Raw genomic sequence first — 57,671 nt, forward strand, 5'->3', positions numbered from 1 at the left:
TGCAATTAAGGAAGAAGTTGTCAGTTCGAGTGGTTTTCACGATTGGAATGAGAGAAAATTGTATCGAGAACTAGTTTATATGCATCTCGATACAAATGTCTTTCTTCTATCGAAAAAGAAATTCACTCGATGTGACAATGTAAACTCATAACAAAAAGATTGCTTGATTTCCACTTCGATTGTACTTAGTGTCCATTCGCAATTTAAGGAAGAAGTTGTCAGTTCGAGTGATTTTCACGATTGGAATGAGAGAAAATTGTATCGAGAACTAGTTTATATGCATCTCGATACAAATTTCTTTCCTCTATCGAAAAAGAAATTCACTCGATGTGACAATGTAAACTCATAACCAAAAGATTGCTTGATTTCCACTTCGATTGTACTTAGTGTCTATTTGCAATTAAGGAAGAAGTTGTCAGTTCGAGTGGTTTTCACGATTGAAATGAGTGAAAATTGTATCGAGAACTAGTTTATATGCATCTCGATACAAATTTCTTTCCTCTATCGAAAAAGAAATTCACTCGATGTGACAATGTAAACTCATAACCAAAAGATTGCTTGATTTCCACTTCGATTGTACTTAGTGTCTATTTGCAATTAAGGAAGAAGTTGTCAGTTCGAGTGGTTTTCACGATTGAAATGAGTGAAAATTGTATCGAGAACTAGTTTATATGCATCTCGATACAAATGTCTTTCTTCTATCGAAAAAGAAATTCACTCGATGTGACAATGTAAACTCACGATTTAAAGATTGCTTGATTTCCACTTCGATTGCACTTAGTGTCCATTTGTAATTAAGGAAGAAGTTGTCAGTTCGACCATAGGGAGAAATCTCATCCAAAGGAGTAACTCTTCATTTTAAGATTTCTCGTTTCACTCGAAATAACATATTTTTACGTCCATGCAAACCAATCACGCAAAAAATCTATCAGGAATAATTTTAGCTACGTTATTTATCAGTACTTCAGGAGTACTAGGAAAGTACATAGCCATGCCATCGGAGGTTATTGTGTGGTTCCGTTCTGTATTTGCTATGGTGATTTTATATGTGTTTTGTCGATTTAAAAAGATTGATTTAACCATACAATCCAGAAGACATTTGTTTCCGTTTTTAATGGGCGGAATTTTTATGGGAGCACATTGGATTACCTATTTCTACGCATTAAAACTATCGAATGTAGCCATTGGAATGTTGTCGTTGTACACTTTTCCAGTAATGATTGCTTTTTTAGAACCGCTATTTTTAAAGATAAAATTCAACCCCATTCACATAGTATTAGGTCTAATGGTTTTACTAGGACTGTATATTCTAGCCCCTGAGTTTGATATTAAAAACACCCAAGTTCAAGGAGTATTGTTTGGCTTACTCTCTGCCCTATCGTATTCTATAAGAATTTTAATATTAAAGCAATACGTAATACAATACAACGGAGTAATGCTCATGTTTTACCAAACAGTAATCATTACGGTTTTATTAGTTCCAGTCTTATTTTTTATGGATGTTTCCGGATTTCAGGAACAACTCCCGTATTTGTTATTATTAGCGTTGTTAACTACCGCTATCGGGCATAGTTTAATGGTACATTCCTTACAGTTTTTTACCGCATCAACCGCAAGCATAATAAGTAGTATTCAACCTGTTTTCGGAATTTTGTTAGCATTTATTTTCTTAAACGAAGTTCCCACGTGGAACACGTTTATTGGAGGAAGCTTAATTTTAGCAACGGTGATTATTGAAAGTATTCGAAGTAGAAAAGGCTAATGCAGTCTTTGCTGCTGCTGAATAATGGTTTTCATACTCACATCTTCGTAATTTCTACGAACAAAAGTTAGTGCGCTATCTAGAACCTCTCCCATACCATCACTATCTCTAAAGTTGATATCCCCTGTAAATTCAAAAATTTCAGATTTTAATTGTTCGATATTTTTAGGAGTAGAAATATTATCTGATTTCATAGCAGTAAGCAAACGGTTTAATCGAGAACGAGAACCTAAAATTCTTTTAGCAACAATTGATCGTTCTTCTATTTGATATTGCTCAATTGACTCTGAAGTAAGCTTGTCTCCTACCAGTTGAACGAGCTTTAAATTTTCCTTAAAAAACTGCGGATAGTACACTTTAAACTTCCCTTCGTAACACTGCTGGTCAAAATCTATCGGACGAATTTTATACACCACATTTTCAAAATCGTGTGTTGGCACTACCACATAGTTATACGAACGCATATCGCCTAACAAACGAATCATACAACGCTCGTTAAACTTTACAAATTCTTTAGCCAGCTGTGCTTTTTCAATATCTAAACAATCTTCTAAATAATCATTGATAAAAACATCTCCAGGAATTCCAGAGATATGTTCCTCTATCAAGGTGTCTTCATATACCAAAAAGTTTAGGTTGTAAGGAGATAAAATATCCTCTAATTCAAGTCCGTAAATACGAGAAGCATCGGTTTTCTTTACGTAAAAATAGGTGTAGTTATCATTTAAAATATTTCGGATTTTTATACGAAAAGGTTTAGAGTTACCAAACGTACAAAAATCGATAGCATCAACATTTAAGTGTTTAATACTGGCATCAGAACCGTTAGAGTGTAAGATGTTGTATACCTTTTTTAGGTATAAATCAATTTCTGCTCGCTCAAACTCATTATAAAAAACACGGATCCATAAGGTATCGTTATCGTGTTTATCATACACAGCAACCGATCCTTGAAAACGTAACAAATCATCATAAAAAATAGGGATTTTTATAGTTCTGTTATGCCTTTTCAAGTAGTTTCCTAATTTTTTGGTAACAGGAAAAGCTGGTTTTTTTTGTGATATGAGTTTATATTCTGACATGCATGGAAATTATTTCTCAAAAATAATTAATTTTAAAAGAATTTATATTGATAATACAATACTTTAAAACAAAACAGCTACATAAATTAAATGTAGCTGCTTTTTATTATATTTTTTATCGAGTTATAATTTCTCCATTAGATACTTGATTAAATCACGAGTTGAACCTACATAATTGTGATATTTATCTCCATTAATAAAACCCACTTGTTCACCAGGTCCTGAAATACTTGATGGCGGATTATTTGAAGAGCTAGAAGAATCAGAAAAAGATTCTTTAGCAACTCTATACGCAGTGTCGTAGTAACCAAATGGGACTATGTCTAAAGACATAGAATAATTATTCATTAATCTAATTCCAGATTTTGCGTCTTGTACAGCTTTAGTAATTACTTCTTCTTTTGATTGACTGTTGACTGATATTGCAAAGAACATCAGCAATGTAGTAATAGTTACAATTTTTTTTCTCATTTTTAATTAAATTACAATTTTTTGCCTACTCTTTTTTCCATTTTCGACTGCCTGGTTTTTAAAGCGAAGCTAAATGTTTGTTTGAAAAAAAATAGGGAGTAAAATCACTTTAACTATTATTTAACTTCAAACATTTTTCCCGGTAAAGGTTTTATAACCCCTTTTAACTCCATTTGAACCAAAACAGAGGATAGTTGATAAGTAGGAAGATTACAATCTAATGCAATAACATCTAACAACTGTTTACCATTTTGCTGTAAATAATGGTGTATTTTTTGTTCGGTTTCATTCAAATCAACAAATAACTTTTCTTGCTTAGATATGGGAGTTTGCTGCAGGTCCCAATTGAGTGTTTTTACCACATCTTCAGTAGAAGTTAATAAATGTGCTTGATTATTTTTAATGAGATTGTTACAACCTTTGCTATATACATCGGTTGCTCTACCGGGTACTGCAAACACATCACGATTGTAAGAGTTGGCAATATCAGCAGTAACCAACGAACCTCCTTTTTTAGCAGATTCAATAATAATGCTTGCTTTAGATAAGCCCGCTACAATGCGATTTCTTTTTAAAAAGTTTTCTCTCATAGGCAGCTCATCGTGCCAAAACTCAGTAATAAAACCACCATTTTCATTTACTTGATGAATGTATTTTTTATGAGTTTTCGGATAAATCTCCTCCAATCCGTGTGCCAACACAGCAATGGTTTGTAAGTTGTTTTTTATTGCAGCTTTGTGTGCGCAAATGTCTACGCCGTAAGCAAAACCACTTACAATTATGGGGTTGTGTTCTTTTAAGTCTTCAATAAGTTGATTGCAGAAATCGCGTCCGTACGAACTCATTTTCCGAGTTCCTACAATTGAAATAATTTTATCATTGTTTAAGTTAAGGTTGCCGTCTTTAAAAAGTAAAATAGGAGCATCAATACAATGTTTTAGCTGTTGCGGGTAATCATCATCTAAAAAATAAGAAAATGTGGTATTGTTTTGTTGAATATACCTTAGCTCCTCTTCTGCTCTTTTTAGGTTGTTTTTATCAAAAAGATGTTGAGTTATATGAGTTCCAATTCCGTTAATTTTATGTAGGGAGTTTTTCTTTTCTAAAAACACTTGTTCAACACTTCCTACGGAGGTAATTAGCTTTTTTGCCAAAATATCACCTACGTTTTTTGTTGCCTGTAACCGTAGAATGGCTAGCAATTTTTCTGAATTCATATAGCAATAATTTGAGTATCAATATACAAAAAACTGTTAATAAAAATTACAAGATTACTTGAAAGTAATGTACTAAAAAGCTATATTTGTTATTATGACATTAGCCAACTACATTAACGATTTATTATATAGATACGATTGCGTAATTGTTCCTAATTTTGGAGGATTTGTAACGAATAAAATTGGAGCTAGAGTAAATACTACTACGCATACTTTTTATCCACCAAAAAAACAACTAACGTTCAACGCGTATTTACAGCATAATGATGGTTTATTGGCTAATTATATAGCTTCGAGTAAAAACAGTTCTTTTGAAGAAGCTGTTACTTTTATTGCTGAGGAAGTTGCACAATGGAATGAGAAGTTGGAAACTACAAGTATTACTGTTGCTTCTGTAGGAAGTTTGTCTTTAAACGAAGCGAAGCAAGTTGTTTTTGAACCTAATCTATCAAGTAACTTTTTAACGGAATCTTTTGGTTTGGCTGAGGTTTCAACACCGTCTGTAGAAAGAGTAAAAGAAGTAACAATTAAGTCATTACCTGCTACTACTAAAGAAAACAGAAAAACAATTCCGTTGTACTTAAAAAGAACTGCAGCAGCTGCTGTTTTTGTAGGAATTGCTTATGTGGGTTGGAATGGTGTTCAAAACCAACAACAACAAGTATTAGCAAATCAAGAAGAAGCTGTTGAGAAGAAGATTCAATCAGCAACTTTTGTCATTGAGAATCCGTTACCAACCATTAACTTAAATGTTAGTAAAGAAGATAGAAATTTTCATATCATAGCTGGTGCTTTTCAAGAAGAGCATAATGCTGAAAACAAATTGGCAGAGTTAGAAGAAAAAGGGTATGATGCTTCTATTGTTGGAAAGAACGGATTAGGCTTAACTCAAGTAGCTTTTGCAAGCTATGCAACCAAAGAAGAAGCTAGAAAAGCCTTAGAAATTATCAAAAAATCTGTTAGCGAAGAGGCTTGGTTATTGGCTAAATAAACTGCATTTATTTTAGGTAGATTTTTTTGTTGCTGTATCTTTGCAGCAAAATTTAATTGATGAGAGCAAAATCACCAAAAGAATCGTTAACTGTACTTACCGATTTAGTTTTACCAGGAGAAACAAATTATTTAGATAACCTTTTTGGAGGAGAATTATTAGCTCGTATGGATAGAGCTTGTAGTATTGCTGCGCGCCGTCATTCGAGAAGAATTGTAGTAACAGCCTCTGTAAATCACGTAGCGTTTACCAAATCGGTACCTGTAGGAAGTGTGGTAACTTTAGAAGCAAAGGTTTCACGTGCTTTTAAATCATCAATGGAAATTTATGTAGATGTTTGGATTGAAGATCGTCAATCGGGTGAAAAAACGAAGGTAAATGAAGGAATTTACACCTTTGTTGCTGTTGATGAAACAGGAAAACCAGTACCAATTCCTCAAATTGAACCAGAAACCGAGTTAGAGAAACAACGTTACGAGGCAGCCTTGCGTAGAAAACAGTTAAGTTTAGTTTTGGCAGGTAAAATGGACCCTAAAGAAGCCATAGAGTTGAAATCTATCTTTATGGATTAAAACTAGCTTATATATCGTCTACATTGCCACTTTCAGATAAGAAAATGGCAATGTTTTTTGTTTTATCAAACTGCGAAAAGATAATAATCATAATTACTGTGATAGGTACAGAAAGAATCATTCCAGTAATCCCCCAAATTTCTCCCCAAACAGCTAAGGAAAGTATGGTAACTAACGGACTTAAGTTTAGTGATTTTCCAAAAACTTTAGGTTCTACAATATTACCAACGACAACCTGGATGCTACCCACAGCAAATAACACAATTAAAAACGGAGGAAATTCTCCAAATTGTACCAAACAAAAAATGGCAGGGAAAGCAGTAGCTACCAATGAACCAATAGTAGGAATATAATTCAATAAAAAAATAAGAAAAGCCCAAAATGGAGCCCCGTCTACTCCTACTAACAACAAGACAAAATAACTAAGTACACCTGTTAGTAAACTTACATAGGTTTTTAACCGCAAATAATTTGAAATAGAGACTTCAATTTTTTTTAAGATGACTTGAAAGCTTTTAGGATTGTTTTGAGAACTCAAGAATACCTTTTGTAACTTCTTTTTAAAATTACTTTCCTCTAAGAAGATAAATAAGGCATAAATAATAATCATAAAGGTATTGCCTAGCAAACTGCTAATTCCGTTCGCGATATCGCCTAAAACCGAGCCATAATCAAAATCTCCGACTACTGATTGTACCGACTTGATAATGTCGATATGAAAATAGGCATCTAAACGTTTTATAATAGCATCAACATTGGGTTGATATTTAGAGTACGACGTAGTTAAATTTGAGATACTGTTGGTAATGATTTCCGAAATAAATCCAAAACCTAAAATAATAAGTGTAAAAACAAATACATTGCTTAGCCAAAAAGGAATGAAACGTTTGGCAAAAGGTATTTTATAAATGGTTTTGCGAATTTCTCGTGTTAAAAACCAAAAGATAAGCGCAAAAACAAACGGAATTAAAATTCCTTTTCCAATAACCAATGTTGCAATAATAGCTACAGTTACAATAATAAAGTTTGATGCGTTTTTCACACGTGTAAATTTTAGTAATTAGGCGATTACAATTTAATTATAAAATTGAGAACGAGTATAACTTGTTTTACGCTCTCATTAAAAAGGTTAAATATTCTCCTTTTGCAAAGAGGACTTAAAACCAATTAATGGTTACTTCATAGTATTATGAGCGAATCCACTGGGCAGGATTTAACCGGTTACGATCTTTATACAGCATAAAGCTAAGCTGTGTTTTACCCGTTACTTTGTTGGTAAATACTTTTCCTAACTTCTCACCAGTTTTCACTACATCTCCTTTTTTAACATACACTTCTTTTAACTTATTGTAAGCAGAAATATAGTTTCCGTGTTGTACTAAAACAGATTTTCTTCCGTCAGAGTGTAGCTGAATAACCAATACTTTACCGTTAAAAATGCTCTTTACATCAGTGTTTGCTTTGGTAGCAATGTATAATCCGTGACTGTTGATGCTAATTCCAGGAAATGTTGGGTGAGGCTGAACGCCATATTTTCGTGTAATTACTCCTTTAACTGGCCAAGGTAAATTACCTCTATTTTGCTCAAAGTTAGCAAGCAAGGCTTTTTCTTCGGCATTTAAAATAAAACCAGAACTTTTGGTTGTACCTTGGGTAGTTTTTTTACCCTTGTTAGCTTTGGCAATTGCCTCCCTAATTAACTTATCAATTCTAGCAGCAATTCTTTTTTCCTCTCGTTGTTTTTTTTGTAAATCACTTTTGTATTTCTTCTCTTCTTTTTTAATTTTTGAAATAAGTTGCTCTTGGTTTTTCTTATCGTCTTCAATTTCTTTTTTCTGACTTTTCTCATCAGAAAGTAAGGCCTCTTTTGATTTTTTTTGAGCCGTTAACGAGTCGTTTAACTGTTCTACTTCTTTTGCTTTTACGATAATCTCTTCTCCTTGCTTTTTTCTAAAATCTTTGTACTGTTGCATGTACTTTAAACGTTTATAGGCTTGGTAAAAGCTTTCTGAAGACAATAAAAACATGGTTTTGCTCTGTTGTGATTTACTCTTGTATGATTTAACAACCATGTCTCGATAGTCGTTTTTCAATTTCTCTAGTTCGTCATTGTATTTTTTTAATTGCTGCTCGTTCGATTTGATTTCTTTTGAAAGTAATTTGGTTTCTAATTCAATAGTTTCAATTAAGCGTTCTCTTACGCTTATTTTCTGATTCAAATCTTTTAAATCGTCTAAAGCATTGCTCTTTTTTTTCGTTGTTTTAAACAAAAGATTGTTAACCTGCTCTATTTCATTTTTAAGTTTTTTTCGCCTATTTTCAAGCTCTTTCCTACTTTGAGCAAAAGAAGAAATTCCTACAAAAAACAGGCATATAAAAGAGATGTAAAAAACAGGGTATTTCATAATTATAATTGAATTTCTTTATATCCGTTAGGAATGTTAAAACTTACATTTAACTTCGTGTCATATTCTACCGAGCGAGTCGTAATATCAATAATAGTAAACTTATTTTTTTCTTTAGCTCTTATGTTAATTTTTTCAGGAAAAAAAGTAGTATTTTTCTTATAATATTTTGGATAAGTAATATCTAAACGTTGATCTTTTAACGAATTTACAACTAATTGCTTGTTTAGTTTAAAGTGCTTTGGATTTACATAAAAAAACAAGTCGAATAAAGTAGGTTGTTTTTTAGGAGATAATTGATATGATTTTTCTTGAATTTGAATTTCTTGACGTTCAGATTTCACATCCATCAACGCCTCTCCTAGCAACATACTTTGTAATTGTTGAAAGTTAATATCGGTTCCTAGTAGTTTTTTTAGCATTTCAAAATCTCCATCGAAGTAACTCTTTTCATACGGAGAGTAAAATTGAACTTTTGTAGGGGTGATTTTAGCTTTGAAAATAGAGATGATTTTGGTTCCTTTTAACCAAATAACTTCATCTTTTTTAATTTTCATTCGTACAGAGAAGCCTAAACTTTCTTTATTGTTTTTGTAATTAACTTTTAAACGAGCATCTACTGTTTTTTTGTCAAAATTTGTAGCAATATGTTTTTTGGCTACTTTACGTGCCGACATTTCCTTAATAGTGATATCGCCCGTAACGTTTTTGGTAGATTTACAAGAGGTTAAACCTAAAAATAATATAAGTAATAAAGTGGTGTATTTCATAAATTTAGTACTAACGAAATTTATTTTAAAATTTTTTCAGCTCTGTTTTTGTAAGAATTGGCTTTTTTAACATTATTCAATCCTTGATAAGCTTTAGACATCTCTAAGTAAAACTTAGCTTCTATTTCGTTGTTATCAATAACAAAATCAATGCCGTTTTGTAAGGTTTCTAATGCTTTTTTATATTCTTTATTGTTGTTAAACGCTTTCCCGTTCATTAAGTATACAAAAGGCTGTGCAGGAAAAAGAGTCAATCCTAGCTCACTGTATTTTAACAAGTCAGTGTCGTTATTTGTAGCTAACTTATCGAGTAATATTTTTAAGTTGTTGTACGATTTTTCTTTTTCAAAAAGCGATTTAGCATCAAGATTTTCCGTAAGTTTTTTGGGAGGTGTTTCGGTTGTTTTTCGAGTATTTATTTTTTTTTCAATAGAGCGAAGTCTGGCCGTTAATAATTTGGCATCTTTTAACTCAGCCAACACTTTTTTAGCAGAGTTAACATCGTTGTTTTGGAGGTGCAAAAAAACAAGTAACTGTTTTTTCTTTGGGTATGTTGCAGCTATTTTTTGTTGCGCAATAATAGCATCCTCAAAATTAGCTAACTTTCTTAAAATAAAAACTTTGTGTTCAAGCATCCAAACATTAGCAGGTTCTATTTCTAAAGCGAAATCAATGTATGTTAAAGCTTCTGGGTTTCTGCCTAATTTTTCGTAATTTTTAGAGAGCTCAAATAAAACAGCCTTATTGTTTGGAAGTATTCTGTTACACTTTTCCAAACTTTCTATTGCCTTTTGATAGTTAAAAGTGGCTTTGTCTGAAAGAGCGCTAAAAAAATATTGTTGAAACTCAATATTGTTTTTTTCAGCAATATCAACAGATGCTGGAATGCTGTCTTGAGCGTTTAGAAAGAAAGAAAAGAAAAGAAAGAAAAAAGACAATATTGCTTTAGAAAAAAACTTTTTTTCTCTTTTCTCGCTTCTCTTCTCTATTGAGTTTTTATGTAAGTTCTGTATAATCACCTATACTTACCGATGTATAATTAGCATTGTATTTTGCATGGTTACCAATCATTGCATTCTCTAAATTGGCATTGGAAATACGAACATTGGTTTGAATTAATGAATTGGTAATGGTTGAATTTTCAACAATACTGTTTTCACCAATTGAAACAAAGGGCCCTATTTTAGTGTTTTTCAACACTACATTTTTTCCAATATAACAAGGCTGAATAATTTCAGCGTTCTCTAATACAACGTCTTCAGATACTAAATTGTTGCCATTTGCTTGTTCAAAACCTAAAACTTGCTTATTAGTATCTACTGTTGGATCCTTCTTACCACAATCCATCCAAGTATTTACTTTTCCAGGAATAAACTTAGCTCCTTTTACTTTTAAAGCCTCCAAAGCTTCTGTTAACTGATATTCGCCAGAAGGTCTAATATCATTATCGATTAAATAACTTATTTCTTCTAGTAATTTATCTGCATCTTTAAAATAATAAATACCAATAATAGCTAAATCAGAAACAAATTCTTTAGGTTTTTCAACAAAATCTGTAATAAAACCATCTTTTAATTTTACCACACCAAAAGCGCTTGGGTCTTCTACTTGCTTCACCCAAATAGCCCCATCAGCACTAGCATCTAAAGTAAAATCAGCTTTGAATAAGGTGTCAGCAAAAGCAACCACACAAGACCCTCCTAATGATGCTTTAGCACAGTAAATGGCATGTGCAGTCCCTAAAGCTTCTTCTTGAACATAAACAGAACCTTTAGCGCCTAAATTTTCTGCTATTGTTATTAATTTGTCTTTTGTATCTGTAGGAAATCCCTTAGCTGCAGGGCCAATTATAAAAGCAATTTCTTCGATAGGTTGATCTACAACAGCAGTGATATCTTCCACTAATCGTTGTACAATAGATTTGCCAGCAATAACTGTTAATGGCTTAGGAGTTGTTAATGTATGAGGTCTTAATCGAGAACCTATTCCAGCCATTGGTACTATAATCTTCATAATCTTTCTTTTCGTTTTTAACGGTGCAATATACCATTAATAACGCAGTGAAAAAAGTTATAGTCCTTTTGGAATAGCTTCTATTAATGTTTGGGTGTATTTTGTCTTTGGATGTTGGTAAATTTCGTCAGCATCAGCTATTTCTTCAATCTTACCTTTGTTCATAACAATTAATTGATCTGCCATGTATTTTACGACAGATAAATCATGTGAAATAAAAATATAAGTGAAGTTGAATTCTGTTTTTAACTGATTTAATAAGTTCAATACTTGTGCTTGTACTGATACATCGAGCGCAGAAACGGATTCGTCACAAATAATTAGTTTTGGTTGCAAAGCTATAGCACGAGCAATTCCTATACGTTGACGTTGGCCACCAGAAAACTCATGCGGGTAACGATTGAAATGGGTTGCCTCTAAACCTACTTTTTCTAACAAGTTGCACACATACTCTTTTCGTTCTTTATTGGAGGTTAAAATAGTATGAACTTTCATAGGTTCTAAAATAGCATTGCCAACAGTAATTCTTGGATTCAATGAAGAAAACGGATCTTGAAATATAATTTGAATTTCTTTTCGAAGTTTCTTAAAACCTTTTCTCGAAAGTCTGGTAATATCTGTTCCGTTATAAAATATGTTTCCAGAAGTAGCTTTTTCCAGTTGCAAAATAGTTCTACTTAAAGTGGTTTTTCCACAACCGCTCTCTCCTACGAGTCCTAAAGTTTCCCCTTCGTAAATTTTAAAAGAAACATCATTTACTGCTTTAACAACAGTTGGTTTTGAAAACCATGAAGCATGGCGAATAAAATCTTTGTGCAGATTTACTATTTCTAATAAGGGAGGGCGATTGTATATTTTTTGATGAAAAGCTGTGCGTTCTTCATCTGTATAAACTGTAGAATTTATAGTTTCATTGATAAAATCGTTAACCGTAGGTAAGGTTTTTAATCGTTTTTTTGTATTTGGTTTCGAGCTGATTAAAGCTTTTGTATAACTTTCTTTTGGGTGTAAAAATACACGGTTAGCACTCCCCTTTTCTACTGTTTTTCCCTTATGCATTACCACAACAGAATCTGCAATTTCAGAAACCAATGCTAAATCGTGTGAAATAAAAATAATGCCCATTTCAAACTCTTGCTGGAGTTCTTTTAATAGTAAAATTATTTCTTTTTGTACTGTTACATCCAATGCTGTGGTAGGTTCATCAGCAATTAAAAGTTGAGGTTTACAAGCAATTGCCATAGCAATCATTACACGCTGTTTTTGTCCACCACTTATTTGATGAGGATACGAATTGTACATAACCTCAGGTCTTGGAAGTTTTACTTTTGAAAATAAAGAGAGAACTTCTTCTTTAATTTCATGATTGGATAGCTGGGTATGCTGTTGTAACATTTCAGCAACTTGAAAACCACAAGTCAAGGTCGGGTTTAAAGAACTCATAGGTTCTTGAAAAATCATGGCAATGTGGTTACCTCGTATTTTTTGAAAATCTTGTTCATCAAAATCTAACAAAGATTGTTGGTTAAAAAGTAGCTTACCTTTTACCGTTGCAGTCTTAGGAAGCAACCCTAAAATGGCTAAAGAACTTATTGATTTTCCACTACCACTTTCTCCTACAATTCCTAATGTTTTGTTTTTTTCAACACTAAAAGAAACCTGTTGAACTACAGGATGAGAGTTTTTAAAGGAAATTTCTAAGTTTTTAACGTCAAGCATCAATCATAAATTTTAATAAAAGTACAATTAATATTGGCATTTTACTCTTAAAAAAGTAAAGTAGCGTATAACTGATTGTTAGTAAGTGTTTTAATGAGGGTTTGAGTAGGGTAAAAAGAAGCAAAAAATGAGGTTTAAGCAAGTGTTTTTTTATCATATAAAAAGATGTGTAATTGTTAAAAATACATCGTTTTTAAAATTTTATTACGAATTTCTTAATAAAAACATATATTTGCTCCCGCTTTTAAAGAAAAGAAAGCAAAAAACTAAAGAAAAATTTAATTAAAAACCCTTCAAAATGAAACAAAAAATTACCCTAGCACTTATGTGCTTGTTTATGGTAGTTGGTGCCTTTTCTCAACAAAATCAGACGCAAGTAAAAAGAACTTGTGGAGTGATGGAAGATTTAGCATATAGAAAATCTAAAGATCCTAATCTTCAAAACCGTATGGATCAAATCGAAAAATTTACTCTGAGTAAAATTCAAGATTTGGAAAATCGCCAAGGAAAAATAGCGGGTGATATTATTACCATACCGGTCGTAGTACACGTTTTATACACAAATTCGACTAACAACATTAGTAATGCTCAAATTCTTTCACAAATTGAGGTATTAAACAAGGATTTTCGTAGACAAAATACAGATAGAACAAACAAATGGGCACAAGCAGCAGATACTCAAATAGAGTTTGCTATGGCTACAATTGATCCAAGTGGCAACCCAACTACAGCAATTACTAGAAAACAGGTAAACAGTTCAGATTGGGGAACAAAGTACAAAGCATACAACGCAATGAAAAGCTCTGCATCAGGAGGAGTTGATCCATGGAATACTGCTGAATACTTGAATATGTGGATTGTTCCAAAAATGACCAATACAAGTCCAGTAGGAGATAGAACTATTTTAGGGTTCGCACAGTTTCCAGGAGGAGACGCTTCTACCGATGGCTTAGTAATGATTCATGATGCTTTTGGTTCTACAGGAACACTTAATCCTTCATTCAACCTTGGTAGAACAACAACTCATGAAATAGGACACTTTTTTAATTTACGTCACATTTGGGGTGACGGTGGCTGTGGTGTTGATGATTTTGTAGCAGATACTCCAGAATCAGATGCAGCGAATTATGGTTGTAAAACAGGACATGTTTCTTGTGGTACAGAAGATATGGTTCAAAACTATATGGATTACTCAGATGATGCATGTATGAACTTATTTACTTTAGGACAAAAAAACAGAATGCGTGCCGTTTTAGAAGCAGGAGGAGCAAGACGTTCATTAGCCTTGTCTGATAAGGCAGATACACCAGCAGTTTGCAATGCGACAGTACCAACAGGTGTAACTACATCTTCAATCACTGCTACTGGAGCAACAGTTTCTTGGACTACGATTTCAGGAGCAACATACGATGTAAGATATAAAGCAACAACGAGTTCTTCATGGACAACAGTTGCTGCTACTTCAAATTCTGTAACATTAAGCGGATTATCAGCATCTACTCAATATGAAGTACAAGTACGCAGTAAGTGTTCTTCAACAAACTCAAACTATAGTGCTTCTGTAAACTTTACAACACCATCAGTAACCATTTCATATTGTACTTCAAGCGGAAATACTAGCTATGAAACAGGAATAACAAAAGTGGTTTTTGGTACTATAAATAATACAGATGGTACTGCAAAAGATAAGGGATATGAAAACTTTACAAATTTAAGTACGACAGTTTCTCCATCTTCATCAACAAATCTTACAGTATCCGTAAATACGGACGGAAATTATAGAATTGATGTTTTTGCTTGGATTGACTGGAACCAAGATGGAGACTTTACTGATAGTGGAGAAGCATACGATTTAGGTAATATTAGTAATGTTTCTAATGGAGCTTTACCTGCAAAAGCGATCGTTGTTCCTGCAAATGCGAAATTAGGAAGTACAAGAATGAGAATTTCAGGAAAATACAATTCAGATCCTACCTCTTGTGCAACAAGCTTTGATGGGGAGGTAGAAGATTACACAGTAGTCGTTGGTACTGCACAAGCAGATACTCAAGCACCAACAGCACCAGCAAATTTAACCGCAGCTAGTGTAACACAAACTTCGTTAACTTTAAATTGGTCAGCATCAACAGACAATGTTGGAGTTACAGGGTATGACGTATATCAAGGAGCTTCTAAAATAGGTTCAGTAACAGGAACAACCACAAATGTAACAGGATTAACAGCAGGAACAGGATATACGTTTTCAGTAAAAGCTAAAGATGCAGCAGGAAATGTTTCTGCATCAAGTACAGTAAATGTTACCACACTATCTAATTCGGTATCGTATTGTACTTCTAAAGGAAATGATTCGTCTTATGAATGGATTGATAATGTTGAATTAGGAGGAATGAAGAATGCAACTGGAGATAATGGAGGGTATGCTAATTTTACTTCAAAAACAGTTACTCTAGCAAGAGGAAGTTCAAACCAAATGATTGTTAGCGCAGGCTTTAAAAGTACAGCGTATACAGAATATTGGGCTGTATGGATTGATTTTAACCAAAATGGAACATTTGAAAGTAGTGAAAAAGTAGTTTCAGGATCTTCATCAAGTGCAAACAATTTAACATCAACAGTAGCTGTACCTTCAGGAGCTACACTAGGAGCAACAAGAATGCGTGTTTCAATGAAATTTGATGCAGCTCAAACAACTTGTGAAACATTTAGTTATGGTGAAGTAGAAGATTATACAGTAAACATTGTTTCGAGTGCAAGACAAGATGCCATAGTAAGTGCAGAAAGATTGGGAGATGAAGCAACTCAAAGCGTAACGGTATATCCAAACCCTACGATTGATTTTGTAAATGTTAAACTAAACTCTTTCGTAGAAAAGACTACATTTAGAATTGTAGATATTAGGGGAAGAGTAGTTAAATCAGGAACTTTAGATGCTACAAACATTAATGTTTCAAAATTAAAAACAGGAGTATATATCCTTGAAGTTAATGATGGCCAAAAGCTATTAAAAACTAAACTTTTGAAGAAATAAACTTAAAAAGTAAAGTATAGAAAAATAAAAGCCTTAGAGACTCCTCTAAGGCTTTTTGCTGGTTATTAGCATGTTATAGTGAATTTATTTTTTGTTTTTATAGGTTTTTAGTAAAAAAAATATATATTTGCTAATGTTTTAACAAAAAATTAAGAACAACTTTTTTTAGTAAAAAACGAGTTCTTAATAAACTTAAAAAACCCTTCAAAAATGAAAAACAAAATTACCCTAGCACTTCTGTGCTTATTTTTTGTTGGTGCTTCGTATGCCCAAGAAAAAAGAAACTGTCACTCCATGGAAAATTTAGAGTACAGGCAATCCCTCAATCCTTCTTTAAAAAGTAAAATGCAAGAAATTGAGTCTTTTACTCAAAAAAGAATTGCAGAAAAGAAGAACTACCAAGGAAAAATAGTAGGAAGTATTATTCAAATTCCAGTAGTTGTACACGTTATTTACAGTAATTCTCAAGAAAACATCAGTGTGGCACAAATTCAGTCGCAAATAGATGTTTTAAATGAAGATTACAGAAGAACGAACTCAGACAAAACAAATAAATGGTCTCAAGCAGCTGATACAGAAATAGAATTTTATTTAGCTCAAGTAGATCCAAATGGTAATCCAACAACAGGTATTACAAGAAAATCGTCATCTAAAACTTCATGGGGAACGAGTGATGCGATGAAAAAATCATCACAAGGAGGAGTAGATCCATGGGATACCTCTGAGTACCTTAACATGTGGGTCTGTAATATTGGTGGTGGAATCTTAGGTTATGCACAATTCCCAGGAGGTAGTGCTGCTACTGATGGAGTAGTGATGGGACCTCAATATTTTGGTAGTTCAGATAAAGGATCAGGTTTCTACTTATCATCTCCATTCGATAAAGGAAGAACAACTACTCACGAAGTAGGTCACTTTTTAAACCTTAGACATATCTGGGGTGATGGTGGTTGTGGTGTTGACGATTTTGTTTCTGATACTCCAGAATCTGATGCTGCAAACTACGGATGTGCTTCAAGTCATTCTTCTTGTGGTTCGGCAGATATGGTTGAAAACTACATGGATTACTCTGATGATACTTGTATGAACCTATTTACTTTAGGTCAAAAAAATAGAATGCGTGCGGTTTTAGAATCAGGAGGAGTACGTAGAAGTTTAGCCTTGTCTGATAAAACAGGAGGTTCTACTTCATGTACAGCAACAGTGCCAACAGGAGTTGCTGTTTCTAGTATTACTTCTTCAGGTGCATCAGTATCTTGGACAGCAGTTTCTGGAGCTACATACGATGTAAGATACCGTCAAACAGGAACTTCGTCATGGACAACCAATGCAGTTTCTGGAACTTCAACATCTTTAAGCGGATTATCAGCTTTAACTCAATACGAAGTACAAGTACGTAGCAAATGTTCAGATGGATCAAATTCAGCATACAGTGCCTCTTCAACTTTTACCACTCCTGAAGTAACAATTTCTTATTGTTCTTCAAAAGGAAACAGTGTTTCTGATGAATATATTGGAAGAGTACAATTAGGAACTATTGATAATAGCACAGGAGGAGGAGGAAATGGGTATTCAGACCATACAGGAATTACAACAAATTTAGCAAAAGGAACTTCTCATACGATTACGATAACTCCAACTTGGACAGGAACTGTATACAATGAAGGATACGGTGTTTGGATCGATTACAATCAAGATGGAGACTTTTCAGATTCAGGAGAGACTGTTTGGACGAAGGCAGCTTCTAAAGATACACCTGTTAGTACCTCTTTTACAGTACCAGCTTCTGCAACAGAAGGAGCAACAAGAATGCGTATCGTATTAAAATACAATGCAACACCAACAGCGTGTGAGGCTTCATTTTCTTATGGTGAAGTAGAAGATTATACAGTAGTAATCGGTGCAGGAACACCCGATACAACAGCACCCACTACACCAACAAGTTTAGCAGCATCTAGTGTAACACAAACAACATTAACGTTAAATTGGTCAGCATCAACAGATAATGTTGGAGTAACTGGTTATGATGTTTATCAAGGAACTACCAATATTGGTTCTGTAACAGGAACTACAATGAATGTAACAGGATTAACAGCTGCTACTACGTATACTTTCTCAGTGAGAGCAAAAGATGCTGCAGGAAATGTTTCCGCTTCTAGTAGTGCTATAAATGTAACTACTTTATCAAATTCAGTATCGTATTGTGCTTCTAAAGGAAACAACTCTTCATATGAGTGGATTGATAATGTTGAATTAGGAGGAATGACTAATGCAACTGGAAATAATGGAGGATATGCTGATTTTACTTCAAAAACAGCCACCTTGGCCTTAGGAAGCTCAAACCAAATGACTATTAGTGCAGGATTTAGCAGTTCTTCATACACAGAATATTGGGCTGTTTGGATTGACTTTAATCAAAACGGAACATTCGAAAGTAGTGAAAAGGTTGTAACAGGATCCTCGTCAAGTGCTAATAACTTAACAGCTACAGTAGATGTTCCTGCAGGAGCCACTTTAGGAGCCACAAGAATGCGTGTTTCTATGAAATATAACGCTGCTCAAACAGCTTGTGAAACATTTACCTATGGAGAAGTAGAAGATTATACAGTAAATATTGTTTCTAGTACAAGACAAGAATCTTCAGCTAGTGTAAATGGAGAAAGATTGGGTAATGAAAGCACATTAGACTTAATGGCGTATCCTAACCCAGCAGTAGACTTTATTCAAGTAAAATTAGCGACGAGAGCTGATCATATGACTTATAAAATTGTAAATACTATTGGTAGAGTAATGAAAGCAGGACGCTTAAACTCTTCAAACATCGATGTTTCAAAATTAAACACAGGGATGTATATTTTAGAAGTGAATGATGGTCAAAAATTACTAACAACTAAAGTATTTAAAAAATAAATCTTACCAAAAGCCTGAGTTATTTCTCAGGCTTTTTAATTAAAATCAATTAACTAAACCCTTCAAAAATGAAACACAATTATTATGTAAGAGCTGTGTTTTTATCTGCTTTTCTATTTGCAGGAGTTTATACTATAAACGCCCAAGAAAACAGAGAGTTAAAACACATTAAGTTCGACAAGTCTTCAAAAGTGTCTTTACAAAAAGCACCAGATTTAATTAAGCAAAAGTTAAAACTATTTAAAAATGATGGCTTGCAAAAAATTAAGTCAAACAGAGATGATTTAGGTTTTACACACGAAAAATTTCAACAAAAATTTAAAGGAATAAAAGTAGAATTTGCCACGTATACAGCACATGCAAAGAACGGTGCTTTAATGAGTATGAATGGTGAGTTTTATGATGTTGGAAAAGTACAAGTAATTCCAAAACTTTCAAAAGCGCAAGCGTTTAGAAAAGCGCTATCACACACAGGAGCAGAAAAGTATTTATGGGAGTTTCCTGAGGCAGCCAAAGAAATGGATAATTATAAAAAGCCAGAAGGAGAGTTGTTAATTCTTCCTAGAGAAATTATAGGAAAAAAAGAAGCCAGACTCGCTTATAAATTCGACATTTTCGCTACAAAGCCATTAAGTAGAGGATATTTATATATAGATGCTCATACAGGAGAAGCATTGTTTTACAATGCTATTATTAAGCACTTAGATGAATTTGGTCATGTAGGTGAGCTTACCGAGCACGCAAAAAAAAGTAAAAAAAATGTAGAAGCAATAACAGCTGCATTTGTGTCTGGTACTGCGCAAACTCGTTATAGCGGAACACGAACTATAGAAACATCACTAAGTGGAGGAAACTATATTTTAAGTGATTCTGGAAGAAAAATATATACCAGAGATGCAAAAAACCAAGCGCCAGGCTCTACCTACCCATATGTTACAAATTACGATCAGTTTACTGATAATGATAATAATTGGACCACAGCAGAACATAGTGCGAACAAAGATGATGCAGCATTAGATGCTCATTGGGGAGCCATGATGACCTACGAGTATTTTTTACAGAAGCATAACAGAAATAGTTATGACAACAGTGGAGCTCAAATTAGAAGCTATGTACATGTGGATACTAATTATGATAATGCTTTTTGGAACGGTTCGGTAATGTCTTATGGAGACGGTTCATCGAATGGAACGGAAGGAAATGGTAGTTTTGATGCTTTAACTTCTATTGATGTTGCCGCTCATGAAATAGGACATGCAGTATGTACGTATACAGCAAATTTAGCATACCAAAGAGAATCAGGAGCTTTAAATGAAGGTTTCTCAGATATTTGGGGAGCAGCTGTTGAACATTTTGCAAAAGGAAATGGAAACGATTTAAACCCAGACCTTTCAGTTTGGTTAATTGGAGATGAAATTGATAGACGTAGTGGTTCTGCTGCTTTACGTTCTATGAACGATCCAAAATCACAAGGGCAACCAGATACCTACGGAGGAACTTATTGGAAGAACCCAAATTGTGGTACTCCAACAAGATTTAATGATTACTGTGGAGTTCATACAAACTCAGGAGTTTTAAACAAATGGTTTTACTTACTATCAGTTGGTGGGTCTGGAACAAACGATGCAAGTGATACCTATAATGTAACAGGAATAGGAATCGCAAAAGCAGCTAAAATTGCCTATCGTACCGAAGCTAATTATTTATCAGCTAGTTCTACTTTTGCCGATGCAAGAACAGGAGCTATACAAGCAGCTACCGACTTATACGGAGCAAATTCTCAAGAAGTAATTTCTACAACCAATGCGTTTTATGCAGTCAATGTAGGAGAAGAATTTGTACAAACATGTGCTTTAGCAGCCCCAACAAATTTAAGTTCTTCAAATATTGGTGATAACGGATTTACGGTAACTTGGACAGCAGTTTCAGGAGCCGCTTCCTACGATGTAACCATTGGAGGAACGACAACAAATGTAGCAGGAACATCATTTAACGCTACAGGATTGTTAAGCGGAACAGAATATACAGTATCAGTAGCAGCCAAATGTACAGCAGGTGGAACAGGAACATCAGCAACAATGAATGTAACAACCACAGGTACACCACCACTTAACTATTGTGCTTCGCAAGGAAATAGCGTTGCTGATGAATATATAGAAAGAGTTCAGTTAGGAAGTATAGATAATACTTCAGATGGAGGTGGAGGATATTCTGATTTCACTACAATCTCAACCGATTTATCTATTGGTGATTCTAATACAATAACTATTACGCCTAAATGGACAGGTACTGTTTACAGTGAAGGTTATGGAGTATGGATTGATTATAACCAAGATGGAGATTTTTCTGATTCTGGAGAAACTGTTTGGACAAAAGCAGCATCGAAAGATACTCCTGTAAGTACTTCATTTACAGTGCCAGCTTCAGCTACTTTAGGAGCTACAAGAATGAGAGTTGTATTAAAATATAATGCTACACCAACAGCCTGTGAAGCAACATTTTCTTATGGTGAAGTAGAAGATTATACAGTTACTATTACAAATGCTACACCTGATACAGAAGCTCCTACAGTACCTTCTTCAGTAGCTGCATCTAATGTTGAAGAAACAACAGCAACATTAAGTTGGACTGCGTCTACAGATAATGTTGGAGTAGCTAGCTATGAAGTATTTAACGGAACTACAAGTGCAGGAACTGTTAGTGGTACATCTATGAACTTAACAGGATTAACTGCAAATACTACATATAACTTTACAGTAAAAGCAAAAGATGCGGCAGGAAACGTTTCAGCATCAAGTAACACAGCCACTTTTACAACAAAAGAAGTGTCTGCAGTAGAGTATTGTACTTCTCAAGGAAACAATTCTTCTTACGAATGGATTGACAGAGTTTCTATGGGAGGAGTTGACAACAATACAGGAAACGATGGTGGTTATAAAGATTATACCAACCTAACTATGAATGTGGCTCCAGGATCTAACCGACTGTATGTAAGTGCTGGTTTTAGTAGTTCTTCTTATACAGAGTATTGGAAAGCGTGGATTGACTACGATAAAGATGGTGTTTTTGAAGATACAGAAGTTGTGTTAAGTGGATCTTCTTCAAGTGCTGGAGAACTTTATGAAGATTTTACAATTCCATCAAACGTTTCAGGAACAACAAGACTTAGAGTTTCTATGAAGTTTAACAGCGCTCAAACAGCTTGTGAAACATTTACTTATGGAGAGGTAGAAGATTACACTGTTAATATTTCTTCAGGTTCTTTAGTACCTGCCATAACTGGTTTTTCAGCCGATATTGGTGGAGAAGTAATAGGAAATGAAGAAAGTTTAGACGTATTAGCATATCCTAATCCAGCAGTAGATTTTGTACAAGTAAAACTAGCTTCAAAAGCAGCTAAAATTAGTTACAAAGTGATAAACACTGTTGGTAAAGTAGTAAAAGAAGGTCGTTTAAAATCTTCTAATCTAGACATTTCAAAACTAAATACAGGAATGTACATTTTAGAGGTAAATGACGGACAAAAACTACTTACAACAAAACTGTTTAAAAAGTAAGTTTTTTAAAAACATTAAAGAAAAACAAAAGTCTGAGTTCTTACTCAGGCTTTTGCTTGTTTTAAATTGTAAACACCATTGAGAATACATCTTTGACTTAGCTAGGGGTGGCTGAACTATTAAAATTGGTTTAAAAAGGGTTAAAATGAGTCTATTCAAAAAGGTAAGAGACGAAGAAAAGGTAGCATGACAAAAGAGCTAGGAAATAAAAACTTAATTATTTAATTAAATTAATTCAAATGAACAAAAAGTTTAAATTTCTGATTGGAGGGCTGTCTGTTGCAGCAGTTTCAATTATTGGTTCAGATTATCTTAAAAAGCAAGATGTTGCTGATAAACTGGCCGAACAACGTAAAGTACACAGTACTTTTTTAAAGGAAAGTCCTTTAAATGAATCGTTAAAATGGGGGAAAAAAGAAAGAAAACTTAAAGGATTACCACCGAACAGGTATTTTGATCAAATGCAATTACTTACCATGAATCCAGCTACAGGAAAAATGGAAGATGGAAGTTTAGCAGGGTTGAGAGAAGAGCTGTTGAAAAAAAGAGCACAACAGAAAAATCCTGGAGACAATGGAAATTCATGGACTGAAAGAGGACCTAATAATGTAGGAGGCCGTACAAGAGTTGTTTTATTTGATCCAAATGACGCTACAAACAATATCGTATACGCTGGTGGAGTAAGTGGAGGATTATGGAAAAACACAGATATTAGCAATGCGAACTCGCAGTGGACAAGAATACAAAATGTACCAGGAAACTTATCGGTAACTTCTATTACAGTAGATCCAAGAAACTCAAATAGATGGTATGTAGGCACAGGGGAACAATATACAGCAGGAGACGTAGTAGGAAATGGTGTTTATGTAACTACCGATGGTGGTACAACATGGAACGCAGTTAATATACCAGCGGCAGGAGATGCAATTATTAATTACAATGCAAGCAATGTTTTCTTATCTGGAATTCATTATGTAAATGATGTACTAGCATGGGATAATGGAACCACAACAGAATTATTCGTTGCAGTTGGAGCCCATGTGTACGGAGATTCTTCTAGCCCTAGAAACTGGTTAGGATTGCAGTCTGCAGGATTGTACCGTTCTACAGATAACGGAAATACTTGGAACAGAATAGAAGCTGCCAATATGAAGTATACTTTTGGAGGAAAAGATTATTATTATATAGCGAATGATTTAGAAGTAAGTGCTAACAATACTTTATGGATGGGAACGATTGCTTCTGCTCTAGGAGAAGGTGGAGGTAGAGTATTTAGCTCTACAAATGGAGGTACTTGGACAGAGGCAGCAGCTTCACCTTTAACAGAATCTAATAGAGTTGAAATAGAACCTTCTGCTACCGATGCAAATAAGATTTACGCATTAACACAAGGAACAACAAGTGCTGCTCCTGTTCATATTTATAAAACAACCAATGCTTTTTCAACAGCAAGTGCAACATCATTGCCAAATGATGCAGATACAAATATTTCGGCAAACGATTTTTGTCGAGGACAAGCGTTTTATGACTTAGTAATTGAAGCAGATCCAACAAATGATAATATTGTATATGTTGGAGGTATCGACTTATTTAAAACCACAAACGGAGGATCTTCTTGGTCTCAATTATCACACTGGTATGGAGGTTTTGGTCATCAAAATGTTCACGCAGATCAACACTCAATAGCATTTGGAAACAACAACTCATCAAGAATGCTATTTGGAAATGATGGAGGAATCTATTATTCAGGAAATGCAGGAAGTACAATTAGTGTACGAAACAAAGGGTATAACGTAACCCAGTTTGTAAAGGCAGGAATTGGTCCTGACGGAGCAGGTGATGTTGATGGAATTTTTAGTGCGGGTGCTCAAGATAACGGTACTCAAGCCTTTAGAAATGCAGCAGCAGGAGTTAATAGCTCAACAGAATTAAGTGATGGTGATGGATTTTACACTTTCGTTGATAAAGATGGAGACTATATGATTGCTACCTACGTAAATAACGTAATATATAGGTTTAGCTTACCTTGGAATGGTTTGGGAAGGCAACAAGGAGGAGCTACAACATTATCAAGTGACCAAAATACAGGCGATTTCGTAAACCCTATGGGTTATGATAATGATGCAAATCGTTTATTATCTAATGCATCTACAAGCTCAGCTAATTCGATTTTGAGTATTAATGTAGCATCAAATTCAAAAGGAAACATAACAAATGCATTATTAGATGCTAGCCCAACAGCTTTTCAAGCATCTCCTTTTACAAATAATGTATGGTTTGTAGGGTTAGCGAACGGTAAACTATTAAAGTTAACAAACGTTACAAATTCTAACGCGACATGGTCAAATATCAATACTCCTTTTGTTGGTTCAGTATCTTCAGTAAGGTTTGGAGCTACAGAAAATGATATTTTTGTAACGATACATAACTATGGAGTAACGAGTGTTTGGGCTACTTCTGATGGAGGAACAAATTGGGTAAGCAAAGAAGGAAACTTACCAAATATTCCAGTAAGAGATATTTTACAAAATCCGTTAGATAGAACAGAAGCTATTTTAGCAACACAATTAGGAGTTTGGTCAACATCCAACTTTAATGATGCAAATCCTAATTGGAATCAAGCGTATAACGGAATGAGCGATGTGAGTGTTACTTCATTAGATTATTGGAATGTAAGTGGAGACCATGTTACTAACAAAGTTATCGCTTCTACTTATGGTAGAGGGGTATTTACAGGTTCGTTTACAAGCAATGCTGCTGCCGATACAGAAGCACCTTCTGCTCCAACTAATTTAACTGCGAGTTCTATAACAGCAACAAGTTTAACGTTAAATTGGACCGCATCAACAGATAACGTAGGTGTTACAGGGTATGATGTATACCAAGGAGCAACTAAAATAGGAAGCTCAACAACAACTTCATATAATGTAACCGGTTTAACAGCAAGTACAGCATATACATTTACTGTAAAAGCTAAAGATGCTGCAGGAAATATTTCAGCAGTGAGCAATACAGCAAATGCTACTACTACAGCAGCAACAATTACGTATTGTACCTCTAAAGGAAATAGCGTTTCAGATGAGTATATTGGAAGAGTTCAGTTAGGAAGTATTGATAATTCTTCAGGAGGAGGAAATGGATACTCTGACCACACTGGAATTTCTACCGATTTAGAAAAAGGAAAATCAAACACCATTACGATTACACCAACCTGGACAGGAACAAAATATGACGAAGGGTATGGAGTTTGGATTGATTACAACCAAGATGGAGATTTTTCTGATGCTGGAGAAACGGTTTGGACAAAAGCTAAATCGAAAGATACTCCTGTAAGTACATCGTTTACAGTGCCTAGTTCAGCGGTGGATGGAGCTACAAGAATGAGAATCGTTATGAAGTATAATGCAACACCAACAGCTTGTGAGGCATCATTCTCTTATGGTGAAGTAGAAGATTACACAGTGAATATTACAGCTGCTGTTGCCGATACACAAGCACCAACAGCACCTAGTAGTTTGGCTACATCAAACGTTGCACAAACTACATTAACTTTATCTTGGACAGCATCAACAGACAATGTAGGTGTTACAGGATACGATGTATATCAAGGAGCAACTAAGTTAACAACTGTTACAACAACATCTTACAACGTAACAGGGTTAACCGCTAATACAGCGTATACATTCTCAGTAAAAGCAGCAGATGCAGCAGGAAATATCTCTTCAGCAAGCAATACAGTAAATGTTACTACATTAGACAATGTTGTTACTTATTGTACTTCAAAAGGAAATAGAGTTTCCTATGAGTGGATAGATTATGTTTCTTTTGGAGGAATGACCAATACCACTGCTGCAAATGGAGGATATGGTGATTTTACAAACAAAATAGCAACAGTTACTCAAGGAACAACGAATCAAATTATTGTAAGTGCAGGATTTAGTGGTTCTTCATATACTGAGTATTTCACCGTTTGGATTGATTATAACCGTAATGGAACTTTTGAAAGTAGTGAACAAACTTCTTTAGGTTCGTCTAGTACAGCAGCAAATAGATCAGCAAATATCTCTATTCCAGCAAGTGCGTTATTAGGACAAACAAGAATGCGTGTATCTATGAAATACAACGGAGCATCAACAGCTTGTGAAACTTTTGCTGATGGAGAAGTAGAAGATTATACAGTGAATATTGTTAACTCATCATCTCCAGTAGCAATTTCAGGTACAAGTGATGCGTTTGCTGAGCCATTAGACAAAGAAGCAAAATTGAGTTTAATAGCATATCCAAACCCAGCTGTAAGTAATGTTACTGTGAGATTTGGAAGCAACGAAAATGTAAGTTATAAAATAACAAATACCATTGGTAGAGTTGTGTTAAGAGGAAAAACAGTTAATGGTACTGTAAATGTTTCTAATTTAAAAACAGGAATTTATTTATTAGAGGCGAACGATGGTAAAAAATCAGAAACCATTAAATTAATGAAGAAATAATAGCTTTTCTTTTAATTATAATAAAACCCGAGCAATTGCTCGGGTTTTTTGTTTCTTTGCATAAAATTTTAGAGAATGAATTACCTATCAGTAGAAAACATAGCAAAATCGTATGGCGAAAAGGTCTTATTTGAAGCTATTTCTTTTGGAATTAATAAAGATCAAAAAATAGCCTTTGTTGCTAAAAATGGTAGTGGAAAAACCTCTATTTTAAACATTATTGCTGGAAAGGACACACCAGATGAAGGACAAGTTATCAGCAGAAAAGGAATTAATATTGCGTATTTGGCACAAGATGATGACTTGAACCCTGAATTAACTATTGAAGAAACTATTTTTTCAACAGAAAGCACCATTCTTCCAATTATTCAGCAGTACGAAAAAGCATTACAAAATCCTGATGATACAGAAGCGTATCAAAAGGCATTTGAACTAATGGAACAGCATAATGCCTGGGATTTTGAAACACAGTACAAGCAAATACTTTCTAAGTTAAAGCTTGATGATTTGTCACAAAAAGTAGGAAAGCTTTCTGGAGGGCAAAAAAAGCGACTGTCGTTAGCAATCATTCTAATTAATAAACCTGATTTATTAATACTTGATGAGCCAACTAACCATTTAGATTTGGAAATGATTGAGTGGTTAGAAGCCTTTTTTGCGAAAGAAAAAATTACCTTGTTTATGGTTACACACGACCGTTATTTTTTAGAGCGTGTGTGTAATGAGATTATTGAATTAGACAACGGAAAGCTATATAAATACAAAGGAAACTATTCGTACTATCTTCAAAATAAAGAAGAGCGATTAGCTTTAGAAGCAACGAACTTAAGCAAAGCAAAAAGCTTGTTTAAAAAAGAGCTGGATTGGATGCGTCGCCAACCAAAAGCGCGTACGACCAAATCTAAATCACGTATAGATGACTTTTTCCAAATTAAAGAGAAAGCACATCAACGAAGAAAAGAGCATGAAGTTCAGTTAGAAATTAACATGGAGCGTTTAGGAAGCAAAATTGTAGAGCTTCATAAACTAAAAAAGAACTTTGGAGATAAAGTTATTTTAGATGGATTTGATTACGTTTTTAAACGAGGAGAACGTATAGGAATTATTGGAAAAAACGGAACAGGAAAATCCTCTTTCTTAAATATATTAACAGGTAAAATTCCTGTAGATGGCGGTAAGGTAATTGTAGGTGAAACGGTAAAATTTGGCTACTACACTCAAAAAGGAATCCAAATAAAAGAAGGTCAAAAAGTAATAGAAGTTATTAAAGAGTTTGGAGAAGAAATTCCGTTAACGAAAGGAAGAAGAATTTCTGCAGCTCAATTATTAGAACGTTTTTTATTCGACCGAAAAAAACAACACGATTTTGTTGAAAAGTTAAGCGGAGGAGAGCAAAAGCGGTTGTATTTGTGTGCGGTGTTAATTCAAAACCCTAACTTTTTAATTCTTGATGAGCCTACCAACGACTTGGATGTAGTAACGTTAAATGTGTTAGAGAGCTTTTTACTCGATTATCCAGGAAACCTAATGGTGGTATCGCACGACCGTTATTTTATGGATAAGATAGTTGATGGCTTATTTGTTTTTAAAGGAAATGGAGAAGTAGAGAATTTTCCTGGAAATTACTCTGATTACAGAGCATATGAAAGCTCTTTACCACCAGAACCTAAGGAAGAGAAAAAAGTAGCTGAAAAGCAAGAAAAAACACCTCAAAAAGGAAAGTTGAGTTATAACGAAAAACGAGAGTTTGGTCAACTAGAGGTTGATATTGAAAGGCTACAAAAGAAGAAAGTAAAATTAGAAGCGCAATTCACCAAGGGAGAAATAGCGATGGATGATATCAATGAAAAATCACTCGAATTACAAGAAGTTATAGATAGTTTAGAAGAAAAAGAAGAACGTTGGTTTGAGCTTTCGATGAAGTTGGAAGGAGAATAGGTGTGATATTACACCCTTATAATGTCAACTTCATCAATTAAAGGTTTATTTAAAAAACGAAGCAGGAGTTGTGCAACCGCTACAGTATCGCGTTCGCAATATTCAACAATACGTGATAGGTTTTTTTCTTGGTAATACACATTAGCAACCTCACTTCCATCAATATCTTGTTTGGGAGAGGGAATTCCTAAAATAGCAGTCAGTAATTTTAAAGAAGTGTAGTGTTTATAGTCGCCAAACTTCCATAAATCCATTGTATCTAAATGTGGTATCTCCCAAGGTTTTTTACCAAATAAATTGAGTTTGTTTGGTAAATCTACTCGATTAATAATCATTCGTCGTGCGATGTATGGAAAATCAAATTCTTTTCCATTATGTGCACATAATAGGTGGTTTGGATGGTTAAAATGTGTATCGAGCAAATTTTTAAAATCAAGCAAAAGTTTGTGCTCATTATCGCCATAAAAAGAAGTAACTCGTAGTTGGTTTTCACCTTTACGTTCTACAAAATACCCTACTGAAATACAGATGATTTTCCCAAACTCAGCCCAAATTCCTGCTCGATGATAAAACTCTTCAGGAGTAAATTCATCTTTACGTTGGTATTGTGTTTTTAAAGCATACAACTCTTGCATTTCAGGAGATAAATCAGCAAACAATTCTACTTCAGGAACGGTTTCAATATCTAAAAACAAGATGTTTTGTAAATGGAGTTTATTCAGCATTTTTTTCTTTGATTAAAACATAAACATCGGCACTAGATAAATATTTTTTGGTTGCATTATCATCTATTTTCGATAAACCAATACTATGGAAAATAAATTTTACGCTTAGCGTTTTAAAGTCATGTTCAATGGTCATTAAATCAGGTGATATAGTATAGTTTTTTTCTTGAGCCTTAAGTTTTTTAATCATTTCAGAACAATCAATTTCACCAATAGAAGTATCACCTTTTAAAACGTTAATAGTATTTATTTTTTCACTCAAATAAAAACGATATCCCTGAATTATATTCTTCTTATTGTAGTTGTTAAGAAATAGTCTTTTTAAAAAATCGTATTTCTTAGTGTTGATAGTTAAATTAAATTCATCAACGCTGTAATAATCGTTTCCATATGTTTTATGAGGAGAGTTTGTTACCTTTATCTCTAAACTATCCATTAACCTGTTTTGCAGTTGCCAACGACCATCAGTTTTAAACATTGTTTTTGGATTATAGCCTAAAATAGGTTCTACTTTATGTAGTTCTTGCTTATTGTTCAGGTACCTCACGATGGAACGAAGTTGATTTTTCTTTTCAAACGTGGTAGAAAAGTTATCTTTTTTAATAGCAGTATATACCTTTTTAAATTGAAGAAGCTGACTCTTTGTTGATATCGAAAAAACGCCCCAAAAACCAAAAGAAACGAGAAAAGCAATACCAGCCAAACTAAAAGGAAAGACCTTCATTTTTTTACCTTTACTAAAAAGTATGTAGAGGCACATGGCCAAAATCCAACAAGCTAAAACAAGTACGAAATAACGGTTTTCGGTGACACCATATTCATTAATACGTCTAAAAATAGCAATAAAAAGTAAAGCAATTAGTGGTAGTAATAAGTAATAAAACCACGGGTAAAACCTGCTAATTGTACGAGAATTTATGGTTTTTTGAATGGGGTTGATAAGTATTTGAACAATAAACCCTAAAAAAGAAAGGGCAATAACTAAATAAGAAACCCATCCCTTAGGTAAGTTCCAGTTGATTATTATTTTTAACCCATACGCGTATAAAATGATGAGGTATAAAATTACTAGCGGAATTAAGATGTACTTAACCAATACCTCCAGAGCTTTGGTATAGTTAATAGCGAGTTGGTTATGAACTTCTTTAGGAAAATCAGAAAGGTAAATCCAGGTGTTTACAATTCCTATGCAAAACACAAAAACCTGAAAAAAACGTTCTCCTTTAAAATCAATAGCAAACAAATGTTTAATAGCCAGAAGTGCTAACACAATACCTAAATATAATATCAGGGAGAAAAAAAGACTTCTAACTAAAGCTATAAAAACAGATTTTAAGTAATTGAAATACGCAGATTTATTCCAGCTAAAAACAAAGGGAGCCACCATTACAAGTAAATGCCCAGTTAGAAAGTAAAGCACAAAACGGATGATAGAGTTTTGATGAATCTCTGAACCATCAATATCAACACTAAAATAAAATAAGAGTAGAAAGCCCAAAGTTAGTAAGAATACCCACGTTTTATCTTTTGTAAACTGTTCTTCAAAAAAACGAGTAGCAATCAACCAACTAATTCCCAAGGTAAAAATTAAAATAGTCTTGCCGTAAAAAGCACTATCAAAAGTATTCGTTTCAATTGTACATAAAGTAAAAAGGGTGCCTACAATTGCCCAACAAAGAGTTATAGGAAATCGTTTAAATGTATCTTTAGCATTGGAAGTAATTTCTCCAAGGGAAGAAATGATTTTCATAAGAAACAATTTGTATAAAGATACAAAAACAACCAAAAAAGAAAAACAAAAGAAATTTCTTAATTCCTTTTAAGCAAAAGTTTAGTAAATATTAAATGAACGTTAAGTTAAGCATGCATATAATGGGTTTATTTTTTTATGATTACTTTTGAGTAACACAATAAAAATGAATAATGAACACCAGCGACATTAAAATTTTACTAGTTGATGATGAACCAGATATTTTAGAAATTGTAGGTTACAATTTAAAATCAGAAGGATATCAGGTCTTTACTGCAAACAATGGTGCAGAAGCTGTTAAAACAGCAAAAAAAGTAACTCCACATTTAATCTTACTAGATATTATGATGCCTGAAATGGATGGTATCGAAGCATGCGAAAAAATTAGAAACATAAAGTCTTTGGAAGATGTTTTAATTTCTTTTTTAACTGCTAGAGGAGAAGACTATTCACAAGTAGCAGGTTTTGATGCTGGAGCAGACGATTATATAACCAAACCAGTAAAACCGAAAGTATTAATAAGCAAAGTTAAATCGTTATTACGTCGTTTAAAGACAGAAGAAAAGGCAGATACGACCACAAAAATTGGAGATATTGTAATTAATAGAGACGAGTATGTAGTTTTTAAAGGAGAAGAAAAAATTTCTTTACCAAGAAAAGAATTTGAATTATTTTCTTTACTAACTTCCAAACCGGGCAAGGTATTTAAAAGAGAAGTTATTTTAGATAGTGTTTGGGGCAATGAAGTAGTAGTAGGAGGTAGAACGATAGATGTACATATACGTAAACTTAGAGAAAAGATAGGAGATCACTATTTTAAAACGGTAAAAGGGGTTGGATACAAGTTTGTGCTAGATGAAACAGACAAATAATTTTCAAACTCAAAAATTAATAAGTAGATTGCTAGCTAGCAATCTATTTTTTTATCGTGAAATGAGCGCTACTAATTTCTAGTACAATTAATAGCGAATAACATCTGACATTTAAAATACAATAGAAACAAACAGATGAAAAAAATAAAAAAAACCTATAACTACGCACTTTGGTCAGCTTTATACTCAACACTATTATCTATAGTTATAGCAGTATTATCGTACTTGTTTTTACTAAACAGTTTAGGGCTTATAACCATTGTAATTTTTGGTATTGTAATGTTTATCATCTCTTTTTTTGTAATCCAATATAGAGCAGAGCACTTTATTTACCAACGAGTAAAAAAGATGTACGAAGACATTTCTATTTTAGACGAGAACGACTTAAAGAGAAATAAAGTAACGACAGATATGGAAGCACTTACCAAAAGTGTGCAAGAGTATGTTGAAGGAAAGAGTGAGGAAATAGCAAACTTAACACAACGAGATTCATTTCGCCGAGACTTCTTAGGAAATGTGGCTCATGAGCTTAAAACACCGCTTTTTACAGTACAAGGATATATTTTAACGCTTATCGAAGGAGCTGCAGATGATAAGGAAATTCTTGAAAAATACTTAGAAAGAGCGAACAAAGGTGTAGAACGATTAACGTCAATTGTGAAAGACTTAGACATGATTGCTAAGTTAGAAACTGAGGGAATGAAAATGAACATTCAAACTTTTAACATTATTGAACTTATTCAAAATGTGTTTGACTTGTTTGAAATGAAAGCAAAAAAGAGAAATATTACGTTGCGTTTTGATCGTGTGTATGACTTTCCTCATTTGGTAAAAGGCGATGTTGAACGAATAGAACAAGTACTAATTAACCTTGTTGTAAATTCTATTAAATATGGTAGAGTGGGAGGAATTACTACCGTGAGTGTTGAGCCGTATAACCAGCATAAGTTTATTATTAAAATAAATGATAACGGTGAGGGAATAAAACAAGAACACCTTTCACGCTTATTCGAGCGTTTTTATCGTGTAGATCAAAGCAGGTCTCGTGAACAAGGAGGGTCTGGATTAGGACTTTCTATTGTGAAACATATTATAGAAGCACACAACGAAACCATTCTTTTAAAAAGCGTACATGGAGAAGGTTCTGAATTTTCTTTTACCCTTGAAAAAGCAATGAAATAAAAAAGGAGTTGATTATCAACTCCTTTTTTATCCTTAATTTATTCTAGTTTTTTAATAACCTTACACGGATTCCCAAACGCTAATACATTATCGGGAATATCTTTTGTAACAATACTACCAGCACCAATAGTTACATTATTTCCTATAGTAACACCAGGTAAAATAACGGAGTTCCCGCCTATCCAAACATTATCACCAATAAAGACAGGTTTAGTAGCTGTTAAGTATCGAGTATTAGGTGCTTTAATTATTCTTTCAGAAGCTTTTAAAGGATGAATTGCTGTATATATTTGAACATAAGGAGCAATTAATCCGTTTTTACCAATCGTAATCTTATTAGTATCTAAAAAGATACAATTTGTATTTACAAAGGTATTTTCACCGATTGAAATATTTTCGCCATAATCACAAAAAAAAGGAGTTTCAATCCACACACCATTTCCTTTAAACTGAAGGAGATCATTTAAAATTGATGCTTTTTCTTGTGTTAATTCTGAATCAAGGTTATTATAAAGCTTCAATAATTTACGTGCTTTATGGTACATTTTTATTAATTCAACATCTCTTGAATCATAAAAATCACCCTTAAGCATTTTTTCTCTTTCAGTCACATTACCTATTTTGGTTGCTATTTTAAATCGAATCCAATATCTTTTCGAAAATTCATTTGATCAAAGGCTATTTTATCAATGTTTTTGTATGATTTTTCTAAGGCTGCTTCCATAGAATCTCCAAAAGAAGTAATTGCCATAACACGTCCGCCACTCGTAACTACTTTACCGTCTTTTAAAGTAGTTCCCGCATGAAAAACAATCGAATCTTTTACAGTATCAAAACCAGTAATTTCCTTCCCTTTTTCGTAAGCTTCAGGATACCCGCCAGAAACTAACATCACAGTCGTAGCTGTTTGCGGAGTAACTTCATACGATTTTTCTCCTAAAGTTTGCGTTGCAACTCCTTCAAATAAATCGACTAAATCTGATTGTATACGAGGTAATACTACTTCCGTTTCCGGATCTCCCATACGAACGTTGTATTCAACTACTGATGGATTTCCGTTATCGTTCATCAATCCGATAAAAATAAATCCTCTGTAATCAATTCCGTCTTTTTGCAAACCGTCAATTGTTGGTTTAACGATCAATTCTTCCACTTTCGTTAAAAAATCATCCGTAGCAAAAGGAACAGGAGAAATAGCGCCCATACCGCCTGTATTTAGTCCTGTGTCTCCTTCTCCAATACGTTTGTAGTCTTTAGCAGAAGGCAATATTTTATAATTTTTTCCGTCAGTTAACACGAAAACCGATAATTCTATTCCTTTTAAAAACTCTTCAATAACTACTGTTGATGAAGCGCTTCCAAATTTTTGATTGGAAAGCATCTCTTCTAATTCGGCTTTGGCTTCTTCTAAATCGTTTAAGATTAACACTCCTTTTCCAGCAGCCAATCCGTCTGCTTTTAATACATACGGAGCATCTAATGTTTCTAAGAAACTTTTTCCTTCAGCTAAGGTTTCTGTAGTAAAAGATTGATAACGAGCAGTAGGAATGTTGTGTTTTTCCATAAACTGCTTCGAAAAATCTTTACTTCCTTCTAACAAAGCACCGTCTTTTTTAGGTCCAATTACAGGAATGTTTTTTAACTCTTCATCAGCTAAGAAAAAATCGTGAACTCCTTCTACTAAAGGAGCTTCTGGACCTACTACAACCATATTGATATTGTGTTGCAAAACGGTTTCTTTTACCTGTGTAAAATTAGTTGGATTGATAGCTAAATTCGTAGCAATTGCATCAGTTCCTGCGTTACCAGGAGCAACATAAAGGTTGTTGATTTTAGTACTTTCTGAAAGTTTTTTAGCAAAGGCGTGTTCTCTACCGCCCGATCCTAAAATTAGAATATTCATCGTTGTGTGTTGTTGTATTGTGAGTGCAAATATAAAATAAGAAAAAAGGCTATGAGCAAAACCAGTCTTTAAAATTGCATAAAAAAGCTAAAAAGGCATCATTTCAAGCGAAATGATGCCTTTTTATAGTATAATTAGGTTTTTGGTAGTCGTCCTGTGACTAAAATAGTTGTTCTAGTATCTTTTGCGTAATGGCATAAGTAGGTGTTACTCCGCTCATTCCAAGACCTCCAGAAGCAAGGGTAGCACCTGTTTCTAGCGGATTATCAGAAGCGTAATACGCATAACGTACTTTCACATTTTCAGAAATATTTCCTCTAATTCTTGAGGCAGATTGAATCGCTTTTTGATAATGCGCTCCTTCCATTTCTAGTCCTATTACATTCCAAGTAGAATCGTGGAAGAATCGCAATAAATCTTTATTTTGTAAGGATGTTCCTAACACAGTGATCATAGCACCATCAAACACCTGAACTCCAAATCCCTCTAAATCTTCTTTTGATAATTCGTTTTTAAATGGATAGTTATCAGCAGTTCCTTCAAAAATATGTGAAGAAGGAATCATAATATCTCCTTTACCACCTTCTAAAATACCAGCTTTTCCCATGATAGAAACAGATTGAACATCTAAATGAATTTTCTCTCCATTTGTTTTATAAGGCTTTAACAATTCATCCATCGTTTCAAAAGCCTGTTCACCAAAGGCATAATCCATCACAATAATTACAGGATCTTTTCCAACAGCATTAACTTTGTTAAAAGAGTTTGTTTCAAAATCAATTTTTTGGGTATCAATTACCTGAACATTGATGTTGGTACCTGATGTATCTTTAATATAGATCAATCCGTTTTCGGAAGCATAATTTTTAACGGCAGATTGCAAAGCACTACTGTTGGCATTACTTAATACTTCAAAAAGCTGGAAACCTTTATACTTTTTAGCTTCTTTCGGAAGCGCATTTTGAGCATAAATGCTATTCATTACACTGTGCATATTTGCACTAATTATATGAATAGGACGCTCTATTAATTCGTTGTCTAACAATACTTTTTTAATATTGTTAGCCCATATTTCACCATAATAATGATGTCCAATTTCTTCAATTAAAACAGAACTGAATTTAATAGAACGTTTTTGGTCGTATAAAGCTTCATTAATAGCGAGTTTACCTAACCAATAAATTAGGTGAAAAAATCTATTCGGGTTTTCTTCTGTGGCAAAGGTGTTGTAAGCGTCGTATACCTCATCATAAGTTCTCCCTAAAATATTACCAAGGTGTACAACAATTACATCTTTTTGTTCATCAGTAAGAGCTTTATTGTGTATAACAATATCTTCTAATTGTAACCATTCACGAATAAAGCTTTCTCCATTATTAATAACTACACGGTCTTTAATTTTGTGAGACTCGATGAATAAAAAAGTTAAGTGAGTAAGAATATCATAAATTTCTGAGCGCCCTCTAGTAATTTCAATATTCATTTGATTTTTATCAATACGATAGCAGTTTCTCCTTCTCTTAGGAGGAACAATAGCCTTGAATTTTGAGTTACGATACCCCTCGTCTGCAGTTAAATATATAAACTGACATTCTTCAATTCCTTCAGGTAAACGTTCAATAACGTATACGAGTCCGTTTAATTCAGTTTTGTTTTCTGCAATAGAACCATAAATTTCTGGACGTAAAGACAATAGTGATTTGCGCAAGGTTTCACCAGAAACTCCCATTGGTTTGTAAAAACCGCGACTAAATAAGTGTCGCATTGAAATGTATAAACGCTCAATAGCATTTGTAGATTCTTGGGCTCTTGTACGTTCTTTTAGGATAGGTTTCGACATATGTTTTTAAAGTACAAATATACAAATTATGTTAAAGAAGCTATTTTTTTAAAATACTGTTGTATTTTTTGGGGGTATTTAGTAAAGTAACAGCATTTTTTATCGTTATATCATTTTTAAATAAATGCTTATACATTCCTTCTTTGTAGGCATAACGCTCAACAATTTCATTTTCAATTTCTTTTGATATAAGATCTTCATTTACCAAAACTTTAGCAATTTTAGCGGCTTTTAATTGTTGGATAATTGCGTTGTATTCGGAAACGATTTTTTTGTTGTTTTCTACTGATTCATATGCTTCTCGGAAAAGTTTTTCTTCTTTAGACACAAAAGCAGTGTCTTTACGAAGTAAATAGTCTTTAAATTGATTAAAGTTTGTAGGCGAAAAAGTATAGTTTTCAACAGATAAATTAGGGTTTTGATAGGTGAAATCAGTCACAAAATTAAATAGTGCTCTTGATTTTAGTAACTCATCTGTTTGTGCTGTTTTTTTAGAAAAGTTACTTGTTATGTCAGGAGTTACACCTCCACCGTCATATACCTTTCGTCCATTTTGAGTTGTGAATTCAGTAGCATCAGAAAACTTAGGAACCTCACCTGTTTTTGGGTCTCTATTGGCATAATCTAATTCTTGAATACAGCGCCCGCTAGGAGTGTAATATTTAGAAATTGTGATTTTCATTTGTGTTCCGTAACTCAAATCAAAGGACCGTTGCACCAGTCCTTTTCCAAAAGAACGCTCACCCATAATTACTGCTCGATCATAATCTTGCAAAGCACCTGAAACAATTTCTGAAGCAGAAGCCGATCGACCGTTAATTAAAATGACAAGAGGAATTTCAGCATCTAAAGGTTCTCTATTTGTTTTATACGTTCTACTGTTTTTTGGAGTTTTTCCACGAGTATCTACGACTTTCAAGCCTTTTGGAATAAATAAATTGGTAATGTTGATAGCATCAAATAAAGAACCTCCAGGATTATATCGTAAGTCAAAGACTAACTTTTTCATTCCTCTTTTTTTAAGATCTCCCAATGCGTTTACAACACTTTCAGTAGCTTTTTGACTGATAAATCGCGTTAAAACGATATATCCTGTTTCGGCATCAATCATATCGTAAAAAGGAACAGGATCTAAAATAACTTTATCAAGTTTTACAGAAACACTTTTTGTTTGCCCGTTTCTTTCTATCTGTAAAGAAAGTTGTTTCCCAGGAACTCCTTTTAGCATTTGTGAAAATTGACTTCTCTCCAAAGTAGCTAATTCTTGTCCGTTTACCGTAGTAATAATATCACCTACTTTTAAGCCAGCTTTATCGGCAGAGAACCCTTTGTAAATTTCAGAAACCACAATTCCTTTTTTAGTGTAAAACGTAGAAATACCAATACCTCCATATTCACCTTCACGACGAATACGTGCATCTTCAACGTCTTGTTCGTTATAAAAATTGGTATAAGGATCTAAGTTTTTAAGGGTATTTTTGATCGCTTTGTCAGTTAAGTCTCCTGGGTTAATTTCATCAATATAATTAATGTTCAACTCTTTAAAAAGGTTGTTGTAGATTTCAATTTGTTTCGCAATCTCAAAAAAACGAGATTGAAAAGAAAAGAAAAGAGAGATGACAATGAGGGAACCAAAAAAAAGGAATTTTCTATTTTTCATCTTGAGTAACTTCTGTAATAAACTGTGTTAATAATTTCTTCATTTTATGCGCGATATCGGCATATTTCCATTCATCTCTTGCAAGATAAGAAATCATAAACACATACGGTTTATCTACAGTCTCATAAATAGTATGCTTTTCTTTGCGGTAGGTTTCACGAAGTAATCGTTTTATGCGATTTCGATCTACCGCTTTTTTAAAATTACGTTTAGGTACAGAAACGCCAACTTGTGCAGGAAATTTAGAGGTATGCTCGGTTTGTATATACACCATTCTTAGTGGAAAAACCTTTATCACTTTTCCCTCCTCATATAATCTTCCTATGAGCTTTTTGCTTTTTAAACGCTCCTCTTTTCCTAAAGTAAATCTCATTAGTACAAACATACGTAAACCTGCACGAATAACCATTTTTTTAAGTATTTTTGAAACAATTCTTTTAAGAAACCACAAAAAACAAATCGCGATTAATTTTACATTTCTCTTATACTATTGGTAAAATTAATTTTAAAATATATTTATGAAATCTGATTTATTTCAAGCACCAGATTATTATCAAGTAAATGATTTATTAACCGATGAGCATAAACTTGTGCGCGATACAGCTCGTGAATGGGTTAAGAAAAAGGTGTCTCCAATTATAGAAGAATACGCACAGCGCGCTGAATTTCCGAAGGAATTAATTAACGGATTGGCAGAAGTGGGAGCTTTCGGATCTTATATTCCTGAAAAGTATGGAGGTGCAGGGTTAGACCAAATTTCTTATGGGTTAATTATGCAAGAGTTAGAGCGAGGTGATAGTGGAATCCGATCTACTGCTTCGGTACAGTCTTCGTTAGTTATGGGACCTATTTATAACTACGGAACTGAGGAACAACGACGAAAATACTTGCCCAAATTAGCTTCTGGCGAATGGATGGGAAGTTTTGGGTTGACTGAACCAAACCATGGTAGTAATCCTGGAGGAATGGAAACCAAGTTTAAAGACATGGGAGACCATTATTTGTTGAATGGATCCAAGATGTGGATTTCAAATGCGCCCATTTGTGAAGTAGCAGTTGTATGGGCAAAAAATGAAGAAGGTCGTATTCATGGTTTGATAGTAGAACGTGGTATGGAAGGTTTTTCTACACCAGAAACCCATAACAAATGGTCGTTAAGAGCCTCCATTACTGGGGAGTTAATTTTCGACAATGTAAAAGTGCCAAAAGAAAATTTATTACCTAATAAATCTGGGTTAGGAGCACCTTTGTTGTGTCTTGATTCTGCACGTTATGGTATTGCTTGGGGGGCTATTGGCGCTGCGATGGATTGTTACGATACGGCATTGCGTTATGCGAAAGAACGTACACAATTTGGAAAACCAATAGGACAGTTTCAGTTACAACAAAAAAAGTTAGCTGAAATGATTACCGAGATTACCAAAGCACAGTTACTAACATGGCGTTTGGGAGTATTGAAAAATGAAGGTCGTGCAACATCTGCTCAAATATCTATGGCGAAGCGAAATAATGTAGACATGGCATTGAAAATAGCACGTGAAGCAAGACAAGTGTTAGGTGCCATGGGTATTTCTGGAGAGTACTCAATTATGAGACATGCAATGAATTTAGAAAGTGTCATAACCTACGAAGGAACACACGACGTTCATTTATTAATCACAGGATTGGATATCACAGGATTAAATGCATTTAAATAAACAAATAATAGCTATGAAAAATAAATACCTAATCATTTTATCATTTTTTTTGTCGGTAACTGTTTTTTCTCAAAAAAAAGAGTTTGTAGATGTAAATATAGATAAGTTAATAGGAGAAACTCAAATGTCTAATTCTTCTGGAGAAATAGAAGTAATATGGTGGATTCCTACAGAGTTTTGGCAAGTAGCCCTTTCAAGAGACAGAGCAATTGCGGACAACGAAAAAGAATTGATGATCAATACTCTTAAAGAATATGTTTTTGTTGTTTTTATAAAAGGTAAAGTAGGTGTTTTCGGAGGAGTAACCTATGTAAACAAGGAGTTAATCGAACAAAACGCCACTGTTTTTTACAACGGAAACAGATTGAAAAAATTAAAGAATGAAGAAATTCCGAGCGACTTACAAAATATGGTTGGTTTCATGAAGCCTATGATGAAAAATATGTTAGGACAAATGGGTGAAAACATGCAGTTTATTGTTTTTAAAAATAATGAAAATAGTGTGATTGACCCCTATAAAGAGGGTAACTTAACCTTTAATTTATTTAAATTTAAGCCAGAAATAGAATTGCCCTTAGGAAGTTTATTGATGGAGAAGAAGTGTGTTGAAGGGAATAAGTTATTTAATGGAAAATGGAACTATTGTCCTTATCACGGAAAAGGATTAGTAAAACAATAACTTTTTAATTGATTTTAATAAAGAAGAAGCACTCAAACGTTAAACCACTAACACATTATTAAAGAGTGCTTCTTCAATCAACTATTAAAACTAAATTTACCTACTCTTCTTTTTTGCCACCATTAACAAGAATTAAAAGAGTAGTTACTAAACCTATACAAACCAAACCGAAAATAATCATCATAATGGTTCCGTTTGTCCAAGATACCATTGGGATGTTCATTAATTGTACCATTTCTTCTTATACTTTATTGTCTCAAAAATACAAGCATAGTTTAAGAAAAAACATGATTTTTATCAGGATTTTTAAAAAGATGAAGAGATTTCTTAAAATAGATTAAGAAGATGTTTTCTCTTTTAATAAGGTGTCCGATCCATCAATACTAGTTTGGTTTCTCTCATTCCAATATTGCTTAATTCCCTCTTCTCCTTTTTCGGTAGCCCAATCATTTAATTGATTTCGTTCTCCTTGATATTCATAAAAAGGAATCGACATGCCACAAGAGGTTTGCACGCTTTGAACAGAAACAATAAATAGTTGACGAGTACCGGGAAGATTAGGAAATAAGTTGATATAATCCTCCCATTTATCATGAGCAGGCAGAATTTCTTCTGCCTTTCCATATAGTCTGAGTATGTTTGGAGCTCCTTCAAAAGCGCAAAACATAATAGTTATTCGGTTGTCGGCTAACAAATGAGCAGAAGTTTCGTTACCGCTTCCGGTAACACTTAACCAAGCTACTGTATTTTCGTTAAGTACTCTAAAGGTGTCCATTCCTTTTGGAGAAAGATTAATTCGTCCTTCTTTAGCAGTAGTAGCAACAAAAAAGAGTTTTTGAGCTTTGATAAACTGTTGAACTCTAGTCGTTATTTTGTCGTAAAACTTTGCCATGATTTTTATTTTTTAGTCAATCCAATCTTTAGTACGTTCAACAGCTTTTTGCCAAGTACGGTATAATTTTTCTCTTTTTTCTTTAGAGAAAGAAGGGGTAAATATTTTGTCTATTTTTCTTTTGTTAATTATGTCGTTTTGTTGCCAAAAACCAACACAGAAACCAGCTAAATATGCTGCTCCCATTACGGTGGTTTCAATCTCTTCAGGACGTTCTACAGCTACATTTAAGATGTCTGCCTGAAATTGCATCAGTAAATTATTGGCACAGGCACCACCATCTACTTTTAAAGAAGAAAGTTGAAGCATGCTGTCTTTTTGCATGACATCTAAAATATCTTTGGTTTGATAAGCTAACGATTGTAAGGTGGCTTTAATTAAGTGATTTTTTCCGGTATCACGAGTCAAACCAAAAACGGCACCTCTAGCGTACATGTCCCAATACGGAGCACCCAAGCCAGCAAAGGCAGGAACTACATAAACAGGGTTTTCTTCGGTAACTTTTTCAGCAAAAAGTTCACTTTCTTCTGCATTATTAATAATTTGTAATCCATCCCGTAACCATTGAATTGCCGAACCAGCAACAAAAACACTTCCTTCGAGAGCATAATACACCTTGTTGTTAATTCCCCAAGCAATCGTAGAAATCAACCCGTTTTCAGAATATTCTAAGTTTTCCCCTGTGTTCATCAACATAAAGCATCCCGTTCCGTAGGTGTTTTTTGCTTCTCCTTTCTTAAAACATGCTTGTCCAAATAAAGCAGATTGTTGATCCCCTGCTATTCCAGCGATTGGAATTTGAACTCCGTCTACTTCGTAGTTTCCAAAATGAAAAGATGAAGGTTTTACTTCAGGTAACATTGAAATTGGAATGTTTAGTTCTTTTACTAAGGTTTCATCCCAACACAAGTTTTTTATATCATATAGCATGGTACGTGAGGCATTGCTATAGTCGGTAGCATGGACTTTTCCATTGGTTAAGTTCCATAAGAGCCAAGAATCAATAGTTCCAAATAACAAATTTCCTTTTTCAGCTTCTTCTTGAGCTCCTTTTATATGGTTTAATATCCAATGAATTTTAGTTGCAGAAAAATAACTGTCAATTACCAGTCCAGTAGTTTTACGCACGTAGTTTTCGAGTCCAGTTTCTTTGAGTAACTCGCAAGTATCAGCAGTTCGTTTGTCTTGCCAAACAATAGCATTGTATATTGGCTCACCTGTATTTTTATTCCAAACAACAGTTGTTTCACGCTGATTAGTGATACCTATTCCTGCTATTTCTGAAGGTGATATTTTAGCCTGCTCAAGAGCCTGTTGTAAGGTTTTTAACTGAGTTTGTAAAATTTCATTAGCGTTGTGTTCCACCCAACCAGGTTGAGGGAATATTTGTTGAAACTCTTGTTGAGTTTTGGCAATAATCTTTTCTTCTTTATTAAGAATAACTGTACGACAGCTAGTGGTTCCTTGGTCTAAAGCAATAATATATTTTTGAGTCATTTAGGCATAAAACGATTGAACGCCTAATTTACAACTTTAGTTAAGCGTACTAAAAAAAACCTTCTAGAATTTCTAGAAGGTTTACACGTTTAAGTTTGGTTAATTAACTTTTAGTGTCTCAGAGCATATCCAGCACCTTTACCGAATTCGGCTAAAACTGAAAGTAAAGTGTTTAAACCTTTGCTCGTCTTGCGTAGTAGTAATTTTCCCATTTTTAAAATAATTTAATTCCCCTTAAATTAATTGTCATTAAAGAATGAACATGTCAAAGATATGCTGATAATCAGATATATAAAACGGGATTTCCGAAGTTAAAAGTGCAATTTTCCGAAAGAGCATAAAAAAAACCTTCTAGAAACTCTAGAAGGTTTATTATTCCCCTTAAATGTCTTTTTTCAATTAATCTTGAAAAGAAGATGTTACAAATGTAAGGAGAGATTAAAGGTTTAAAAAGGGTATTTCCGCAAAAAAAAGTGTGGTTTTCCGCAAGAGGTTAAAAAGGAGTTGTTTTCAAACAAAAAAGCCTTTAGATATCTAAAGGCTTTTTTATATGTTCTCTCTTTCAAGATTCTTCCCAACAATGGTTTTGAATTCCATTGCGAAAGTATTCTTTGTTTCTAATGTGTAAAAAGGGATAACCGTAAAAATAAATGCGTATTTCCGCAAAACGAATTAATCTATAATACCTAATTCTTTTGCTTTTAACACAAGGTCTGTATTGTTATTAGCTTGTAGATCTGTTCTCAGCTTAGATAATTTGCTTTCTATAGATCGTACTTTTATTAATGATCCATCACTTTTTTTAATCAAACCTTCTAAGTTAGAAATCTTAGCATGTTTAGGAAGCTCTTTTAAAATTTGGATGGCAATATCATCCATTTGTATTTCTACTAAAGCTCTTTTTAAAAGTTTTTGATGAATTTCATGGGTGTAATACACCTCACCTTTTAACATTTTTTGAATAGCAAAGGTTAATTCGTCAGTACTACACTTTCCTTTTAAAATGTAAGCAAAAGGGTTTAAGTTGTGTATTACATTAAAAATTCTGTTTGTTTCAGAGTGCCCTGTAATTACACCTACTTTAATAGGTATTTCTTCTTTAAGGATAGACTTTATAAAAGCTTCTCCGCCATCTAAAACAACATTTTTGTTTTGATTGTCAAAACTCAAATCGGTAAAAACAATATGAAATGGATTTTCGCTTAAACTTGATTTTATTTTAGAAAAAGCTTCGTCACATGAATTTGCCGTTTCAATCTCTAAACCATCTATATCTTTCAAATACGAAAGAATTCCTTCAAGAATTAACTGATGGTCATCAACTAAAAGTATTTTTGTTTGTCCAGCCATTTAGGGGTATTTGAATATCGGTTTGGGTTCCTTTACCTACTTCACTATTAATGGTTAACGTTCCGTTTAACTCTTCAATGCGTTCTTGTAGGTTTTGTAAACCAATTCCTTTTTTACTAATGTTGGTATCGAAACCAATACCATCATCAATAATATCCAAATGTACGTATTTTTTATGTACAGAAAAATTGATAATTATCTTACTTGCCTTTGCGTATTTTTTACAGTTTTGTATGCTTTCACGGGCGCTTAGGTACAGCAAACGCTTTATGGAATTATCAACAGTAGCCCAATTATAGTTTTGCAACCCGTTTACCTTTATTTTAAAATCAGGTTCAAAATAATCACTCACTAAATTGATAATTTGATTTTTAAAGGAAACCTTATCAAAACTAACACTACTTAGTTGATGTGATAAATTGCGTACATTTTCTTTAACGGCATCTAGTTTTTGAGCTTCCTCCAATAAATTAGACTTTTCTAACTTACGATGTAGCAAACGTAAGTCTCCCGCTACTTCATCGTGTAAAGATTTAGCAATTTGTTGGCGTTCATGTTCTCTTACTTGTACCTGTTGTAGTTGTGCTTGATACAATAATTTTCTTCTACGTTGAAAATAAAACATAACACTAAAACCAAATAGTAAAAGACCAATTGCTGCAGCTAGCCACCCTATCGTTTTTTGTTGTTTATGGTAAAGTATTTCTGCTTGCTTTTGCTGGTTTTCGGTTTTTAAAATAACATTTTCTTTTTCCTTTTTATCGGTTTCGTATCTAATTTTAGCAAATTGATTTTTTAACCTACGTTCGTTTTGAAATAAACTATCACTAAGAGTTATATACTCGTTTAAATACAGTTTTGATTGATCGCCACCAGTTAAGTCTGAAAGGTTTTTTAAGGCTTCTAACCAACGTTTATTATTATGGGTTTGTTTGGCATATTGTAAAGCTTCGTTAGAATGATATAACGCTTTTTTAGTATGATCTTGATCTTTGTAATAATTAGATAAGTTAATATGAGTTGTACTCATACCACTATAATTATTGAGCTTTTTTCTAATAGATAAAACCTCATTATATTGTTGTAAAATATTCTCTTTTTTGTTTAAAGCATAGTTACTAAAGGCCAAATTTTCTAATAATAGTGCGTATTGAGTTATGTATTTATTTTTTATAGAATCAAAAGCTAAGCCTTTTTTAAAGAATCGAATAGCTTTTTCATGTTGTTTTTGCTTTTGATATAGTAACCCAATATTATTTATTATGTAGATGTGACCAGTATCATTTTTGTTTAACTTGTTGTAAGATAGAGCAATATTGTAATATTTTAAGGCTTCCTTTGGTTGATTTAATTCTTCAGATATTAGACCTAATCCATTGTAAACTCTTTCTGTATAAGTGTTTGAATTTATTGGTTCTAAGTATTGTAAAGCATTAACAAAACTAATTTCACTACCTAAATAATCCTTAGCATCTCGTTGTAGGTAAGCAATACTTAATAGACGTCTCCCAACCGCCAAAGAGTCTTTTATTTTTTTAGAAATATCTTTTGAACGATGGTAATAATAAAAAGCACTATCATTAGTAAATGTAAGTTTATTTTGCAGAGCATTAAAATGAAAATACTTGGCCAATAAAATAGAATCTTTTGTTTTTAGATATAACGAATCAACTTGTGCTGTGATTGTTTTTAATAACGGAAGTTTATTACTAAAATAAGCTTGTCTTCCTTTTTCTATTAATGTATCTCTTATGGAGAAATAATCTTTGTTTTCTTGAGCCAAAAGAAAAGAAGAGTAGAGTAGGAGAATACAAAAGAAACTTTTCATAGTTGTAAAAATAAAACCATTACTTTTCAAAAGTAATGGTTTTATTTTTAAATCGTATACTGAGAAAATATGTTTGCTAAGTAGTTTAATACTTAATCTCCTCCTTGACCACCTCCATCACCTCCGCCAGTTGTTGGTCTATCTGTTCCACCAGTATCGGTAGTTGTTGTTTCATTATCTCCATCAGGGCTTAAACTCATTAGGGTTTCTTTTAAGTACTTGTTTTCCATGTTAAATAGGGTTTTTAATTACAAAATAATACTTGGGGATGGGGGTAATCAAGTGTCTAATGTAATAGGTTTTTAGGAGAAAGGCAAAAATTTAACATTCTGCTTTTAAAAGTAGAATAAATAGTATTACTGTAAAAAAGAAGTTATAAACTCTAAATAAGCAAATTACTTCGTTTTTATTTCAACTTCACTCAAAAAAACACTTAGTCAGGTAATATTATTTTTTCATTTTAGTAAACAAATCCCATAACACCACACCGCAACTTACCGAAATATTTAACGAGTGTTTGGTGCCTAATTGCGGGATTTCAATACAGGTGTCGGAAGCAGAAACAACGGCTTGCTGTACGCCTTTTACTTCGTTACCAAATACTACTGCATATTTTTGGGTAGTTTCAGGAGTAAAAGTATCTAACATGGTACTATTTTCTGCTTGCTCAATACTCAATACTTTTACACTTTCCGCTTGTAGTTTTTCAACTAAATCCACCGTGTTTTCAACATATTCCCATTCTACCGATTCAGTGGCACCTAAAGCGGTTTTATGAATTTCTTTATTAGGAGGCGTAGCAGTGATACCACACAAGTAAATTTTTTCAATTAAAAAAGCATCTGAAGTTCTAAAAACAGACCCTACATTATTCAAACTACGAATATTATCCAATACGACGATGATTGGGGTTTTATTGGTTTGTTTAAACTCTTCAACGGTTTTTCTGCCGAGTTCGCTGTTTTTTAATTTTCTCATTTTTCTTGGGTAACTTTTTGAGGTCATTAGCTAAAAGCTAATGACTAAAAGCTAATGACTAAAGACTTTTTTCTATCTTCGCAAAACTAACCCAAAAAATCCACAAACTTGGCAAAAACAAAGGCAAAAAAGGTAACTCCATTAATGCAACAGTATAACGGAATCAAGGCAAAATATCCGGATGCGATGTTGTTATTTAGAGTAGGCGATTTTTATGAAACCTTTGGAGAAGATGCGGTAAAAGCGTCCAAAGTTTTAGGTATTATTTTAACCAAAAGAGGAAGTGGTAGCGAGAGTGAAACCGCGTTAGCTGGTTTTCCGCACCATTCTTTAAATACGTATTTGCCTAAGTTAGTAAAATCTGGATTACGTGTTGCGATTTGCGATCAGTTAGAAGATCCAAAAATGACTAAAAAGATTGTAAAACGGGGAGTCACAGAATTGGTAACTCCTGGAGTTGCGTTGAACGATGAGGTATTACAATCGAAGTCGAATAACTTTTTAGCAGCCGTTCATTTTGGGAAAAAGCTGTTAGGAGTTTCGTTTTTAGATGTGTCAACTGGAGAATTCCTCATTGCACAAGGAAATGAAGAGTACATCGATAAGCTTTTACAAAACTTTGCGCCAAGTGAAGTTTTGGTAGAAAAAAAATACAAGCAGCGGTTTTTAGAAGCTTTTACCAATCGTTTTCATGCTTTTTATTTGGATGATTGGGTATTTCAAAAAGATTATGGAGATGAATTACTTCGAAATCACTTTAAGGTAAAAACATTAAAAGGATTTGGAGTTGAAGAGTTAGAATACGGAATTGTAGCTGGAGGTGCAGCTATGTACTATTTATCGGAAACACAGCATAACAAAATAGAGCACATACAATCTATCAGCAGAATTGCTGAAGACAATTATGTGTGGATGGATCGCTTTACCGTAAAAAACTTAGAGTTATACGGTGGGAACTCGGTGAACTCGGTTTCGTTATTAGATGTTATCGATAAAACGATTTCTCCGATGGGAGGACGTTTATTAAAGCGTTGGTTAGCGCTTCCGCTAAAAGATTTAGCTCAAATTCAGCAACGACACGAATTAGTGAAGTTTTTAATTGATAACGATGCCTTTTCTGAAACAGTAACGTATCAGTTAAAACAAATTTCCGATATCGAACGATTGATATCAAAAGTTGCTACGGGTAAAGTGTCTCCAAGAGAGGTTATCTTGTTGAAAAATTCGTTGAAAGCGATTCTTCCGATAAAAGAATCCGCAGAAAGCAGCGAAAACGCTGCCGTTAGGTTATTAGGAGAAAAAATTAATACTTGTGATGAATTAATTGATAAAATTACCGAGACTGTTTTAGAAGAAGCCCCTGTAAATATCAATAAAGGAAATGCGATTGCAAATGGAGTTTCAGAAGAGTTGGATGAACTACGAAGTATTTCAAACTCAGGAAAAGAGTATTTAGATACAATGCTTGCTCGTGAAACAGAGCGAACTGGAATTCCGAGTTTAAAAATTGCGTTTAATAATGTTTTCGGATATTATATAGAAGTTAGAAACACGCATAAAGATAAAGTTCCTGAAGACTGGATTCGTAAGCAAACCTTGGTAAACGCAGAGCGTTACATTACCGAAGAATTAAAAGAATACGAAGCTAAAATTTTAGGAGCAGAAGAGAAAATTCAGCAATTAGAAACGGAGATTTTTGCCAAGTTAGTACAGTACATTATTGGGTTCGTACAACCTGTACAGCAAAATGCACAAAATGTAGCTAAGATAGATGTGTTGCAATCTTTTGCAACCTTAGCTACCGAGAATAATTATGTGCGTCCACTAATGGACGATAGTACCGATATTGAAATCAAAAATGGCCGCCACCCGGTTATTGAAAAACAATTACCAATTGGTGAAGAGTACATCGCCAATGATGTTGTGTTGAACCGTAATCAGCAACAAATTATCATGATTACAGGTCCGAATATGTCGGGTAAATCAGCCATTTTACGTCAAACAGCTTTGATTGTATTATTGGCACAAATGGGAAGTTATGTTCCCGCTCAAAATGCCCGAATAGGTATGGTGGATAAGATTTTTACCAGAGTAGGTGCGAGCGATAATATTTCGATGGGGGAGTCGACATTCATGGTTGAAATGAATGAAACTGCATCGATCTTAAATAACATTTCCGACGGTAGTTTGGTGTTGTTAGATGAAATTGGAAGAGGAACGTCTACCTATGATGGAATTTCTATTGCTTGGGCGATTTCGGAGTATTTACACGAACATCCTTCGAAAGCAAAAACCTTGTTTGCAACACACTATCATGAGCTAAACGAAATGACCTCGACGTTTGAGCGTATCAAGAACTTCAATGTATCGGTTAAAGAATTGGATAATAGCATTATTTTCTTACGTAAGTTGGTAAAAGGAGGAAGTGATCATAGCTTTGGAATTCACGTGGCAAAATTAGCAGGAATGCCAAGTATGGTAATTCATAGAGCAAACAAAATTCTAAAAGAGTTAGAAAACTCACATTCACACAAAGAGGTAAAAGAAACCTTGAAAGAAGCACAGCATGAAGATATGCAAATGAGTTTTTTTCAGTTAGACGATCCGTTATTGGAAGATATTCGAGAAGAAATTTTAACCACAAATATTGATACCTTAACCCCAATTGAAGCCTTGATGAAACTGAACGAAATTAAGCGAATGTTAACGAAGAAGTAAAGTTACTTAACATCGTCTTTGGTATGTAATGTTTTATCTTTTCCTAAAGAGATTAATATAAAAATATTTTCATCAATCTTTTTGTAGTAAAAAGGAGTGTTCCAAGAGTCAATTAATAAATCCTGGTATAGAGGATTGTTTCTTGTAATTCCTTGCAACTTGTCAGGGTATGTTCCTAAAGTAGATTTTTCTTGTTCGAGTAGAAGGGAAATTTGTTGTATTTTTTCTGAGTCTTTATTTTTTAAAGAAAAACTACTTGCAAAAAGAACAAGTAAACCTGAAGTTATAACTACAGTTATTAAAAGAGCTATGCCGAGTCTTTGGTAAGGAGAAATCGTTCTTTTTTGTGGAAGACTCTGCTCTTTTTCAAAAGCGCGCTGTTTTCTCCTTTTCTTTCGAAATAACAATTGCTGAATGTCTAAAATAACTTCAGAAATACAACCAATAAGGTCGATCATAAAATACGATTCATTAATTAAAAATAAGTGTTACCAAAGTTACAAAATCAATACTGAATAGTATTATTTTTGATTTTTGTATGATGAATCACGATATTAGTTTTAAACAGATAAACAAACTAGCAATGCCTGCCCTAATTGCTGGAGTGGCAGAACCGTTACTTTCTACTACAGACTTAGCTATTGTAGGTAATATAGAGTACAATGCTACTGAAAGTATTGCTGCTATTGGTATTGTAGGAGCTTTTTTATCGATGTTAATTTGGGTGTTTGGACAAACACGTAGTGGAATTTCTTCTATTGTTTCTCAATATTTAGGAGCTAACAAGCTTGACGAGGTTAAAAACCTGCCTGCACAAGCGATTGTAATCGTTTTGGGAGTAAGTGCGCTTATTTTAGGATTGAGTTATCCTTTTGCAAAAGAAATTTTTGAACTATACAATGCTTCAGGAACCATTTTAGACTATTCGGTTGAGTATTATAAAATTCGTGTTTTCGGATTCCCGTTTACGCTTTTTACCATTGCTGTTTTTGGCACCTTTAGAGGGTTGCAAAACACGTATTATCCGATGGTAATTGCACTCATTGGAACGTTTATTAATATTGTACTAGATGTTGTTTTAGTGTATGGAGTAGAAGGGTTTATTCCTGCTATGCATATTCAAGGAGCAGCCTATGCAAGTGTGGTTGCGCAAGTTACGATGGCAATAATTTCGGGGGTGTTATTAATAAAAAAGACGGATATTTCGTTAAAATTCAGCTTGCCGTTTAATGCAGAAATACCAAAATTTATCATAATGGTGTTAAATTTATTTGTGCGAACCATAGCGTTAAATGTAGCCTTGTATTTTGGAACTTCGTATGCTACAGATTACGGAGATGCCTATATAGCGGCTTATACCATTGGTTTTAATTTATGGCTCACAGGTGCTTTTATGATTGATGGCTATTCTTCTGCAGGTAATATTTTATCAGGTAAATTATTGGGCGCTAAGGCTTATAAAACATTGGTAATTTTAGGAAATAGATTAATTACATACGGATTCCTCTTCGGATTATTATTAGCCGTTGTCGGTTTTGTTTTATATCAATTTATAGGAAAAGTCTTTACTAAAGAACCAGAAGTTTTAGAGCAGTTTTACAATACCTTTTGGATTATTTTAATCATGCAACCTGTATGTTCTATCGCCTTTATTTATGACGGAATGTTCAAAGGAATGGGAGAAATGAAATTTCTACGAAACGTTTTATTGTTAGCAACAGGATTGGTGTTTATACCTACCCTATTGTTTTTTGATTCATTAGATTATAAACTGTACGCTATTTGGATTGCTTTTTTCTTATGGATGATTGCTAGAGGAGCTCCATTAATTGTAAAGTTTAGAAGAAAGTTTTTACCACTTGCTCAAAAAACGTAATTTTGAACAAACAACAAATACATGACGACAACTAGAGAAAACGGAAGTTTATATACGCATATTGAAAATAAGATTGCCACGGTTGCGTTCGGGCATCCAGCAAGTAACTCCTTTCCAAGTGTGTTATTAGAACGTTTAGCAACTGAATTTGATAAGCTTTCAACTAATAAGGAGGTTTCAATAATTGTACTAAAATCAGAGGGAGAACGAGCGTTTTGTGCTGGTGCTTCTTTTGATGAACTGGTAGCGATAGACAATTTAGAAGACGGGAAAGCTTTTTTCTCAGGTTTTGCCAATGTAATTAATGCGATGCGTCGTTGTTCGAAACTAATTATTGGTAGAGTACAAGGAAAAACTGTGGGTGGTGGAGTTGGATTGGCAGCCACTTGTGATTACGTGTTAGCTACAGAACACGCTTCTATTAAACTTTCTGAATTTACAATAGGTATTGGTCCGTTTGTAATTGCGCCTGCTGTAGAGCGAAAAATTAGCGTGAGTGGATTAGCAGAATTAACGTTAGATGCTACCAGTTGGAAAAATGCGTATTGGGCAAAAGAAAAAGGCTTGTATGCACGTGTTTTTGAAACGCAAAGAGAACTGGATAAAGAGGTTGAAATCTTGTCAGAAAAACTCGCTTCGTATAATCCTGAAGCATTGGCTGAAATGAAAAGAGCCTTGTGGATTGGAACGGAACACTGGGAAGAATTGTTAACAGAAAGAGCAGAGACTTCTGGTAAATTAGTGTTGTCTGATTTTACCAAAAAAGCATTAGAAAAATTTAAAAAATAAGAATGTTTGTAATTCAAAATGGAAAAAGTACCACAGCTTATAAGGCAGGGTATGAAGTAGGACAATGGATAGCACATAACCCTATGTTAGCCGTGTTTACTGGAGCGGTAGTTTCGGTAGGTTTTGTGTGGATTTTAACAAAAGTTGTAAAGCAAATTCGTACTTTTGGCGAATAAAAACAAGTATTAAAATGGGAAATTCTTTCTTTGCTATTTTAGCAGCAGGTGTTGCTGTTATTTATTTTTTTAATAAATACAGAGCAAACAAAAAATTTAGAAGAAAATAGGAGTTATTACAAACGTAAAGAAGTAATCTTTTTTTAAAGCTTATTTTATTACTTCTTTAGATATAGACAATTTATGAGTAAGATTCGAATTACCAAGCAGTTTACTTTTGAAACTGGACATGCATTGTACGGTTATGATGGCAAGTGTAAAAATGTTCACGGACATAGTTACAAGCTTTCAGTTACCGTAATTGGATCTCCAATTACAGACACATCTAATGTGAAGTACGGTATGGTAATTGATTTTGGGGATCTAAAGAAGATTGTAAAAGAAGATATTGTTGATGTATTTGATCACGCTACTGTATTTAACAAAAACACACCTCATGTTGAGTTGGCACAAGAGTTAAAAGATCGTGGACATCATGTGATTTTAGTTGATTACCAACCAACAAGTGAAATGATGGTGATTGATTTCGCTAAAAAAATTAAAAGTAGACTTCCTGAAAATATCAAGCTACACGCTATTAAGCTACAAGAAACAGATACTAGTTTTGCTGAGTGGTATGCTTCTGATAATTAATCTTTAAAAACGAAGTTAATAGAGTAAAATTAGTTATTTTCCGTTAAATTCATTCATGGTATTAGCCAAACCAGCGGTAATAAAAGAAGTAACCGCTTTTACAGAAAAAGGGATACGCTCTATCATTGCACTTTCTTCATCAGTACTCCATTTGCCTAAAACGTAATCTACTTGACGACCTTTACTGTATTCAGCTCCTACACCAAAGCGAAAACGAGGGTAAGCACCAGTATTAAACTTATCTTGAATATCTTTTAATCCGTTGTGTCCACCAGAACTTCCTTTTCCTTTGATACGAATTTTTCCAAAATCAATGTTTAAGTCATCGGTAATGATGAGTAAATTTTCAACGGAGATGTTTTCTTTTTGCATCCAATATTTAACTGCTTTACCACTAAGGTTCATGTAGGTATTAGGTTTTAAAACAATTACTGTTTTACCCTTTATTTTAAGTTTGGCAATATCACCTAATTTTTCAGTTTCGAAAGAACCTTCATGTTCTTTTACAAAAGCATCAGCAATTTTAAAGCCAATATTATGGCGTGTGTTGTCATATTTTTCGCCAATATTCCCTAAACCTACAATTAAAAATTTCTTCATCGTATTGTCTTCTATAGCTGTTGATTGTGTTTTTTTAAAAACACATAATTTGTTTATAAAAGCATTAAAAATCATGTGGCAAAAATAAAAAAAGCGCTACACTTGGTAACGCTTTTTATTATTTTGACTACATAAGTCTTATTTTTCTGCTTCTGCTGCTGCTTTTGCCGCGTTACGAGACATACGTACTTGAGCAACTACTGTGTTGTCTGGGTGTAAAATAGTATAGTTATCGTTCTTTAATTTAGTAACGTATAACTTATTACCAATTTCTAACTCTGTAATATCAGCTTCGATAAAATCAGGTAAGTTTGCTGGTAATGCTTTTACTTTTAACTTACGTAAGTTGTGACGTAAAGCACCCCCTACCATAACACCTTTAGAAGATCCAACTAAACGAACTGGGATGTCCATAGTTACAGCTTTGTCTTCGAATAATTGATAGAAATCTACGTGTAAAATACTATCATTTACTGGGTGAAACTGTATATCTTGTAATACAGCATTGTATGTTACACCATCTAATTCAATCGTAGCAGTAAATACGTCTGGAGTATATACTAATGACTTGAACGATTTTTCGTCAGCTGAAAAGTGAACAGGTTTGTCTCCTCCGTATAATACGCAAGGAACCTTTCCAGCATTACGTAAGGCTTTTGTTGCTTTTTTACCTACGCTTTCTCTTTGAGATCCTTTGATTGTAATTGATTTCATTACGTTGTTTATTAAATTTATTTACATTAAAAATTGATCGCTAATAGATGTATTGTCTTGGACTTTATGCATCACATCAGCGAATAAAGCGGCGCAAGATACAACTTTTATTTTAGAAATGTTCTTTTTTAAAGGAATTGTATCTGAAACGATTAGCTCTGTTAATTGCGAGTTTTGAATTCTTTCATAAGCATTGCCAGAAAGAATTGGGTGTGTACAAATAGCTCGTACACTTTTGGCACCGCGCTCCATCATTAAATCAGCTGCTTTGGTAAGTGTCCCTCCAGTATCAATCATATCATCTACAAGAATCACATTTTTACCAGCTACTTCACCAATTAATTCCATGTGAGAAATTACATTGGCTTTTTGACGTTGTTTATAGCAAATAACAACATCACTTTCTAAGTATTTAGAATAGGCATAGGCTCTTTTGGAACCTCCCATATCAGGAGAGGCAATGGTTAAGTTGTCTAGGCCTAAACTTTTAACATAGGGTAAAAAGATGGTAGATGCGAATAAATGATCTACTGGTTTTTCAAAGAAACCTTGAATTTGATCAGCATGTAAATCCATGGTCATAATTCTGGTTGCTCCAGCAGTTTCTAATAATTTAGCTACCAGTTTAGCTCCAATTGCTACACGAGGCTTGTCTTTTCTGTCTTGGCGAGCCCAACCAAAATAGGGCATTACGGCGGTAATATGTCTTGCAGATGCACGTTTAGCAGCATCACACATCAGTAACATTTCCATTAAATTATCAGTAGAAGGAAAGGTTGACCCTACAATGAAAACTCTTCGTCCTCTGATTGACTCTTCAAAAGCAGGTTGGAATTCACCATCGCTAAAATGTGTAGTAATTACATTTCCTAGTTTGGTTCCGTAAGCATTGGCAATTTCTTCTGCTAGTTCAATGCTTTGAGAACATGCAAATATTTTTGGGCTTAATTGATTTGTAGCCATTTACAAAAAGATATTTTTAGTTAGTGTTGTTGTTGGGACAAAAATAAAACTATTTTAAGAGTTTAAAAGACATTTTAAATGAAAAATTTTATAGATTTGCATCCATCAAAAGCCAAAGTGGTGGAATTGGTAGACACGTCGGATTCAAAATCCGATGCTCGCAAGGGCGTGTGGGTTCGAGTCCCACCTTTGGTACTATTACTGTGTGATAAGCACAAACAACGTTAGTAATTTATTTTTTTAAAGATAAAAAACTGTGTTTGAATTGAGGCTTTTGATTATTCTTTTTCAAATCCTTGTAAAGGAATAAAGAAAGGCCCAAGCTTACAAATGAAAATTCCGTAAAAATCTTTGTAGACTACAAACCAGCAGAACTCCGCCAAAATTAAGACTGTATTATTGTTTATTATGCTAAAGTTTCTGCAAAGGAAGCGTTTCAGGAGTAAGCTAGAACAAACAATGTATTATGTATGTTGTTATATTTAGTGTTTTGCTTTTGATTTTAACTCATTTAAATTGTGGTATATTTGATAGTCTTTTAATTTTTTATTACAATGCTTGGTTTCAACAATTGTATTTGCGAGATTCAAATTAGTTAGATAAAAAACCGTACCACAATCTTCTCTGTCTTTCGGTGGTATTTTTAGAAAGAATCAGTTTGTCATTTTCAAAGTTGAGCCCCATAAGTTTTGCATTTTCAAAAAAAGGAATTTCATTAGGGGAACATGTATAATTTTTTAGAGCATCAGATATTTTCTTCCCGTATAATTTTAAAGTAGCATCATAAATCTTAGGGAATGTTAATGCCTCACCTTTTTTAGGATATGTTTTTAACAAGTATGCCCATAAGTCGTCTAGATTTTTTTTACCATTGGTTTCATTTCGAATTAGAAAATCTAGTGAAATAGCAGCCATGAGTCCACCCCAATATACTGTGGTAGAATACTTGAACTTATCTTTTCCTGCAGAAACAAGCGTTAATTTACCATCAACTGCTGTTTGATATTCTTTCATCCTATAAAGAACTTCGTCTAGAAATTCAGATTCAGTTAATACACCAGTTCTAACTAATGCTGTAAAGGCTCCATATTCAGCCCCAAAACCTTCGTTAAACCATTCATATAGTGATGCTTTTTTGCCTGAATCATCAACCTCAAGTTGGTCAAAAGCAAAACTATGAAAAAGCTCATGAGCAATAAGGCGAGATGTATTATTTGTCATGCCATTATTAATTGCCATTTCTTTTTTTGTTCTAGGGCTTAGCGAAATGGAAATAGCTTTTCCCATTACTTCTCCACCTCCATAATCTCTATCTCCCAGTATTAAAACCATTTGAGCCTTTAATGGAGACTTATACCTATCACCGTAATATTTAAAATACAGTTCAACTTGTTCCTTTATCTTAGTAGACATTGCATCTGTAAAGT

Annotated in this window: 45 protein-coding genes and 1 tRNA gene (1 of these 46 running past the window's edge); 18 read left to right on the forward strand and 28 right to left on the reverse strand. The window is 33.7% G+C overall.

Annotated features, from left to right (window positions below; translation table 11 throughout):
* Window positions 1–901 precede the first annotated feature (901 nt).
* Window positions 902–1,762 carry a DMT family transporter gene (locus V1T75_RS12165; protein ID WP_330488800.1) on the forward strand — a complete coding sequence of 287 codons (861 nt, stop codon included), beginning with the start codon at window positions 902–904 and terminating at the stop codon, window positions 1,760–1,762.
* On the opposite strand, the gene V1T75_RS12170 is transcribed toward V1T75_RS12165, so the two are convergent.
* The 3 genes from V1T75_RS12170 to dprA form a co-directional block, all read right to left on the reverse strand.
* Window positions 1,759–2,844 carry a hypothetical protein gene (locus V1T75_RS12170; protein WP_330488801.1) on the reverse strand — a complete coding sequence of 362 codons (1,086 nt, stop codon included), beginning with the start codon at window positions 2,842–2,844 and terminating at the stop codon, window positions 1,759–1,761. The two genes, V1T75_RS12165 and V1T75_RS12170, sit on opposite strands and share 4 nt — an antisense overlap.
* 123 nt (window positions 2,845–2,967) lie before the next feature.
* The gene (locus V1T75_RS12175) at window positions 2,968–3,279 is read right to left on the reverse strand and encodes a hypothetical protein (protein ID WP_330488802.1); all 312 of its coding nucleotides are present in this window, start codon (window positions 3,277–3,279) and stop codon (window positions 2,968–2,970) included.
* 152 nt (window positions 3,280–3,431) lie between these two features.
* Window positions 3,432–4,532 (reverse strand): DNA-processing protein DprA, encoded by a 1,101-nt coding sequence (gene dprA / locus V1T75_RS12180; protein WP_330488803.1) that lies wholly within the window; start codon window positions 4,530–4,532, stop codon window positions 3,432–3,434.
* 94 nt (window positions 4,533–4,626) lie between these two features.
* On the opposite strand from dprA, the gene V1T75_RS12185 reads away from it, so the two are divergent.
* Both V1T75_RS12185 and V1T75_RS12190 read left to right on the forward strand, forming a co-directional pair.
* A complete protein-coding gene (locus tag V1T75_RS12185) occupies window positions 4,627–5,523 on the forward strand; it encodes an SPOR domain-containing protein (RefSeq protein WP_330488804.1) in 897 nt (298 codons plus the stop codon).
* Window positions 5,524–5,582: 59 nt separating this feature from the next.
* Window positions 5,583–6,095 (forward strand): acyl-CoA thioesterase, encoded by a 513-nt coding sequence (locus V1T75_RS12190; protein ID WP_099214905.1) that lies wholly within the window; start codon window positions 5,583–5,585, stop codon window positions 6,093–6,095.
* Window positions 6,096–6,102: 7 nt separating this feature from the next.
* On the opposite strand, the gene V1T75_RS12195 is transcribed toward V1T75_RS12190, so the two are convergent.
* From V1T75_RS12195 to V1T75_RS12220, 6 genes are all read right to left on the reverse strand, one after another.
* On the reverse strand, window positions 6,103–7,137 hold the full coding sequence (locus V1T75_RS12195) for an AI-2E family transporter (RefSeq protein ID WP_330488805.1): 1,035 nt from the start codon (window positions 7,135–7,137) through the stop codon (window positions 6,103–6,105).
* Window positions 7,138–7,282: 145 nt separating this feature from the next.
* Window positions 7,283–8,500 (reverse strand): murein hydrolase activator EnvC family protein, encoded by a 1,218-nt coding sequence (locus tag V1T75_RS12200; RefSeq protein ID WP_330488806.1) that lies wholly within the window; start codon window positions 8,498–8,500, stop codon window positions 7,283–7,285.
* 2 nt (window positions 8,501–8,502) lie between these two features.
* Window positions 8,503–9,270 (reverse strand): DUF4292 domain-containing protein, encoded by a 768-nt coding sequence (locus tag V1T75_RS12205; protein ID WP_330488807.1) that lies wholly within the window; start codon window positions 9,268–9,270, stop codon window positions 8,503–8,505.
* Window positions 9,271–9,290: 20 nt separating this feature from the next.
* The gene (locus V1T75_RS12210; RefSeq protein WP_330488808.1) at window positions 9,291–10,289 is read right to left on the reverse strand and encodes a tetratricopeptide repeat protein; all 999 of its coding nucleotides are present in this window, start codon (window positions 10,287–10,289) and stop codon (window positions 9,291–9,293) included.
* Complete coding sequence (locus tag V1T75_RS12215; protein ID WP_330488809.1) at window positions 10,267–11,283, reverse strand: sugar phosphate nucleotidyltransferase; 1,017 nt, start codon at window positions 11,281–11,283, stop codon at window positions 10,267–10,269. The genes V1T75_RS12210 and V1T75_RS12215 overlap by 23 nt, the downstream gene beginning before the upstream one ends.
* 57 nt (window positions 11,284–11,340) lie before the next feature.
* Entirely contained in the window at window positions 11,341–13,002 is a 1,662-nt protein-coding gene (locus V1T75_RS12220; protein WP_330488810.1) for an ABC transporter ATP-binding protein, read from the reverse strand.
* A 298-nt stretch (window positions 13,003–13,300) separates the two neighbouring features.
* Here V1T75_RS12220 and V1T75_RS12225 point away from each other — a divergent pair, with 298 nt between their 5' ends.
* From V1T75_RS12225 to V1T75_RS12245, 5 genes are all read left to right on the forward strand, one after another.
* A complete protein-coding gene (locus V1T75_RS12225; protein WP_330488811.1) occupies window positions 13,301–16,030 on the forward strand; it encodes a GEVED domain-containing protein in 2,730 nt (909 codons plus the stop codon).
* Window positions 16,031–16,240: 210 nt separating this feature from the next.
* On the forward strand, window positions 16,241–18,940 hold the full coding sequence (locus V1T75_RS12230; RefSeq protein ID WP_330488812.1) for a GEVED domain-containing protein: 2,700 nt from the start codon (window positions 16,241–16,243) through the stop codon (window positions 18,938–18,940).
* A gap of 68 nt (window positions 18,941–19,008) precedes the next feature.
* Window positions 19,009–22,497: a M4 family metallopeptidase gene (locus V1T75_RS12235; protein ID WP_330488813.1), complete on the forward strand. Its 3,489-nt coding sequence runs from the start codon at window positions 19,009–19,011 to the stop codon at window positions 22,495–22,497.
* Window positions 22,498–22,736: 239 nt separating this feature from the next.
* Window positions 22,737–26,984 (forward strand): GEVED domain-containing protein, encoded by a 4,248-nt coding sequence (locus V1T75_RS12240; RefSeq protein ID WP_330488814.1) that lies wholly within the window; start codon window positions 22,737–22,739, stop codon window positions 26,982–26,984.
* Window positions 26,985–27,059: 75 nt separating this feature from the next.
* Window positions 27,060–28,922 carry an ABC-F family ATP-binding cassette domain-containing protein gene (locus V1T75_RS12245; protein ID WP_330488815.1) on the forward strand — a complete coding sequence of 621 codons (1,863 nt, stop codon included), beginning with the start codon at window positions 27,060–27,062 and terminating at the stop codon, window positions 28,920–28,922.
* Between the two features lie 8 nt (window positions 28,923–28,930).
* Here V1T75_RS12245 and V1T75_RS12250 read toward each other — a convergent pair whose 3' ends face one another.
* Window positions 28,931–29,647 carry a 3'-5' exonuclease gene (locus tag V1T75_RS12250; RefSeq protein WP_330488816.1) on the reverse strand — a complete coding sequence of 239 codons (717 nt, stop codon included), beginning with the start codon at window positions 29,645–29,647 and terminating at the stop codon, window positions 28,931–28,933.
* Complete coding sequence (locus V1T75_RS12255; protein ID WP_330488817.1) at window positions 29,637–31,397, reverse strand: DUF4153 domain-containing protein; 1,761 nt, start codon at window positions 31,395–31,397, stop codon at window positions 29,637–29,639. The genes V1T75_RS12250 and V1T75_RS12255 overlap by 11 nt, the downstream gene beginning before the upstream one ends.
* Window positions 31,398–31,570: 173 nt before the next feature.
* On the opposite strand from V1T75_RS12255, the gene V1T75_RS12260 reads away from it, so the two are divergent.
* Window positions 31,571–32,269, forward strand: coding sequence for a response regulator transcription factor (locus tag V1T75_RS12260; RefSeq protein WP_330488818.1), 699 nt, complete (start codon window positions 31,571–31,573; stop codon window positions 32,267–32,269).
* Window positions 32,270–32,404: 135 nt separating this feature from the next.
* Entirely contained in the window at window positions 32,405–33,451 is a 1,047-nt protein-coding gene (locus V1T75_RS12265) for a sensor histidine kinase (protein ID WP_330488819.1), read from the forward strand.
* Between the two features lie 38 nt (window positions 33,452–33,489).
* Here the strand turns inward: V1T75_RS12265 and V1T75_RS12270 are convergent, their stop codons facing one another.
* The 5 genes from V1T75_RS12270 to rnpA all read right to left on the reverse strand — a co-directional run bounded on the left by V1T75_RS12270 (window position 33,490) and on the right by rnpA (window position 39,263).
* A complete protein-coding gene (locus tag V1T75_RS12270) occupies window positions 33,490–34,062 on the reverse strand; it encodes a sugar O-acetyltransferase (protein ID WP_330488820.1) in 573 nt (190 codons plus the stop codon).
* 17 nt (window positions 34,063–34,079) lie between these two features.
* Window positions 34,080–35,354, reverse strand: a complete 1,275-nt coding sequence (gene purD / locus V1T75_RS12275) for a phosphoribosylamine--glycine ligase (protein WP_330488821.1) — start codon at window positions 35,352–35,354, stop codon at window positions 34,080–34,082.
* 160 nt (window positions 35,355–35,514) lie between these two features.
* The gene (locus tag V1T75_RS12280) at window positions 35,515–37,194 is read right to left on the reverse strand and encodes a DUF6909 family protein (protein ID WP_330488822.1); all 1,680 of its coding nucleotides are present in this window, start codon (window positions 37,192–37,194) and stop codon (window positions 35,515–35,517) included.
* A gap of 40 nt (window positions 37,195–37,234) precedes the next feature.
* On the reverse strand, window positions 37,235–38,854 hold the full coding sequence (locus tag V1T75_RS12285; RefSeq protein ID WP_330488823.1) for a S41 family peptidase: 1,620 nt from the start codon (window positions 38,852–38,854) through the stop codon (window positions 37,235–37,237).
* On the reverse strand, window positions 38,844–39,263 hold the full coding sequence (gene rnpA / locus V1T75_RS12290; RefSeq protein ID WP_330488824.1) for a ribonuclease P protein component: 420 nt from the start codon (window positions 39,261–39,263) through the stop codon (window positions 38,844–38,846). Before rnpA ends, V1T75_RS12285 begins: the two co-directional genes overlap by 11 nt.
* 109 nt (window positions 39,264–39,372) lie before the next feature.
* Here rnpA and V1T75_RS12295 point away from each other — a divergent pair, with 109 nt between their 5' ends.
* Both V1T75_RS12295 and V1T75_RS12300 read left to right on the forward strand, forming a co-directional pair.
* Window positions 39,373–40,551: an acyl-CoA dehydrogenase family protein gene (locus V1T75_RS12295; protein ID WP_330488825.1), complete on the forward strand. Its 1,179-nt coding sequence runs from the start codon at window positions 39,373–39,375 to the stop codon at window positions 40,549–40,551.
* 13 nt (window positions 40,552–40,564) lie between these two features.
* Window positions 40,565–41,230 (forward strand): hypothetical protein, encoded by a 666-nt coding sequence (locus V1T75_RS12300; RefSeq protein ID WP_330488826.1) that lies wholly within the window; start codon window positions 40,565–40,567, stop codon window positions 41,228–41,230.
* A 100-nt stretch (window positions 41,231–41,330) separates the two neighbouring features.
* Here V1T75_RS12300 and V1T75_RS12305 read toward each other — a convergent pair whose 3' ends face one another.
* The 7 genes from V1T75_RS12305 to V1T75_RS12335 form a co-directional block, all read right to left on the reverse strand.
* Window positions 41,331–41,465, reverse strand: a complete 135-nt coding sequence (locus V1T75_RS12305) for a hypothetical protein (protein ID WP_330488827.1) — start codon at window positions 41,463–41,465, stop codon at window positions 41,331–41,333.
* Window positions 41,466–41,567: 102 nt separating this feature from the next.
* Complete coding sequence (locus V1T75_RS12310) at window positions 41,568–42,122, reverse strand: pyridoxamine 5'-phosphate oxidase family protein (protein ID WP_330488828.1); 555 nt, start codon at window positions 42,120–42,122, stop codon at window positions 41,568–41,570.
* 12 nt (window positions 42,123–42,134) lie between these two features.
* Window positions 42,135–43,619 carry a glycerol kinase GlpK gene (glpK, locus tag V1T75_RS12315; protein ID WP_330488829.1) on the reverse strand — a complete coding sequence of 495 codons (1,485 nt, stop codon included), beginning with the start codon at window positions 43,617–43,619 and terminating at the stop codon, window positions 42,135–42,137.
* Window positions 43,620–44,291: 672 nt separating this feature from the next.
* Window positions 44,292–44,969 (reverse strand): response regulator, encoded by a 678-nt coding sequence (locus V1T75_RS12320; protein WP_330488830.1) that lies wholly within the window; start codon window positions 44,967–44,969, stop codon window positions 44,292–44,294.
* Window positions 44,938–46,797 (reverse strand): tetratricopeptide repeat-containing sensor histidine kinase, encoded by a 1,860-nt coding sequence (locus V1T75_RS12325; protein WP_330488831.1) that lies wholly within the window; start codon window positions 46,795–46,797, stop codon window positions 44,938–44,940. The genes V1T75_RS12320 and V1T75_RS12325 overlap by 32 nt, the downstream gene beginning before the upstream one ends.
* A 92-nt stretch (window positions 46,798–46,889) precedes the next feature.
* On the reverse strand, window positions 46,890–47,027 hold the full coding sequence (locus V1T75_RS12330) for a hypothetical protein (protein ID WP_320240940.1): 138 nt from the start codon (window positions 47,025–47,027) through the stop codon (window positions 46,890–46,892).
* Between the two features lie 217 nt (window positions 47,028–47,244).
* Window positions 47,245–47,775, reverse strand: a complete 531-nt coding sequence (locus tag V1T75_RS12335) for an RNA methyltransferase (protein WP_330488832.1) — start codon at window positions 47,773–47,775, stop codon at window positions 47,245–47,247.
* Window positions 47,776–47,883: 108 nt separating this feature from the next.
* On the opposite strand from V1T75_RS12335, the gene mutS reads away from it, so the two are divergent.
* Window positions 47,884–50,493 (forward strand): DNA mismatch repair protein MutS, encoded by a 2,610-nt coding sequence (gene mutS / locus V1T75_RS12340; protein WP_330488833.1) that lies wholly within the window; start codon window positions 47,884–47,886, stop codon window positions 50,491–50,493.
* 2 nt (window positions 50,494–50,495) lie between these two features.
* On the opposite strand, the gene V1T75_RS12345 is transcribed toward mutS, so the two are convergent.
* Entirely contained in the window at window positions 50,496–50,951 is a 456-nt protein-coding gene (locus V1T75_RS12345) for a hypothetical protein (RefSeq protein ID WP_330488834.1), read from the reverse strand.
* An 83-nt stretch (window positions 50,952–51,034) separates the two neighbouring features.
* On the opposite strand from V1T75_RS12345, the gene V1T75_RS12350 reads away from it, so the two are divergent.
* From V1T75_RS12350 to V1T75_RS12365, 4 genes are all read left to right on the forward strand, one after another.
* Complete coding sequence (locus V1T75_RS12350) at window positions 51,035–52,369, forward strand: MATE family efflux transporter (RefSeq protein WP_330488835.1); 1,335 nt, start codon at window positions 51,035–51,037, stop codon at window positions 52,367–52,369.
* Window positions 52,370–52,390: 21 nt separating this feature from the next.
* Entirely contained in the window at window positions 52,391–53,158 is a 768-nt protein-coding gene (locus tag V1T75_RS12355; RefSeq protein ID WP_330488836.1) for an enoyl-CoA hydratase/isomerase family protein, read from the forward strand.
* A 2-nt stretch (window positions 53,159–53,160) separates the two neighbouring features.
* A complete protein-coding gene (locus tag V1T75_RS12360) occupies window positions 53,161–53,334 on the forward strand; it encodes a hypothetical protein (protein ID WP_159611134.1) in 174 nt (57 codons plus the stop codon).
* 183 nt (window positions 53,335–53,517) lie between these two features.
* Complete coding sequence (locus tag V1T75_RS12365) at window positions 53,518–53,967, forward strand: 6-pyruvoyl trahydropterin synthase family protein (protein ID WP_330488837.1); 450 nt, start codon at window positions 53,518–53,520, stop codon at window positions 53,965–53,967.
* A 33-nt stretch (window positions 53,968–54,000) separates the two neighbouring features.
* Here the strand turns inward: V1T75_RS12365 and pth are convergent, their stop codons facing one another.
* The 3 genes from pth to V1T75_RS12380 all read right to left on the reverse strand — a co-directional run bounded on the left by pth (window position 54,001) and on the right by V1T75_RS12380 (window position 56,244).
* The gene (pth, locus tag V1T75_RS12370) at window positions 54,001–54,567 is read right to left on the reverse strand and encodes an aminoacyl-tRNA hydrolase (RefSeq protein ID WP_330488838.1); all 567 of its coding nucleotides are present in this window, start codon (window positions 54,565–54,567) and stop codon (window positions 54,001–54,003) included.
* Window positions 54,568–54,705: 138 nt separating this feature from the next.
* On the reverse strand, window positions 54,706–55,281 hold the full coding sequence (locus tag V1T75_RS12375) for a 50S ribosomal protein L25/general stress protein Ctc (protein WP_330488839.1): 576 nt from the start codon (window positions 55,279–55,281) through the stop codon (window positions 54,706–54,708).
* 21 nt (window positions 55,282–55,302) lie between these two features.
* Window positions 55,303–56,244, reverse strand: a complete 942-nt coding sequence (locus V1T75_RS12380; protein WP_330488840.1) for a ribose-phosphate pyrophosphokinase — start codon at window positions 56,242–56,244, stop codon at window positions 55,303–55,305.
* 111 nt (window positions 56,245–56,355) lie between these two features.
* Here V1T75_RS12380 and V1T75_RS12385 point away from each other — a divergent pair.
* Window positions 56,356–56,439, forward strand: a tRNA-Leu gene (locus V1T75_RS12385).
* A gap of 396 nt (window positions 56,440–56,835) precedes the next feature.
* Here the strand turns inward: V1T75_RS12385 and V1T75_RS12390 are convergent.
* A protein-coding gene (locus V1T75_RS12390) for a M61 family metallopeptidase (RefSeq protein WP_330488841.1) crosses the window boundary here: on the reverse strand, window positions 56,836–57,671 show its 3' portion. Its footprint extends 670 nt past the window's final position; only the last 836 of its 1,506 coding nucleotides appear in the window; its start codon lies off the right edge, out of view; the stop codon is at window positions 56,836–56,838.

Origin of the sequence: Tenacibaculum sp. FZY0031 (assembly GCF_036350695.1) — a bacterium.
GTDB lineage: Bacteria > Bacteroidota > Bacteroidia > Flavobacteriales > Flavobacteriaceae > Polaribacter.

Coding starts and splice junctions, on each gene's coding strand:
- V1T75_RS12165 (WP_330488800.1), top strand. CDS start 902: ATGCAAACCAATCACGCAAAAAATCTATCAGGAATAATTTTAGCTACG.
- V1T75_RS12170 (WP_330488801.1), bottom strand. CDS start 2,844: ATGTCAGAATATAAACTCATATCACAAAAAAAACCAGCTTTTCCTGTT.
- V1T75_RS12175 (WP_330488802.1), bottom strand. CDS start 3,279: ATGTTCTTTGCAATATCAGTCAACAGTCAATCAAAAGAAGAAGTAATT.
- dprA (WP_330488803.1), bottom strand. CDS start 4,532: ATGAATTCAGAAAAATTGCTAGCCATTCTACGGTTACAGGCAACAAAA.
- V1T75_RS12185 (WP_330488804.1), top strand. CDS start 4,627: ATGACATTAGCCAACTACATTAACGATTTATTATATAGATACGATTGC.
- V1T75_RS12190 (WP_099214905.1), top strand. CDS start 5,583: ATGAGAGCAAAATCACCAAAAGAATCGTTAACTGTACTTACCGATTTA.
- V1T75_RS12200 (WP_330488806.1), bottom strand. CDS start 8,500: ATGAAATACCCTGTTTTTTACATCTCTTTTATATGCCTGTTTTTTGTA.
- V1T75_RS12205 (WP_330488807.1), bottom strand. CDS start 9,270: ATGAAATACACCACTTTATTACTTATATTATTTTTAGGTTTAACCTCT.
- V1T75_RS12215 (WP_330488809.1), bottom strand. CDS start 11,283: ATGAAGATTATAGTACCAATGGCTGGAATAGGTTCTCGATTAAGACCT.
- V1T75_RS12220 (WP_330488810.1), bottom strand. CDS start 13,002: ATGCTTGACGTTAAAAACTTAGAAATTTCCTTTAAAAACTCTCATCCT.
- V1T75_RS12225 (WP_330488811.1), top strand. CDS start 13,301: ATGAAACAAAAAATTACCCTAGCACTTATGTGCTTGTTTATGGTAGTT.
- V1T75_RS12230 (WP_330488812.1), top strand. CDS start 16,241: ATGAAAAACAAAATTACCCTAGCACTTCTGTGCTTATTTTTTGTTGGT.
- V1T75_RS12235 (WP_330488813.1), top strand. CDS start 19,009: ATGAAACACAATTATTATGTAAGAGCTGTGTTTTTATCTGCTTTTCTA.
- V1T75_RS12240 (WP_330488814.1), top strand. CDS start 22,737: ATGAACAAAAAGTTTAAATTTCTGATTGGAGGGCTGTCTGTTGCAGCA.
- V1T75_RS12245 (WP_330488815.1), top strand. CDS start 27,060: ATGAATTACCTATCAGTAGAAAACATAGCAAAATCGTATGGCGAAAAG.
- V1T75_RS12250 (WP_330488816.1), bottom strand. CDS start 29,647: ATGCTGAATAAACTCCATTTACAAAACATCTTGTTTTTAGATATTGAA.
- V1T75_RS12255 (WP_330488817.1), bottom strand. CDS start 31,397: ATGAAAATCATTTCTTCCCTTGGAGAAATTACTTCCAATGCTAAAGAT.
- V1T75_RS12260 (WP_330488818.1), top strand. CDS start 31,571: ATGAACACCAGCGACATTAAAATTTTACTAGTTGATGATGAACCAGAT.
- V1T75_RS12265 (WP_330488819.1), top strand. CDS start 32,405: ATGAAAAAAATAAAAAAAACCTATAACTACGCACTTTGGTCAGCTTTA.
- purD (WP_330488821.1), bottom strand. CDS start 35,354: ATGAATATTCTAATTTTAGGATCGGGCGGTAGAGAACACGCCTTTGCT.
- V1T75_RS12280 (WP_330488822.1), bottom strand. CDS start 37,194: ATGTCGAAACCTATCCTAAAAGAACGTACAAGAGCCCAAGAATCTACA.
- V1T75_RS12285 (WP_330488823.1), bottom strand. CDS start 38,854: ATGAAAAATAGAAAATTCCTTTTTTTTGGTTCCCTCATTGTCATCTCT.
- rnpA (WP_330488824.1), bottom strand. CDS start 39,263: ATGGTTATTCGTGCAGGTTTACGTATGTTTGTACTAATGAGATTTACT.
- V1T75_RS12295 (WP_330488825.1), top strand. CDS start 39,373: ATGAAATCTGATTTATTTCAAGCACCAGATTATTATCAAGTAAATGAT.
- V1T75_RS12300 (WP_330488826.1), top strand. CDS start 40,565: ATGAAAAATAAATACCTAATCATTTTATCATTTTTTTTGTCGGTAACT.
- V1T75_RS12305 (WP_330488827.1), bottom strand. CDS start 41,465: ATGGTACAATTAATGAACATCCCAATGGTATCTTGGACAAACGGAACC.
- V1T75_RS12310 (WP_330488828.1), bottom strand. CDS start 42,122: ATGGCAAAGTTTTACGACAAAATAACGACTAGAGTTCAACAGTTTATC.
- glpK (WP_330488829.1), bottom strand. CDS start 43,619: ATGACTCAAAAATATATTATTGCTTTAGACCAAGGAACCACTAGCTGT.
- V1T75_RS12320 (WP_330488830.1), bottom strand. CDS start 44,969: ATGGCTGGACAAACAAAAATACTTTTAGTTGATGACCATCAGTTAATT.
- V1T75_RS12325 (WP_330488831.1), bottom strand. CDS start 46,797: ATGAAAAGTTTCTTTTGTATTCTCCTACTCTACTCTTCTTTTCTTTTG.
- V1T75_RS12330 (WP_320240940.1), bottom strand. CDS start 47,027: ATGGAAAACAAGTACTTAAAAGAAACCCTAATGAGTTTAAGCCCTGAT.
- V1T75_RS12335 (WP_330488832.1), bottom strand. CDS start 47,775: ATGAGAAAATTAAAAAACAGCGAACTCGGCAGAAAAACCGTTGAAGAG.
- V1T75_RS12345 (WP_330488834.1), bottom strand. CDS start 50,951: ATGATCGACCTTATTGGTTGTATTTCTGAAGTTATTTTAGACATTCAG.
- V1T75_RS12350 (WP_330488835.1), top strand. CDS start 51,035: ATGAATCACGATATTAGTTTTAAACAGATAAACAAACTAGCAATGCCT.
- V1T75_RS12355 (WP_330488836.1), top strand. CDS start 52,391: ATGACGACAACTAGAGAAAACGGAAGTTTATATACGCATATTGAAAAT.
- V1T75_RS12360 (WP_159611134.1), top strand. CDS start 53,161: ATGTTTGTAATTCAAAATGGAAAAAGTACCACAGCTTATAAGGCAGGG.
- V1T75_RS12365 (WP_330488837.1), top strand. CDS start 53,518: ATGAGTAAGATTCGAATTACCAAGCAGTTTACTTTTGAAACTGGACAT.
- pth (WP_330488838.1), bottom strand. CDS start 54,567: ATGAAGAAATTTTTAATTGTAGGTTTAGGGAATATTGGCGAAAAATAT.
- V1T75_RS12375 (WP_330488839.1), bottom strand. CDS start 55,281: ATGAAATCAATTACAATCAAAGGATCTCAAAGAGAAAGCGTAGGTAAA.
- V1T75_RS12380 (WP_330488840.1), bottom strand. CDS start 56,244: ATGGCTACAAATCAATTAAGCCCAAAAATATTTGCATGTTCTCAAAGC.